Source organism: Streptomyces cavernicola (assembly GCF_029968035.1).
In the GTDB taxonomy this organism is placed as follows: Bacteria; Actinomycetota; Actinomycetes; order Streptomycetales; family Streptomycetaceae; genus Streptomyces; species Streptomyces cavernicola.
Map to the genome: position 1 here is coordinate 54,980 of NZ_JASCIQ010000032.1, position 55,413 is coordinate 110,392.

Consider the following 55,413-nt stretch of genomic DNA (forward strand, 5'->3'; position numbering starts at 1 on the left):
TCGAAGAGTTCGTCGAGTGGCAGTACGGCCCCCTGGGAATCGTGGGGATGCTGCTGCTCAGCATCGGGGTCAAGGCCAAGGACCCCACCTGCAGCTCGCTCGGCGCGGTCGTGCTCGCGGTGCTCGTCACCGGCCCGGCGCTCGCCTGACCCGGCAAGTCCCGTACGGGACCCGCGCTCCGTTCAGAACACATCAGGGCGCGTCAGAACACGTCCGGACACCACGGACTGCGGGGCGTACCCAGCAGGGCGTCGGCAATGGCGGCGGCGCCCGCCCTCTCCTCGGTCAGCCGGCCGAGCGCGGCGAGCCGCACCGCGGACGCGTCGCCCAGCCACAGCGCACCCAACTCCCGCACGTCCAGGGCGACTTCGGCCGCATCCCGGGTCGGCGTACAGGACCCGCGCCCGTCCGTCCCGACCTCAAGGCAGTACCGCCCGCCCGCGAACCCCAGCCGGTCGCCCACCTCGACGACGAGGGCGCCCGGCATTCCGTACGTCCGCGCCTCCAGGGCCGCCGGGACGTCCAGGATCCGCACCCACAGCCAGTCCCCGAGCGTGACGATGCGGGCGGCGCGCGCGTTCGGGAAGAGGTCCGCGACCAGCGCGTCCGGGGCGCGCGGCCCGGTGCGCACCGTCTGGACCCAGTCCACGGAGCAGACGTACCGCCACAGCGCGCGCTCCGCCGCCGGGCTCGCGGCGGTCAGCTCCAGGACGGTGGCGGTGTTCAGCGGCTGCTTGCCGTCGCCCCACTTCGCATCGCAGACGTACGCGAGCAGCCCGTCCACCTCGCCCGCGGCCGAGCGGTGCACGGCGAAGAACGGGTCCTTCCACGGCGCCCACCCAGGCCGCACCTCGCCGGTGAACACCTGCCACCAGCGCTCGCCCCGGTCCACCGCACCCGGCGTCGCCCGCCGCACCCGCTCGTGGAGGGCGGGCCCCAGCTTGCGTACGTCGGAGGCGTCCACGAGGTCGATCCGGCCGCCGTCCTCGGGCCCCGACCAGCGCGGGTCGAGCCCGGTGCGCGGCACGTCGATCTCCCACTCGGCCATGCGCGTGGCCGGGCCGAAGCCGTACCGCCCGTAGATCGGGTACTCGGCGGCGATCAGCGTCGCCGCCACGTCCCCGCGCTCCTTTGCCGCCCCGAGGTCCTCGGTGATCATGCGGGTGAGCAGGCCGCGGCGGCGGTGCGTCGGGGAGACGGTGACGTTGGACACGGCGTTCGCCGCGACCTCCGCGCCCCCGACGGCGGTCAGCCGCTGCCCGAACGAGCGGTACGTCGCCACACAGCGGCCGTCGTCGAACGCGCCCCGCATGCGGCTGAGGCCGACGGACGACCTGCGGTCCTCGATCTCTTCGTCGGTGCTGGTCGGGGCGCGGAGGAAGCCGGTGTTCAGGGCTCGCACCCAGTCGGGGAAGTCGGGTTCGGTGAGGAGGCGGACGTCTACGGGCATTCGGTCACCGTAGGCGGGTGGCCTCGCGGGGCGCACGGGAGTTTTTCGTCCCCACCCCGCCCCTTCCCGAAAGCCTGCGGCGCCGTCTCGGGGGCCGGCCCCCGGACCTCCCCCGCTCCTCAAACGCCGGAGGGCTGAACAAGGCGGGCTGCGCTCAGAACGCCGCCCGGATCTCCCCCACCTCGCGCCCTCCGCCGAGCAGCGGCGCCGCGCCGATGCGCGTGAGGGCGGGGGTCTGGACGTCGAGCTGCTCCAGGACGCGGGCGAGGATCGGGCCGAGCGCGCGGACCGCGCCGTCGTCGACCTTGAACGCGAGCGCGCGACCGTCCGGCAGTGCCACCGCCTGCACGGCCTCGGCGCCCATCTTCGACAGGACGCCCGGCACCGCCTGCATCAGCCAGGTGTCGGGGCGGCGCGTGCCCGCCACGTACTCCGGGTGGGCCCGCATCGCGTCCGCGACCCGGCGCTCCGGCGTGCCGGGCTCGGCGAGCACGAAGTGCCGGAAGGAGCGGGCGAGGCCGGTGAGGCTGATGGCCATCAGCGGGGCGCCGCAGCCGTCGGTGCCGGTGGCGGCGACGGGCTCGCCCGCCGCCTCCTCGATGACGTCGCGGACCAGGAGCTGCAGCGGGTGCTCCGGGTCCAGGTACGACTCCTGGTCCCAGCCGCGCCCGGCGCAGGCGGCGATCATCGCGGCGTGCTTGCCGGAGCAGTTCATGGCGACCCGGTCCCGGACGGAGCCGCCCGCCAGGTACGCCTCCGCCTCGGTCGCGTCGAAGGGCAGGTCGGGCGGGCACTGCAGGGCCGACTCGGTGAGGCCGAACTCACCGATCATCGTGCGGACCAGGTCCAGGTGGAAGGGCTCGCCGGAGTGGCTGGCTGAGGCGAGGGCGAGGCGCTCGCCGGAGAGGTCGAGCCCGGCCCGCAGTACGGCGGCGGCCTGCATCGGCTTGTTCGCGGAGCGCGGGAAGACGGGGGCGGAGACGTCGCCCACGGAGCGCTCGACGCTGCCGTCGGCGGCGAGGACGACCAGCGAGCCCCGGTGCCGTCCTTCGACGAATCCGGAGCGCACGACCTCGGCGAGGACCGGCGATACGGCGGGCTGCGGAGGAGCGCTGGCGGTGGCGGATGCCGTCATCGTCGGTGGGTGCCTTCCGGTGGTCCGCCCGCGGCCCACCGGGGTTTCCGGCGGTCAGGCGAGCAGGTCGTCTACTTGTGCTTCCCCTTCACGGTACCTGCGTGCGATTTCGGCGCTGCAATCGTCGGCCGTGCGCTGGAGGAGCTGGCGGCGGTGCGAGACCTGCTGCTCGTAGCGGACCAGGCGGCCCATCGCGGCGTGCAACTCGTCGTCGGTGCGGGCGTCCAGGTCGGACAGCTCCACCTCGCCGAGCATCTCGGCGGCCAGGCTGCGGTACTCCTCGCCGTGCGGAGTGCCGACCGTCACATGCCGGGCGGACGAGCGGTGCCGCGAGGGCGTGTCCGTGAGGATCTCGGAGAGCCGCGCCACCCGGTCCGGGTCGGGCGGCGGCGCGGCCGGGTCGCGGCGCTGCGCCAGCTCGGCCCGCAGGATGTCGATACGGCCCTGGAGCAGCCGGCGTACGTAGCTGAGGTCGGCCTCGTCCTGCTGCGAGGTGCGGCGCAGGGCCCGGACCTCGGGCAGCCGGAGCAGCGCCAGATCGTGCTCGGGCAGCTCGGGCAGGCGGTCCCCGGTGCGCTGTGTGGGCGGGCGCGGCGCACCGGAGCAGGCGCCGGGCGCCGTCGGTACGGGCCCCGGCGGCTGGCCCGCGGTGCTCGACGTGCTGTTCATGCTGTTGACCGTCCCCTCGACCGGTGCGGGGCGCCGCAGGCGCGCCGCTGGTCTGCAGAATGCCACCCTTCGTACCCGACTTGGGGCGGGGTGCACTCGATCGGCCCCGGATAGCCGTATGGCGTTAGGTGGCGGATGCCGGAAATGGCCGGATCGGGCCGCTCGGGCGCACGGCATGATGGACGGCATGCGAGCAGTGGTGCAGAGGGTCGACGGCGCGAGCGTCGTCGTAGCGGGAGAGACCGTCGGGGAGATCACGGGCGAGGGCCTGTGCGTCCTGGTCGGCGTGACGCACGAGGACACGAAGGAGAAGGCGGCCCAACTGGCCCGCAAACTCTGGTCGTTGCGCATGCTCGACGGCGAGAAGTCGTGCAGCGACATCGACGCGCCGCTCCTCGTGATCAGCCAGTTCACCCTGTACGGAGACGCCCGCAAGGGCCGCCGCCCCACCTGGAACGCGGCGGCGCCCGGCGAGGTGGCCGAGCCGCTGGTCGACGAGGTCGTGGCCCAGCTGCGCGCGCTCGGGGCGACGGTGGCGACGGGGCGGTTCGGCGCGCAGATGCGGGTGTCTTTGACGAACGACGGCCCGTTCACGGTGCTGCTTGAGATGTGAGCGGCGGAGGGGCTCAAAATCGAGCCCCTCCGGCAAGCCCGCCTGCTACGGCTCGACGACGACTTCCTGCGCCGCAGCGGTCGTCCCGACGAGCAACTCCGCGTCCACCGGCACATTCCGCTTGATCAGCGCGAGGGCGATCGGCCCCAACTCGTGGTGCCGGGCGGAGGTCGTGACGAAGCCGATCTTGCGCCCGTCGGGACCGTCGGCGGCGAGCCGCACCTCCGTACCGTGCCCCGGCAGATGCACCTCGCTGCCGTCCAGGTGCAGGAAGACGAGACGACGCGGCGGCTTGCCCAGGTTGTGGACGCGGGCGACGGTCTCCTGCCCGCGGTAGCACCCCTTCTGCAGGTGCACGGCGGTGCCGATCCAGCCCAGCTCGTGCGGGATCGTGCGGTGGTCGGTCTCGAAGCCGAGCCGCGGGCGGTGCGCCTCGACCCGCAGCGCCTCGTGCGCGAGCACGCCGATCGCCGGCCCGTTGGCCTCCGCGTACGCCTCAAGCTCCGCGCGCGGCAGGAACAGGTCCCGGCCGTGCGCGGTCTCGCGTACGACGACGCCGTCCGGGACGGGGGCGATGGAGCCGGCCGGGAGGTGCACGACCGCGAACTCCTCGGTGCGGTCGGCGACTTCGACGCGGTAGAAGAACTTCATCGACTCCAGGTAGGCGAGCAGCGCCTCCTGGGTGCCGGGCTCGATGTGCGCCCAGACCGTCGTGCCGTCGTCGACGAGGTAGAGGGCGTGCTCGATGTGCCCGTTGGCGGAGAGGATCAGGGCTTCGGTGGCCTGGCCGACGGGCAGGTCGCTGACGTGCTGGGTGAGCAGCAGGTGCAGCCAGCTGAGGCGGTCCTCGCCGGTGACCGTGAGGACCCCGCGGTGCGAGAGGTCGACGAGACCGACGCCGTCGGCGAGGGCGCGCTGCTCGCGGTACAGCTCGCCGTAGTGCGCGGCGACTCCTTCGTCGACGCCTTCGGCGGGGACGGCACCGGGCAGGGACAGCAGAGGGCTCTTCATATCCACATCACACTACGACTCGTTGACAGCGGGTCTTATTCCCCGTCCGGGACCGGATCCGTACTGGCCTTGGTGCACTCCCCGCAGCGCCCGAAGATCGCGAAGTGCTTCATGTCGGTGTCGAAGTCGAAGGTCGCGCGGAGCTTCTCGATGAACTCGGCGGCGACCTCGACGTCCGCCTCCACGACCCCGGTGCAGTCCCGGCAGACCAGGTGGATGTGGTGGTGCCGGTCGGCGAGGTGGTACGTCGGCGCCCCGTGCCCGAGGTGCGCGTGGCTGACCAGGCCGAGCTCCTCGAGGAGCTCCAGGGTGCGGTAGACCGTGGAGATGTTGACCCCGGAGGCCGTCTTGCGGACCTCTACGAGGATGTCGTCCGGAGTCGCGTGCTCCAGGGTGTCGACGGCTTCGAGGACGAGCTGACGCTGCGGCGTCAGCCGGTAGCCGCGCTGCCTGAGGTCGCTCTTCCAGTCGGTGCTCACCACGCGCACAAGTGTAGGCGGGGCCGGCCGCCCGTTCCCAGGCACCGACCCCGCCTCACGTACGTCCTTCGAAGGCCTGCTTACTTGAAGGCTGTGCTTACTTACAGGCTGTGCTTACTTGAAAAACGCGATGCCGTCGTCCGGCAGGTCCCCGAGGTTGCGCGCCATCTCGGCGACGTCGTCGGGCGAGACGACCTTCTTCAGCTGCGCCGACATGTACGGCCGCAGCGGCACCTCGGGCGTCTGCTTCTCGCCGACCCACATCAGGTCGCTGTTCACGTAGCCGTAGAGGCGCTTGCCACCGCTGTACGGGCCGGAGGCGGCGGTGCGGGCGACGGCGTCCGTGGCCAGGTCGATCTGCGGCTTCTTGTCGGCCAGCTCGCCGTACCAGACCTCGACCACGCCGTCGTCGCGGACCATCACGACCTCGACCTTGCGGGGCCCCTTGTCACCTTCGGCGGAGACCCGCCAGAAGCCGGACTCCGACTCCAGCGGCTTGACCTTGTTGCCCTCGGCGTCGAGCACCCAGGTGTGGGAGCGGTACTCGAGGAAGTCCCGGCCGTCGTGGCTGAAGCTGACTTCCTGGCCGAAGTTGCACTTCTCGCTGCCGGGGAAGTCGTGCACGCCCGCGCCGGCCCAGTTGCCGAGGAGGAACGTGAGGGGCACGAGGTCCGGGTGGAGGTCGGACGGGATCTCGATCATGGGTTACTCAGGCGATCTGTGTCGGAGCGGAAGTCGGTGGCGTCGGCGCGGCGGTCCGCGGCGGCGGCGCTGAGGTCAGCGCTGACCCTGGTACAGCTTCTTCACGGTCAGACCGGCGAACGCGAGAACGCCGACGCAGACCAGAACCAGCAGGGCTGAGAAGAATGCCTCAAGCACGGGGTGCTCCTCGATGAGCGGTGTTAGCAGGACGGGGCCGCGCCCCAGCTTAGTCCGCCCGCCCTCGTCCTTCGCTGTGAGGTTGGCCCTGCGGGGTCCGGGACTACAGTGCGCGGCATGGCGAAGAAGCTCGTGATCAAGGTGACCGCGGGGGCCGATGCCCCCGAGCGCTGCTCGCAGGCCTTCACGGTGGCGGCGGTGGCCGCGGCCAGCGGGGTGCAGGTGTCGCTCTGGCTGACCGGTGAGTCGGCGTGGTTCGCGCTGCCGGGCCGGGCGGCCGAGTTCGAGCTGCCGCACGCGGCGCCGCTGCCGGACCTGATCGAGTCGATCCGGGCGACCGGCCTGATCACGCTCTGCACGCAGTGCGCGGCCCGCCGCGACATCACCGAGCAGGACGTCATCGAAGGGGTGCGGATCGCGGGCGCGCAGGTCTTCGTGCAGGAGGCGACGGCGGACGACACTCAGGCGCTCGTGTACTGAGGCCTGCCGGCGTGCTATCTGCGCTTCTTGCCGTCCAGCTCGTCCCACCACTCGTCGGACTTCGGGTCGCCGGAGGGGTCGTCCCACCAGCGGTCGTCGGGGCCCCGCCGGTTGGCGACGATCGCGGCGAGCGGCGGGATGACCATGGCGACGACGCACATGCCGACGGCGACGGGGACCGACCAGAGGCGTACGACGGCCCACGCCAGGACGAAGAGGGCGAGGCAGGTGCCCATCATGGCGAAGTAGACGTGCCGCCTTCGCGCGTACATGACTCCAGGGTAGAACCGCCGGAACCGCCGCGGACAGCACGGAGCCGGAGGACCGCACCCGCGTCCTGGTAAGCGTCCAACCCCCAGGGGTGCGGCCCTCCGGCCGTCAGAAATGCCTCTCGCCGTCAGACGGCGATGGCGACCTCGGCGAGGCCTCCGGTCTGCGCGACGACCGTGCGGTCCGCCGTGCCGCCGGGCACGAGGGCGCGCAGGGTCCACGTGCCTTCGGCCGCGTAGAAGCGGAACTGACCGGTCGCGGAGGTCGGGACCTCGGCGGTGAACTCGCCGGTCGAGTCCAGGAGTCGCACGTAACCGGTGACGGGCTCGCCGTCGCGGGTCACCTGGCCCTGGATGGTGGTCTCACCGGGCTTGATCGTCGCGGCGTCGGGGCCGCCGACCTGTGCTCCACACATAAGTCACTGTCCTCCTGGTTCAGTTGGAGCCGAGCTCGATCGGGACGCCCACGAGGGAGCCGTACTCCGTCCACGAGCCGTCGTAGTTCTTGACGTTCTCGACGCCGAGCAGCTCGTGCAGGACGAACCAGGTCAGGGCCGAGCGCTCACCGATGCGGCAGTACGCGATGGAGTCCTTGGCGAGGTCCACCTGCTCGTCGGCGTAGAGCTTCTTGAGCTCGTCGTCCGACTTGAACGTGCCGTCGTCGTTGGCGTTCTTGGACCACGGGATGTTGCGGGCGCTCGGCACGTGGCCGGGGCGCTGCGACTGCTCCTGCGGGAGGTGCGCCGGGGCGAGGAGCTTGCCGGAGAACTCGTCGGGCGAGCGCACGTCGACGAGGTTCTGCGAGCCGATCGCCTTCACGACGTCGTCGCGGAACGCACGGATCGAGGTGTCCTGCGCCTTGGCCTTGTACTCGGTGGCCGGGCGGTTCGGGACCTCGGAGCCGTCGACCAGGTCGCGGGAGTCGAGCTCCCACTTCTTGCGGCCGCCGTCGAGGAGCTTGACGTCCTGGTGGCCGTAGAGCTTGAAGTACCAGTAGGCGTAGGACGCGAACCAGTTGTTGTTGCCGCCGTAGAGGACGACGGTGGAGTCGTTGGCGATGCCCTTCGCCGAGAGGAGCTTCTCGAAGCCCTCCTGGTCGATGAAGTCGCGGCGGACCGGGTCCTGCAGGTCCTTCGTCCAGTCGATCCGGATCGCGTTCTTGATGTGGTTCTTGTCGTACGCGGAGGTGTCCTCGTCGACCTCGACGATGACGACGCTCTCGTTGTCGAGGTTGGCCTCGACCCAGTCGGCGTCAACCAGGACGTCGCTGCGGCTCATGCTTTTCTCCTCCGGGGCAGTTGCGGCGGGATGGTGCGCGAGGGGACCGGTCGCGGGTACGCGGCGACAGCGCGGCGTGCGCGAACGGGGGCGGCCCGGCGGGACGCTCGGATCGGCGTCAAGGGGCCAGGGGAATACGGGAGTTGGAGCTCCCGCTCAGACGGGGCGACAGAGCATGGCGGCGACGCGGCACAGGTCTACTGCCCGCCGCTTCGTGAGGTCCGCCTGTCGCTTCATGGCACCGATCGTAGGGAGGGATCGGCAGCCATGTCACCGGTGTGTCGTATTCTGAGACACGATCGTCCGTATTGCGATACGAAAGCCGCCCCGGAGCCCGTACCGCTGGGCTCCGGGGCGACTTCCGCACCCGTCGTATCTAATTTCCGGACGGCTCTGTCTCGCATTGCGGGCAGAGGGCTTGAGCGCCTGCAAAATCAGCCCGTACTGGGGGCTGCGCGCAAGCCGCCCGCTTACCCGGCCAGCTTCACCTTGGAGCCCGTGACCGTGATCTGCACGCCGTCCGCCCGCGCCTCGACCTTGTCGAGCTCGATGCCCTCCGGGAGGCCGTCGACGACCTGCTCGAAGTCGGTGATCTCCCGCATCCGCTGTTCCGCGACCGGCACGGCGCCCAGCTTCGGCAGCTTGTCGGCGTGCACCTGCACGGTCTTGCCGCCCTCGACCTTGGCCGAGCTGACCACCTCGACCGGCTCCGGCAGGCTTTGGCCGAGCACGGTCGCCTGCACCTGGACCTTGATCTTGCCGTCGCCGCCGTCGGCCAGGCCGACCACCTTCGCCGTCACGCCGGGAGCGACCTCCACCGGCTCGACCTTGGCGGCCTTGAGCAGCTCGTCGTACGTGATCCGCGCCGTGCCGGTGGCCGCGGCGGCGGTGGCGGAGCTGTAGTCGGAGGAGAACGCGACGCCGTGCATCTGCGCGTCCAGCTCGGCGATCGTCATCTTGCGGGCCCCGTTCGAGGCCTCCATGCCGTCGATGCCGATCGCCACGGCGTCGAGCTCGCCGGCGAGTACCTGGGTCAGGAACGGGAAGCCCTCGATCGTCACCTCCGGGTCCTGCTGCAGACCCTCGCTGCTGCGCAGCTTCGCGGCGACCTCGTCCTCGGCATAGCCGACGGCGAACCGGTCGGCCGCGATGAACAGGCCGCCGAGCACGACGACGGTGATCAGAAGTATTCGCAGTGCACGCATGGTTCGGTGCTTCCCCCCATGAAATTCCCCCGCCGGTACGGACGTTCGCGAGCCTAAACGACCGGTCCCCCGCCACGAGTTCCAGGTGGAAGCGCGACGGGGGACCTGTCGAAGAGCTGTGACAACCAAGGCAGTTCGGGCTCAGGCCACGACCCGTCCCAGGAGGTAGAGCGCGGGCACCGCGGCCGTGAGCGGCAGCGCCACCCCGGCCGTCATGTGCACGAAGCGCGACGGGTAGTCGTAGCTCGCCACCCGCAGGCCGACCAGGGCGCACACCCCGGCGCCCGCGCCGAGCAGGGCGCCTGCGGAGCCGATGTCCGTCATCCCGCCCACGGCGATGCCCGCGCCCGCGGCGGCGAGCAGCGCCACCACGGCGGAGGCCGGGCCGGGCAGCGGCAGCGCACGCGCGAGCACGGCGACCGCCACGGCGACCGCGCCGACCGAGACGGCCTCGGGCGCGGCGGCGAGGCTGCCGCCGGCGAGGATCGTGAGCGCGGCAGAGGAGACCGTGGCCATCAGGCCGTACATCCGCTCGTCCGCGCCCGCGTGGCTGCGCAGCTGCAGCACGAGGGTGAGCAGCACCCAGACGCCGCCGGTGCCGAGGATCGCCCCCGGCGCGTGCTCCCGGCCGGTGACCAGCACCACCGCGTCGGCGACGACTCCGCCGAGGAAGGCGAGGGCGATGCCCTGCCGCGCGGGCCACATGCCGTTGAGGCGGAACCAGCCGGCCGCCGTCAGGGCCTGCAGCAGAAGCAGCGGCACGAGCAGCCCGAACGGCCCGAGGGCCGCGCCGCCCGCGAGCAGCAGCGCGAGCACCGCGGTGAGCGCGGCGGGCTTCAGGCCGGGCTCGATGATCGGCGAGCGCCCTTCGAGCCGGGCCCGCTGGGCGTACGTGAGCCGCGGCTCCTCGGCGGCCGCAGCGGCCGGGGCGGGACCGGGCTCGGGGGCCCGCGCGGACTCGGCCTTCTGCAGCAGCTCGCTCAACGAGGCGCCGATCGGCTCGGTCTGCTGTCCCTGCGGCGGCAGATAGGCGGTGTCCGCGGCGGCGGCCGGCGCCTGGTACTGCTGCCGGTGCTCCTGCTGGTACTGCTGCTGATGCTGGTGTTGTGGTTGCTGATACGGGTCGTACGACTCGTACGGCTCATACGGCTGCTGACTCATCGCGTGCGGCTCATCCTCCTGCGAACGGCGGGAGCACCTCGACCGTGCCGCCCTCGGCAAGCGCCACCGTCTCATGGGCCCGGGTGCCCACCGGGTGACCGTCGATCAGGAACGAGCATCGCTGCAGGACCCTGACGAGTTCGCCGGGGTGTCGCTCGCGGGCGGCGTCGAGCGCCTCGGCGAGCGTCGCCGCGTCGTACGGCTCATGGGCCGTGCCGGCGGCGGACTTGGCGGCCGCCCAGTAGCGGATGGTGCCGTTGGCCATGGCGGGCGCTCCTTTCGTTGCGTACCGACTCAGTATCCGTGTTCGGCGTCCCGGCCCGAGCCGCCTGTGGAAAACTCCGCGACCGCCCACCTCGCGATCCGGTCGAGCAGCTCCTCGCCCGCCGCGTTCTCCGCGTGCCCCATCCCCGGCTCCAGCCACAGCTCGGCGGCCCCGCCCGCGGCGTCCGCGAGCATCCGCGGGTGGTCGAGCGGGAAGTACGGGTCGCGGTCGCCGTGCACGATCAGGAGCGGGGTCGGCGCGATCAGCGGGACCGCCTCGACCGGTGAGAGCGGCACCGGGTCCCACTCGCGGTGGTGGATACGGGTGTGCAGAACGTGCCGGCCCACCACCCGGCCCGCCCGGCGCGTGACCAGCCAGTGCAGGCGGCGCATCGGGGCCGTGCCCCGGTAGTACCAGCGCGCGGGGGCGCTCACGGCGACGACCGCGTCAGCGTGCGCGTCCGTACGCCCCTCGCCCTCCCCTGCTGTACGGCCTTCCTCTGTACGACCCTCCTCGGGCGCCGGGTGCAGGGCCGCGTGTCGCAGGACCACCGAGCCGCCCATCGAGAAGCCGACCGTCACCACGCGCGCGTGCCCGAGGCTGCGCGCCCAGGCCACCGCCGCCGTCAGGTCGAGCACCTCGCGGTCGCCCACCGTGGACGTGCCGCCCGACTTCCCGTGCCCCCTGAAGGTGAACGTGACCACACCCGCGTACCGCGCGAAAACCGCCGCCGCGCGGCGCACGTGCGGGCGCTCCAGATCGCCGGTGAAGCCGTGCGCGAGGACGATCGCCGGGCCCCGCACCCCCTGCGGACCGGGCTGGTGGAAGGCGTCCACAGGGACTCCGTCGGCCGCCCGCAGAGTGGTACGGAGCGTGCCTTCCTCAGTGCGCTCCGTGGCCGCCGAGCGGGCCCGCCGGGGAGTAGTTCGCGTCACACGCCCTGCCGAACCGGTGCTCATGTGGGCTATTGTCCTAGGCGAAGGACCTGGGCAGCGCAGCCCCCGGGTCCTTTCGTGCTTTCGGGACGGTTCGCGAGAACCGCTCCGGGAGAGCGGCGGAACCCAGGGCGCGGGTGCCGCACGAGCACCACGGGCTGTGCGCGTACGAAGCAGTGCCGCAAACTCCCCCACTGCCTCAACGGCATGGGAGATGCCCCCAGCGCAGGGACCGAGGAGGAACCGACGTAATGGGCGAGCAAACCGTGCACGACCATGAACGACCGACCCGGGCAGGTGGGTCGCGATGAGCTCTCTGCTGCTCCTGACCAACGCACTCCAGCCGTCGACCGAGGTGCTCCCCGCCCTCGGCCTGCTGCTGCACAACGTGCGCGTGGCCCCCGCCGAGGGCCCCGCACTCGTGGACACCCCGGGCGCCGACGTCATCCTGATCGACGGCCGCCGTGACCTTCCCCAGGTGCGCAGCCTCTGTCAGCTGCTGCGCTCCACCGGGCCCGGCTGTCCGCTGATCCTGGTCGTGACCGAGGGCGGCCTCGCCGCGGTCACCGCCGACTGGGGCATCGACGACGTGCTCCTGGACACCGCGGGACCGGCCGAGGTCGAGGCCCGGCTGCGGCTCGCGACCGGCCGGCAGCAGATCACCGGCGACGACTCCCCCATGGAGATCCGCAACGGCGACCTCTCCGTGGACGAGGCGACGTACAGCGCGAAGCTCAAGGGCCGGGTGCTCGACCTGACCTTCAAGGAGTTCGAGCTCCTGAAGTACCTGGCGCAGCACCCCGGCCGCGTCTTCACGCGCGCGCAGCTCCTCCAGGAGGTCTGGGGCTACGACTACTTCGGTGGTACGCGGACCGTGGACGTGCACGTACGACGGCTGCGCGCCAAGCTCGGCCCCGAGCACGAGTCGCTGATCGGCACCGTGCGCAATGTGGGCTACCGCTTCGTGACGCCGGAGAAGGTCGAGCGGAACGCGGACGCCGGGAAGGCCGAGGAGGCCCGGCCGAAGGCCGAGGGCTCTCAGGGCGCACCGCGTTCGACGCGTGCGGCGGGTTCGGTGGGCGGGGATGTGGCTTCTGCGGCATCTGTCACCCGGAAGGACGCCGAACAGCCGGTGGAAGCCGGTACGCGACCTGCAAAGAGGTAGCTCTCCCCGCGTAGACTTCGGGTGTGGCCAAGGTGACGCGGGACGATGTGGCAAGACTGGCGGGGACGTCGACCGCGGTCGTCAGCTACGTCATCAACAACGGACCCCGGCCGGTCGCCCCGGCCACGCGCGAGCGGGTGCTCGCCGCGATCAAGGAGCTGGGGTACCGACCCGACCGGGTCGCCCAGGCCATGGCCTCGCGGCGGACCGACCTCATAGGCATGATCGTGCCGGACGCGCGCCAGCCGTTCTTCGCGGAGATGGCGCATGCCGTGGAACAGGCCGCAGCCGAGCGCGGAAAGATGGTGCTCGTCGGCAACTCCGACTACCTCGACGAGCGCGAGGTGCACTATCTGCGGGCCTTCCTCGGCATGCGCGTCGCCGGACTGATCCTGGTCAGCCAGGGTCCGAGCGAGCACGCGGCCGCCGAGATCGACGCCTGGGACGCGCGCGTGGTGCTGCTGCACCGGCGGCCGGAGGCCATCGAGGACGTCGCGGTCGTCACCGACGACATCGGCGGCGCCCAGCTCACCACCCGCCACCTCCTGGAGCACGGCCACGAGTACGTCGCCTGCCTGGGCATCACGGAGTCGACGCCCACCATCGGCGACCCGGTGGCCGACCACATCGAGGGCTGGCGGCGCGCGATGGCCGAGGCCGGGATCTCCACGGAGGGCCGCCTCTTCGAGGCCCCGTACAACCGCTACGACGCGTACGAGGTCGCGCTGCGCATCCTCTCCGGGCCCGACCGGCCCACCGCGATCGCCTGTGCCACCGACGACCAGGCCATCGGCGTGCTGCGCGCCGCGCGTGAGCTGCGGATCGACGTGCCGGGCGAGCTGGCCGTCGCCGGGTTCGACGACGTGAAGGAGGCTGCGCTCACCGATCCGCCGCTCACCACGGTCGCCTCGGACCGTCCGGCGATGGCGCGGGCCGCGGTCGACCTGCTGCTCGACGATTCGCTGCGGGTCAGCGGCACCCGCAGGGAGCGCCTGCGGCTCTTCCCTTCGCGGCTGGTCGTACGGCGCTCTTGCGGCTGTAACTGAGGCCGTCGTTTCTCTCCCCGCCCCGCCCCTTCCCGAAAGTCCTGGCGGACGGCTTCGGGGGCCAGCCCCCGGACCCCCGCTCCTCAAACGCCGGAGGGGCTGGTTTCAAGGGGAGCGGGGTGCAGCCCCGCCTTATATCGGGCATACGCACTTCTGGCGGGCTTCTCAGGGCGTACTCAGACAGTTCTCATCCTCGGCGGTGAAGCTTTGGGTATGACCGAAACCTTCCGCCGCGATGGCGACCGCCCGGACACGTACGGCACGTACAGCGCCTACCCCCCGCCGCCCCCGTACGCCCCCAACCCCCCGGCCGGAGGCCGCAGGCGGCGCGCCAAAGGGCCCGTCGCGCTGCTCGCCGCCGTGGCGCTCGGGGCTGCGGCGGTCGGCGGCGGCACGGCATTCGCCGCGCAGGAGCTGTGGGGGAAGACCGCGGCCGCGGCGACGACCGGGGTGAACGGGACCAACGCCGCGGCGGGCGGCAAGGGCAGCGTCAGCGGGGTCGCGAACGCGGTGAGCGGCAGCATCGTGGAGATCCAGGCCGAGACCGCGTCCGGCGAGTCCACCGGCTCGGGCGTGATCATCACGTCCGACGGCGAGATCGTCACCAACAACCACGTCGTCTCGGGCGCCTCCACGGTCAAGGTGCGCACCGACGACGGAGAGACGCACACCGCCGAGGTCGTCGGCACCGACGCCGACAAGGACCTCGCGCTGATCAAGGTGCGCGGCGCATCCGGCATGGAGGCGGCGACGCTCGGCGACTCGGACGCGGTGAACGTCGGCGATCAGGTCGTCGCGATCGGCTCCCCCGAGGGCCTCACCGGCACCGTGACCAGCGGCATCATCTCGGCCAAGGACCGCGACGTGACCGTGTCGAAGGACGGCGGCCAGGACCAGGAGCAGGAGCAACAGGGCGGCGGGCGCTGGCCGTTCGAGTTCGAGGGGCAGCAGTTCAACGGCGACACCGGCTCGTCGAAGACCACGTACAAGGCGCTGCAGACCGACGCCTCGCTCAACCCGGGCAACTCCGGGGGCGCGCTCATCGACATGAACGGCCGGATCATCGGCATCAACTCCGCGATGTACTCGCCGAGTTCGGCCGGCGGCTCGGGCTCGGGGGCGAGCTCCGGTTCCGTGGGGCTCGGCTTCGCCATTCCGATCGACACGGTCAAGGCCGACCTGGCGAAGCTGCGCGCCGGGTCGACGGACTGACGCCGCCGTACCGGACAGGAGGAAATCGCAGGTGGGAACGGTGGAAGGCCTCGTCGCGGGGAGTTTTCCACAGGGCGGCGCTCGGGGTTTTCCACAGGCCGACGCAAGCTTCGCGACTCCGTGCGAGGCTGACGTCACGACACCGGAAGCCCCCCGCACACTCCCCGAGGACACGACGCCCATGAGCCCCGCCGAAGGCGAAACGCAGCGCATTCTGATCGTCGACGACGAGCCCGCCGTGCGCGAGGCCCTGCAGCGCAGCCTCGCGTTCGAGGGGTACGGGACGGACGTCGCCGCGGACGGCCTGGAAGCCGTGGAGAAGGCCGCGGCCACCCAGCCCGACCTGATCGTGCTCGACATCCAGATGCCCCGGATGGACGGCCTGACCGCAGCCCGCACACTGCGGGCGATGGGCTCCACCACGCCCATCCTGATGCTGACGGCCCGTGACACGGTCGGCGACCGCGTCACGGGGCTGGACGCCGGGGCCGACGACTACCTGGTCAAGCCCTTCGAGCTGGACGAGCTCTTCGCCCGTATCCGCGCGCTGCTTCGCCGCAGTTCGTACGCGGCGGCGCTCGGCACGCAGGACGGCCCGGACACCGACGTCCTGGACTTCGGCGACCTGCGGATGAACCTGGCGACGCGCGAAGTGGTGCGCGGCGAGCGCCAGGTGGAGCTGACGCGTACGGAGTTCACGCTCCTGGAGATGTTCCTCGCGCACCCGCGGCAGGTCCTGACCCGCGAGCAGATCCTCAAGGCCGTCTGGGGCTTCGACTTCGAGCCGAGCTCCAACTCTCTCGATGTGTACGTGATGTACCTGCGCCGGAAGACCGAGGCCGGAGGCGAGCCGCGCCTCGTGCACACGGTCCGGGGTGTGGGGTATGTGCTGCGGTCGGGCGGCGCGGAGTGACCAGTGCCGTGCGGCGCTTCCGCGCGCTGCCCCTGCGGTCCCGCCTCGCCCTGCTCGTCGCCACGGCGGTGGCGGTCGCGGTGGCGGCGAGCGCGGCGGCCTGCTGGTTCATCGTGCGGGGCGCGCTGTACGACTCGCTCGACGACTCCCTGCAGCAGAACCGGGTGTCGAGCGCCTGGGTGCTGCAGCAGGTCGACGGGGCGCAGTGCAGCACCCAGGGGCCGGTGCTGCCGGAGGACGTGAACCCGTTCAAGCTGTCGATCCAGGTCATCAACTCCGAGGGCGTGACCTGCACGGTCATCGGCAAGGCCGTCGCCGTGGCGGGCAGCGACATCGAGGTGGCGGACGGGCATGCGCCGCAGAGCCTGCACAACACGAGAACGGAGGCCGGCACGGAGTACCGCGTGCTGACCTACCCGCTGCAGGGCTACGAGGGCGCGGTCTCCGTCGCCCGCCCCCTCACCGAGGTGAACGACACGCTCAGCGATCTGACGCTGGTCCTCGCCCTGGTCGCCGGGGTCGGCGTCGTCGGCGCGGGGGCGGCGGGGCTGTGGGTGGCGCGTGCGGGGCTGCGTCCGGTGGACGAGCTGACGGGTGCGGTGGAGCACGTGGCGCGTACGGAGGACCTGACGGTCCGCATCCCCGCGGAGGGGGACGACGAGATCGCGCGCCTGTCGAGATCGTTCAACGCGATGACGGCGGCCCTGGCGTCCTCGCAGGAGCGGCAGGCGCAGCTGATCGCCGACGCGGGGCACGAGCTGCGTACGCCGCTGACGTCGCTGCGGACGAACATCGAGCTGCTCGCGCGCAGCGAGGAGACGGGCCGGGCCATCCCACCGGACGACCGCAAGGCGCTGCTCGCCTCCGTGAAGGCGCAGATGGCCGAACTGGCCGCGTTGATCGGGGACTTGCAGGAGCTTTCCAGACCGGACGAGTCGGGCCGCTCGGGGAAGGTGGAGGTGGTCGGCCTGCACACGATCGCGCGGACGGCCATCGACAGGGCGCGGCTGCGCGGTCCCGAGCTGGCGGTGGAGGCGGAGCTCGCTCCCTGGTACGTGCGGGCGGAGGCTCCCGCGCTTGAGAGAGCCGTGGTCAACGTCCTCGACAACGCGGTGAAGTTCAGCCCGCCGGGCGGCCGGATCGACGTCCGTCTGGACCGGGGCGAGCTGACAGTGCGGGACCGGGGGCCGGGCGTCGCGGAGGACGAACTCCCGCATGTCTTCGACCGGTTCTGGAGATCGCCCTCGGCGCGGAGCATGCCCGGGTCGGGGCTCGGGCTCTCGATCGTGGCGCGGACGGTGCAGCAGTGCGGGGGCGAGGTCGAGCTGCGGCGGGCGGAGGACGGCACGGGCACGGTGGCGGTGATACGGCTGCCGGGCGCACCGACGCCGCCGCCGGAGACTCCGACGACGGCGCCGTGAAAGGCGGCACCCGGCCCTGGATCGGACCGCCGGGCCTGGACCGCCGGGCCTGGACCGCCGGGCCTGGACTGGCGGGCCTGGACTGGCGGGCCTGGACTGGCGATCCGGACCAGCGAGCCGTGCCAGCGAGCCGGGCCCGTCAGTCGGACCCGTCAGTCGGACCCGTCAGTCGGACCCGTCAGTCGGACCCGGCGGTCGGGGTCAGGTCAGGCCGACCCCGTTGTGCCGGATCAGGGACTCGACGAGCCCCACCCGGGTGTTCGGGTAGTCCATCGGCACGATGCCCAGGCCCTTCCAGTCCGCGCCCGCGCCGTCGATGAGCTCGTGCACCTGCGGGTTCAGGCGGTCCGCGTTCCAGCGGGGCGGGAGGCCGGCGGCCGTACTGACGAAGTTGATGTAGAAGGGGCCGGGTTCTGCGGCCGCCTTGCGGAAGTGGGCCTCGATCTTGGGCCACTTGGCGAAGGGCTCGGCCATGTACTCGTCCTGGAGGGAGAAGACGGATGTGTCGCCCCAGCGGACCCCGCCCGGCAGGCCGCCGTTGTCGGCGATGAGCACCACCTTGCCGCGCGCCTGCCCCAGCGAGGGCAGTGCGTCCCCGATGTGGAACAGCGAGCGCCAGCCTCGTACGTCCAGGTAGTCCGTGAAGATCGCGGCGAAGTCGACGTCGGACACCTCCGAGTACTCCTGCTTGACGCGCATGAGGACTGTCTCGGAGGAGTGGGCGGCGAGGAAGTCACGGCAGGCGATCAGGACGTCGCCGAACATCAACTCCTGGTAGGCCGCGCCGTGATGGATCGCGAAGGAGCCGTCGATGGCGCGGCAGCGCACGTCGAGGAAGCGTATGCCGGAGTTCAGCTGCTCGGCGACGGTGGTGTTCTGGCACTCGCTCCAGGGGCCGCCGAAGCGCGCCCCCGAGTCGTGGGTGCCCGGAATGGTGAGTGAGCTCAGCGCGGCGCCGTCGGCGAGGCCCGCCATCCACTCCTGGGCGACCAGGGCGGTGGCGGCGGGCCTCGCGGACGCGACGGCCGTGCCGGCATAGGTGAAGAGCCCCGCGGCGGAGAGGGCCGCCGCTCCCTTGAGGAATCCCCGTCGGTCAGTGGTCATGACAGGGAGCGAAGCACAGGAGGCGGGTGGGACGACAGAGAGGTAAGTGACAAACGTGGAACAGGAGTTGAGGCCGCTACTTGTCGATCGTCAGACCCACCCCGCTGAGCCGGACCCGGATGCCCTCCTTCTCGACCTTCACGTCGCGCAGCCGTACGTCGCCCGTGCCCGGCAGCTTCGGGAGCCGGAAGCCGAGCGAGAGGCGGTCGGCGAGGGCGGGGCGGGTGAGTTCGGTGAGGCCGTCGAGGAGGGCCGGGTCGAGGCCGAGCTTCTTCAGGAGCCAGGGCTGGCCCATCGCCACGTCGATCAGGTTGAGCTTCATCAGCTTCTTCACGAAGCGCGGGGAGCCGGTGAGTTCGGCGAGCTTGCGCTCGTTCCGCAGGGCGGCGCGGACCGCGGACTCGGGGACGCCGAGGCGCCGCACGACCGCGTCGACCCGGAAGAGGGCCTTCACCTTCTCCGTCTCGTGCCGCAGCTGCGCGGCGGACTTGCGGCTCAGGTGCAGGCCCTGGCCGGGTCCGGTGCCGGGCCGGTAGGTGGCGAGGTCGCCGATGTCCAGGCGCATGCCGCCGATCCGGGTGGAGATGCCGTGGTCGCCGCTGCGCTGGATCCGGGCCTCGGCGGCCACCCGCAGGTCGTGCCCGGCGACGGGCAGGGTGCCGCGGGCGATCACCCGGTCATGGCCGCGGGCGGTGAACGTGACCTGGGATGCGCCGAGTTCACGGTTCAGGTCGTCGAAGGAGAGCAGCACCTCGCCGTCCATGGACTCGATCTCCGCGCCCTTGAAGTCGAGCAGACCACCCTTGATCCGTACGTCGCGGGCGGTGGTGGAGACCTTGGCGAGGGAGATGCGGTCGGCGGCCACGTCGGGAACGGTGATGCGGACGGTGTCGAGCCGCTCGTCGAGGGCCTGGGTGAGGAACGGGAAGCCGTCGATGTCGACCTCGGGCGCGGCGCTGAGGTGCATCGCGTCCTTGAGCTTCGCCGCCGCCTCGTGCTCGGTGTAGAGGAGGGCCCAGCGGTCGCCGAGGCCGAGGAAGGCCGTGATCACCAGGAGCAGTACGAGCACCTTGGCGGCGATCGGCAGGCCCGCGAAGCGGTTGCGTTTTCGGCGGCTGTTGCGGCGGTGGTTGGGCGGCGACCAGTCGTCGTCGTCCGGGTCCGCCTCGTGCAGGAACTCGTCGAGCGGGTTGCCGGCCAGGGCGGCCAGCTCGTCGTACGGATTCTCGTAGGCGTCGGCGGGCCTGTTCTCGTAAACGTTGTCTGGACGATCTGTGGATATGCGGTGGGGGGTGGTGCGCATCGGGTCATCTGACCATGCACGCCACCCCCCACAGCAAGTCCCTACTGCAAGTAAGGGAGGAAACCCGTCACTTCACGACCGTGATGCGGTCCGCCTTCGGCGGTGCGATCGGCTTGTCCGCCGAGGAGTTGGCCGTCAGGTAGTCGTTGAGGGCCTTCAGGTCGTCGCCGCCGACCAGCGGGTTCGCGCCCTTGCCGAGCTCGGTGAAGCCGTCGCCGCCGCCCGCGAGAAACGCGTTCAGGGCGACCCGGTAGGTGGCGGACTCGTCGATCGGCTCACCGTTCAGCCGGATCGAGTCGGCGACCACACGGTCCGCGCCCGACTTGGTCATGTCGAGCGTGTACGTGAGGCCCTCGGAGACCTGCAGGATCTTCGGGGAGGCCTCGTTCGGGCCGCTGACCTGCTGCTTGAGCGCGGTGACCAGCTGGGCGCCGGTGAGGTCGACCAGGTTCACGGTGTTGCTGAACGGCTGCACGGTGAACGCCTCGCCGTATGTCACGACGCCGTCGCCCTCGCTGCCGCTCGCCTTGTGCACGAGGTCGGAGCGGATGCCGCCCGGGTTCATCAGGGCGAGCGCGGCCTTGTCGTCCAGGGACTTGGCGTGCGCGAGCTGCGCATCCGCGATCAGGTCGCCGAGCGGCTGCTCAAGCGTGCCCGCGCCGCGGCCCGGGATGTCACCGGAGATGAAGCCCACCGGCTTGCTCGCGATCGGCGCGGCCAGCTTGTTCCACCGCTCGATCAGCGAGGTCATGTCCTCGGCCTTGGCGACGTCCCGGCGCACGACCTTGTTCGCCGACTTCACGTCGGCGCGCACGATGTCCTGGGTCTCGCGGTCGTACGTCAGGGTCGTGTCGGTGAAGAGCTTCCCGTACGACGAGGCCGAGGTGACCAGGCGCGGCTTGCCGGCCGGGTCCGGGATGCTGCACACGTACGCCTGGTGGGTGTGGCCGGTGACGAAGGCGTCCACCTTGGGCGAGACGCCCTTGGCTATCTCGCTGATCGGCCCGGAGACGCCGTCGCCGGGGCCGGGGCTGTCGCAGTCGTAGTTGTACGCCTGCGAGGCCGGCTCGCCGCCCTCGTGGACGAGCGCCACGATCGACTTCACGCCCTGCTCGTCCAACTCCTCGGCGTACTTGTCGATCGTCTCGATCTCGTCGTGGAACTTCAGGCCCTTGATGCCCTCGGCCGAGACGATGTCCGGGGTGCCCTCCAGGGTGAGGCCGATGAAGCCGATCTTCACCCCGTTCTTCTCCCACACCGAGTACGGCTTGAGGAGCGGCTTGCCGGTCTTCTCGTCCGTCACGTTCGCCGTGAGGTACGGGAAGTCGGCGCCCTCGAACTCCTTGCCGTCCTCGTAGCAGCCGTCCTTGGGGTGGCAGCCGCCCTTCTGGATGCGCTGCAGCTCGGCCCGGCCCTCGTCGAACTCGTGGTTGCCGACGCTGCTGACGTCGAGGTCCAGCTTGTTCAGCGCCTCGACGGTGGGCTCGTCGTGGAAGAGCCCGGAGAGCAGCGGCGAGCCGCCGATCAGGTCGCCGGCGGCGACGGTCGCGCTGTACGGGTGGTCCTCGCGGGCCTCGCGCAGCGACGTGGCGAGGTGCTCGATGCCGCCCGCGTCGATCTTCTTCTCGCTGCCGTCCTGCTGGCGCTCGGTCACCTGGCCCGAGGAGCCCGCGGGCGGCTCCAGGTTGCCGTGCAGGTCGTTGAACGAGAGCAGCTGCACGTCCACCGTGCGCCCCCGGTCCGCCTCCCGCGCCCCCTCCGCGCCCGCAGGGAGCGCCGCCGCGAGGACCCCGGCGCTCGCGCCGAGCGCCACGACGCCCACCACCAACCGGCCCCCGATACGGCGCCGTTGAGCTCTGCCTGACATCTGTTCCCCTTCACAGTCCGCTCGGTCGAGCCGCAGCCTAGAGTCAACGCGCGTAGCGCAACAGGGGGTAGCGGGTTACGGGCAGGTTGCCGCTGTGACGTCCGACGGAGCGACGAGCGCAGCGTCCATGACCCGGCGAGCGCCGCGTGCATGACCGGCGAGCGCCGCGTGCATGACCGGCGAGCGCCGCGTCCATGGGTTCAGGGCGCGAAGCGACGTACGCTCAAGGGCATGACAGACGCAGCTCCCGCGGTCCCGCCGCGCTCGATCCAGACCCTCGAAGCGCTCTCCGAGGAACAGGCCGACGCCGTGCTCGCGCTGCTCGCCGACGCCGCCCGCACCGACGGCCAGCAGGCCGTGTCCGAGCAGGGCCGGCTGCAGCTGCGCGGAGGGCCGCGCAGCGGCGTGCGCCACCTCCTGCTCGAAGTCGAGGGCCAACTCGTGGGGTACGCCCAGCTGGAGGACACCGACCCCGTCGAGGCCCCGGCCGGCGAGCTCGTGGTCCACCCCGGCCACCGCGGCCACGGCCACGGCCGCGCGCTCGGCACGGCGCTGCTCGGCTCCTCCGGCAAGCGGCTGCGGGTCTGGGCGCACGGCGGGCACGCGGCCGCCCGGCACCTCGCCCAGGTCCTCGGCCTCACCCTGTTCCGCGAACTGCGGCAGATGCGCCGCCCGTTGAGCCCCGACGCGATCGCCGAACCGGCCCTGCCCGCGGGCGTGACCGTACGCACCTTCGTGCCGGGCGAGGACGACGCGGCCTGGCTCGCGGCCAACGCGGAGGCCTTCGCGCACCACCCCGAGCAGGGCTCGCTCACCCAGCGCGACCTCGACGACCGGATCGCCGAGCCGTGGTTCGACCCGGCGGGCTTCTTCCTCGCCAAGTCGGCCGAGGGCGAACTGCTCGGCTTCCACTGGACGAAGGTGCACGCGGAGGAACGGCTCGGCGAGGTGTACGTGGTCGGCGTCCGCCCCGCCGCCCAGGGCACCGGACTCGGCAAGGCGCTCACCGCGATCGGCCTGCGCCACCTGGCCGCGGCGGGCCTGCCGACGGCGATGCTGTACGTGGACGCGGACAACAAGGCGGCGGTCTCGGTCTACGAGCGGCTCGGCTTCAGCACCCACGAGACGGACCTGATGTACCGCACGGAGACGTGATCGGCCGATAACGCCCCGAACTCCCCGAACTCCCCCGCCACGGCGACCTGTTGGGGCGGCGCTGAGAGCTTCGGCGCTTGACGCCGCCCCTTCTTTGGATCACTCTTTCACTACTTGATTAGTGAAAGAGGGTTGAGCAGACGTGTTCGCTTACCGGATCGACCGGCGGAGCGGTGTCGCCACGTACGTCCAGCTCGTGCAGCAGACCAAACAGGCCCTGCGCCTCGGCCTGTTGGAGCCGGGCGACAAGCTGCCCACGGCCCGCGAGGTCGTCGAGGCCACGGCCATCAACCCGAACACGGTCCTCAAGGCCTACCGCGAACTGGAACGCGAGGGCCTGGTCGAGGCCCGCCGCGGCCTCGGCACCTTCGTGACCAGGTCGCTCGGCTCCGCGCCCGCCGACTCCCCGCTGCGCGGCGAACTCAGCCGCTGGACGGAGCGCGCCCGCGCCGCCGGGCTCGAACGCGGCGACGTGGAGGCCCTGTTCGCGGCCGTACTGGAAGAGCAGTTCAGATCCGAGGGGGACAGCGCATGACCGCAACCGCCGCAGCCGCGGGCACCGCCATCGAGGCGGCCGCACTGGGCAAGACGTACGGGAGGCGCCGCGGCCCCGCGCTCGACGACTGCTCCTTCCGGCTGCCCGCCGGCCGGATCTGCGCCGTCGTCGGCCCGAACGGCGCCGGCAAGTCCACGCTCCTCGCCCTCGCGGCCGGGCTCGCCCGCCCCACCGCGGGCCGCCTCACCGTCCTCGGCGGCGCCCCCGCCGCGGCCCGCGCCCGCCTCGCGTACGTCGCCCAGGAGAAGCCGCTCCACCCGCAGCTCAGCATCGCCGACACGCTCCGCCTCGGCGCCGAGCTGAACCCGGGCCGCTGGGACGCCGCGCTCGCCCAACAGGTCGTGGAGGAAGGGGAGTTGGACCTGTCCGTACACGTCCGTGCACTCTCCGGCGGGCAGCGCACCCGGGTCGCGCTCGCCCTCGCGCTCGGCAAGCGCGCCGAACTGCTGCTCCTGGACGAGCCGATGGCCGACCTCGACCCGCTCGCCCGGCACCAGCTCATGGGCACCCTGATGGCACAGGCCGCCGAGCACGGCACCACCGTCGTCATGTCCTCGCACATCGTCGGCGAACTGGCCGACGCCTGCGACCACTTGCTGCTCGTCGCCGGCGGCCGGGTCCGCCTCGGCGGGCCCATCGACGAGCTGGTCGCCGCGCACACCCTCGTCACCGGCCGCGGCTCCGCCGCCGAACTCGCCCCGCACACCGTCGTCGAGTCCCGCGCCACCGGGCGCGGCACCACCGCCCTGATCCGGCCCGCGGGCGCGATAGCCGCCGGCTGGGAGGCCCAGGAACCGTCCCTGGAGGACCTGTTGCTCGCCCATCTCCGCTCCCCCGGCGCCCCGGCACTGCTCACTCCCGAGGCGGCTCCGCGCGCCGAGAGCGAGGTGCCGGCGTGAGCAGCTCCGTGATCAAGGGCACCCGCTGGACCGAACTGCGCCTGCACCGCCGCGCCTTGTGGACCACGGTCGCCGCCCTGGCCCTCATAGCCGCCCTGACCGTGTTCCTGCGCTGGGGCGCGAGCGCCTATCCGTCCGTCGACGGCGAGTGCGGCGGTCCCTGCAAGCCCACCTTCCTGGGCTTCGCCAACGGGGAGCACATGCTCCAGGAAGCCATGGGCCTCGCGTCCATGACACTGCTGCTGCTCCCCCTCCTGATCGGCGCCTTCGTCGCGGGCCCGCTCACCGCCCGCGAGCTGGAGTCCGGCACCCACCGGCTCGCCTGGACCCAGTCCGTCACGCCCACGCGCTGGCTCGCCTCCCGGCTGACCACCGCCGCCTGCCTCGCCGCGGCCGTCGCGGTCACCCTCATGGCCGTCTTCCGGTTCGGCGCCGCCGACCTCTTCGGCCGCTGGAACATGGGCTGGGCCGACCGCGGCGTCTACGAGGGCACGGGGCCCGTGCTCGTCGCGTACTGCCTGTTCGCCGTGGCCGTCGGCGCCCTGGTCGGGCTGCTCGTGCGCCGCACCCTGCTCGCCGCCTCGCTCACCGGCCTGGTCACCGGCGTCGTGCTCGCCGTCCTCGGCAGCGTGCGCTGGCAGCTCTGGCCGGTCGTCCAGGCCTCCGGGCCCGCGACCACCATGGAGCCGCACTGGATGAAGGTCCTGCCGCGCGACGCGTTCATGACCGACGTCGGCGTCACCAACGCCGCCGGCGAGCGCTTCATCGCCCGCCAGTGCACGCCCGACCAGATGGCACACTTCCCGTGCCCCTCGGACACCAGGATCGCGGGCTGGTTCCTCGACTACCACCCCCGATCCCACTTCTGGTACACCCAGTTCATCGAGACCGGCATCGTCCTCGCCCTCGCGGCCGCCGCCGTCTGGGCCGCGTTCCTGATCCTGCGCCGCCGCACGCCGTAAGGCCTCTCGACGGCCCGCGCGGCCCCCGGCGTACGGACGCCCGGGGGTCGCCCGGCGATGTCCCGCACGTCATGTCGCCGTAACCAATGGTTCAGGCGGCCTTGGCACGCTCACGGAATGCAGCCCGCCGCACCCGAGCCGCCGATTCCGACGCCCAGAGCGGGCCTCGTCCCGTCCGCATTCGGCGCGCCCGGAACCGCCGGTACGCGGAAGAATGGGTTCATGAACCAGCCCAGCGCACAGGCAGCTGCACAGCACACCCAGTCCCCCCAGCCGTCCGTTGGTTCCATCGCGGCCCACCGCCCGCACACCGTCGCCGCCGCCCTCTCCGACCTCGAACCGGACATCGACGCGGACCTCGACACGTACGAGGGGTACGAGAAGGATGTCGACGGCGCCGAGCTGCCGCAGGGCCGGTTCCTGGACCGGGAGCGCAGCTGGCTCGCGTTCAACGAGCGGGTGCTCGAACTCGCCGAGGACCCGCACACCCCGCTCCTGGAGCGCGCCAACTTCCTGGCGATCTTCGCGTCCAACCTGGACGAGTTCTTCATGGTCCGCGTCGCCGGCCTGAAGCGGCGCATCGCCACCGGCGTCGCCACCCGCTCCGCCTCCGGGCTCCAGCCCCGCGAGGTCCTCGACCTGATCTGGACCCGCACCCGCGAGCTCATGGCCCGGCACGCCGCCTGCTTCCAGGAGGACGTGGCGCCGTCCCTCGCCGACGAGGGCATCGGCATCATCCGCTGGGCCGAGCTCACCGAGAAGGAACAGGCCCGCCTGTTCACGCTGTTCCGGCAGCGGATCTTCCCCGTCCTCACCCCGCTGGCCGTCGACCCGGCGCACCCCTTCCCGTACATCTCGGGCCTCTCCCTGAACCTCGCCGTGGTCGTGCGCAACCCGGTCAGCGGCCACCGGCACTTCGCCCGGGTCAAGGTCCCGCCGCTGCTCAGCCGCTTCCTGGAGGCCTCGCCCGGCCGGTACGTCCCCGTGGAGGACGTCATCGCCGCGCCCGCGCACCTGGAGGAGCTGTTCCCCGGCATGGAGGTGGAGGCCCACCACATGTTCCGGGTGACCAGGAACGAGGACCTGGAGGTGGAGGAGGACGACGCCGAGAACCTCCTCAAGGCCCTGGAGAAGGAGCTCATGCGGCGCCGCTTCGGCCCGCCCGTGCGCCTGGAGGTCGAGGAGTCCATCGACCGCCACATCCTCGACCTGCTGATCCGCGAGCTGAAGATCTCCGAGGCCGAGGTCTACCCGCTGCCCGGCCCCCTCGACCTCACCGGGCTCTTCGGCATAGCGGGCCTCGACCGGCCCGAGCTCAAGTACCCGAAGTTCGTCGCGGGCACCCACCGCGACCTCGCCGAGGTCGAGTCGGCCTCCGCGCCCGACATCTTCGCCGCCCTGCGCGAGCGCGACGTCCTGCTGCACCACCCGTACGACTCGTTCTCCACCTCCGTCCAGGCCTTCCTGGAGCAGGCCGCCGCGGACCCGGACGTCCTCGCCATCAAGCAGACCCTGTACCGGACTTCGGGCGACTCCCCGATAGTGGACGCTCTCATCGACGCCGCCGAGTCCGGCAAGCAGGTCCTCGTCCTCGTCGAGATCAAGGCCCGCTTCGACGAGCAGGCCAACATCAAGTGGGCGCGCAAGCTGGAGGAGGCCGGCTGCCATGTCGTGTACGGCCTCGTCGGTCTGAAGACGCACTGCAAGCTGTCGCTCGTGGTCCGCCAGGAGGGCGAGACCCTGCGCCGCTACAGCCACGTCGGCACCGGCAACTACCACCCCAAGACGGCCCGCCTGTACGAGGACCTCGGGCTGCTCACCGCGGACCCGCAGGTCGGCGCGGACCTCTCCGACCTCTTCAACCGCCTCTCCGGCTACTCGCGCCGCGAGACCTACCGACGGCTCCTCGTCGCCCCCAGGTCCCTGCGCGACGGCCTGATCTCGCGCATCGAGAAAGAGGTCCAGCACCATCGCGCGGGCCGCCCCGCGCACGTCCGCATCAAGGTCAACTCGATGGTCGACGAGGCCGTCATCGACGCGCTGTACCGCGCCTCCATGGCGGGCGTCCCGGTCGACATCTGGGTACGCGGCATCTGCGCCGTACGCCCCGGCGTCACCGGGCTCTCGGAGAACATCCAGGTCAGGTCCGTGCTCGGCCGGTTCCTTGAGCACTCCCGGGTGTTCGCCTTCGGCAACGGCGGCGAGCCCGAGGTGTGGATCGGCAGCGCCGACATGATGCACCGCAACCTCGACCGCCGTATCGAGGCACTGGTCAGGGTCACGGACCCGGCCCACCGCGCGGCGCTCAACCGCCTTCTGGAGACCGGCATGTCCGACACCACCGCCTCCTGGCGCCTCGGCCCGGACGGCGACTGGACCCGGCACGCCCTGGACCCGGAGGGCCAGCCACTGCGGAACGTACAGGAGATGCTCATAGACGCCCGGAGGCGCCGGCGTGGCTCAGCGACACCCTGACAGCGACACCCCCGCGGCCCGGGAGACCGCCGTGACCTCCCGGGAGACCGGCTTGACCTCCCGGGATACCGGCCTGACCTCCCGGGAGACCACCGCGGGACCAGAGATCACCATGACCCGAGAGGCACGCGCGGGCCGAGCGGCGGCCGCGGCCGGGAAGACACCAGTGGCGGGGAAGACAGCGATGGCCGGGAAGACGCCGATGGCCGGGGAGACGCTCGTGACCGGGAAGACCCCGAAGACCGGGAAGGCGCCCGTGACCGGGGAGACGCCCGTGGCCGGTGAGACGCTCGCGGGCTATCTGCGCGAGCAGGCCACCGAGTTCCTGCGCTCCCTGCGCCAGCACCGGGAGAGCAGCGCCGAGGAGGCCGCCGAACCCGCCCTCGCCCTGCGCGCCGCGGCCCGCCGGATCAGCGGCGCCCTGCACACCTTCCGGCCACTGCTCGACGCCGACTGGTCGGACCAGCTGCGGGCCGAACTCGCCTGGCTGTCCGGCACGTTGGCGCGCGAGCACGCCTACGCCGCCCGCCTCGACCGGCTCATCGGCGCCCTGCACCGGCTCTCCCCGGCCGGCCCCGGCGCGGGCCGCGGCCCCTCCGTACCCGCGCAGTCCGGCGGTCTGACCGTCGGCGCGGCCAAGGCCGGCGCGCTGATCGAGCGTCAACTCACCCTGGCCCGCACCCGCGCCCACTCCACGGCCCTGCAGGCGCTCGGCTCGTCCCGCTTCCACGCGGTCGCAGACGGGGTCGCCGTACTCGCCAGCGAGGTGCCGCTGCGCCGGGACGCCGCCGGGCACCCACTCGCGCCCTTCGCCTCGGACGTCGAGGCCCGCCTCAACGAAGCGGTGGCCGCACTTCCGCTCGTACGGGCCGGGCATCCGTACAACGCGGAGGCGCTCCTGCACGGCCTCGCCGCCGACGCCGCGCCGGAGTCCCAGGACACGCCCTGGCACCAGGTACGGCTGCTGCTCCGCCTGCACCGGTACGCGCAGGAGGCGGTCGGGGTCGAGCCGGGCCACGACCTGCGGCTGCTCGGCGCGGGCCAGGCCCTCGACCGCCACCGGGACGCCGCCGAGGCCGCCACCGCCGCCGCCTCGGCCGCGCGCACCCCGCGCATCGCCCCGGCCACGGCGTACGCGCTCGGCGTCCTGCACGCCGACCAGCGGCACGAGGTCGAGGCGGCGCGCTTCGCTTTCCAGGCGGTCTGGCGCAGGAACGCTTCCGCTCCCTCCGACCGGCCGGTGAGCACCCCGTGACTCCGGGCCCGCCCCCGGCTCCGGCCCCGATCCTGGCGGCGGGCTGCGTGCTGTGGCGGCGCCCGCACCCCGGGGGCGAGCTCGAAGTGTGCCTGGTCCACCGCCCCAAGTACGACGACTGGTCCCACCCGAAGGGCAAGCTCAAGCCGGGCGAGGACCCGCTGGCGGGGGCGGTGCGCGAGGTCGCGGAGGAGACAGGCCTGACCTGCACCCCCGGCCCCCGCCTCCCCACGGCCCACTACGTCGTACGGGGCCGCCCCAAGCAGGTCCACTACTGGGCGGCGGAAGCGGGCGAGGGCACGTTCACCCCCAACTCCGAGGTGGACGCGATCATTTGGCTCCCGCCGGACGAGGCCCGAGCCCGCCTGACCCAGGCACGTGACCGCGAGCTGCTGGACGCGCTGCTCGCCCTTCTCCCCCAGCCCCGCCCCTTCCCGTAACTGGGGCTCCGCCCCAGACCCGGCTCCTCAAACGCCGGAGGGGCTGGATGTTGCGGGGTGGAGCCTGGGGCGCCGATGAGTGCCCCGTTAGGGGCGCGGGGAACGGCGCGACCAGCCACAGCGACGCCGCAGCCGAACGACAACAAAGAGGGCCAGGGCGAAGCCCAGCCCGCCAGGGGCGCGGGGAACTGCGCGAGCGGCCACAGCGGCGCCGCAGCCGAGCAACGAGGGATCGAAAATCAGCCCGTCCGGCGTTTGAGGACGAGCGCGGAGCGCGATGGGGGGCCGGGGGCGGAGCCCCCTGGGGGTGCGCCCGGCCGCCGGGGGAACACAGCGCAACCACCCGCACACGTAACCCCGCCGTGACCTAACCGCACCGCCCTCCGAGGTTCACCCCCCGTTCACTCTCGGCCTTCGGCCGCTTCACCTGTCCTGCCTAATTTCGGACTTGCGCGACGCGTGGCGCGGTCATCACGGCCCGCCCGCGGAGGCACATGAACGTGCACATGAACGAAACGACTCCGCACGCCGTCCCACCTCCGGCGGCTCCTGGAAGGAACTCCCGAAAGTGAAGCTTCAGCGCATGAACCGGCGGGCCCTCGCTCTCGGTGCTCTCGCCGTCTCCGGCGCCCTGGCCCTCACGGCGTGCGGCTCCGACGAGACCGGCAGCACGGGCGGCAGCGGCGGCAAGCAGACCAACGCCGCCAACATCAAGTGCGACGACGCCAAGGGCCAGCTCGCGGCCTCCGGCTCGTCCGCCCAGAAGAACGCCATCGACGCGTGGACCAAGGCGTACGCCCAGGCTTGCCAGGGTGTTCAGGTCCAGTACAACCCGACCGGCTCGGGCGCGGGCATCACCGCGTTCCTGCAGGGCCAGACGGCCTTCGCGGGCTCCGACTCCGCCCTGGAGCCGGCCGAGATCGAGAAGTCGAAGAAGATCTGCAAGGGCGGCCAGGCCATCGACCTGCCGATGGTCGGCGGCCCGATCGCCGTCGGCTACAACGTCCCCGGCGTGGACAACCTCGTCCTGGACGCCAAGACCATGGCCGACATCTTCAACGACAAGATCAAGACCTGGGACGACCCGGCGATCAAGAAGCTGAACCCGGACGCCAAGCTCCCGAACACCAAGGTCCAGGCCTTCCACCGCTCGGACGAGTCCGGCACCACGGACAACTTCACCAAGTACCTCAAGGGCGCCGCCCCCGACGCCTGGCCGCACGAGCCGGGCAAGACCTGGGAGGCCAAGGGCGGCCAGTCCGCCAACGGCTCCGCGGGCGTCTCCAGCCAGGTCAAGCAGACCCCGGGCGCCATCTCCTACTTCGAGCTCTCCTACGCCGACGGCATCAAGACCGTCGACCTGAAGACCGAGGCCAAGGAGCCCGTGAAGGCCACCGTCGACAACGCCTCCAAGGCGATCGCCGAGGCCAAGGTCACCGGCAAGGGCAAGGACCTCGCCCTGGACCTGAACTACAAGCCGCAGGCCGAGGGCGCGTACCCGATCACCCTCGTCACGTACGAGGTCGTCTGCGACAAGGGCAACAAGGCGGAGACCCTCGCCACCACCAAGTCGTTCCTCAACTACATCTCCAGCGAGGACGGCCAGCAGGTCCTGAAGGACAACGACTACGCGCCGATCCCCGACGAGATCATCACCAAGGTCCGCGAGACCGTCGCCGGCCTGAGCTGACCCCGAGTGCGGCCCGGTTCGCAGCGCAGAACAGCGCAGTAGGCGCAGCACAGCGCCGATCCGGGCCGCACCGTCCGGTGCACCGCCGCCAGGAGCCTCCCGTACGGCCATCCCGTGCCGAGGCTCCGCAGACCGGAGAATCCCATGGACATAGCTACGCAGACTGAAACCGCCCCGCCACCCCCGCCGCCCGCCACCACCGAGCAGCAGCGCGCCTCCCGCGGCGCGACCCGTCCGGGCGACCGGATCTTCCTCGGCCTCTCCCGTGGCTCGGGCATCGTCCTCCTCGTGATCATGGCCGCCATCGCGGCGTTCCTGACCTACCGCGCGGCGCTCGCGCTGTCGGACAACACGGGGAACTTCCTGACCACCTTCGAGTGGGACGCCAACGCGATCCCGCCGAAGTTCGGCATCGCGGTCCTCGCCTTCGGCACCGTCGTGAGCTCGATCATCGCCCTGGTGATCGCCGTTCCGGTCGCCGTCGGGATCGCGCTGTTCATCTCGCACTACGCACCGCGCAAGCTGGCCGTCCCGATCGCGTACGTGATCGACCTGCTGGCCGCCGTGCCCTCGATCGTCTACGGCCTGTGGGGCGCCCTCGTCGTCGCGCCCAACCTGACCGGCTTCTACAGCTGGCTGGACACGGTCCTCGGCTGGACCGGGATCTTCGAGTACCAGGGCGGCGCCCCGCGCTCCCTGATGACCGTGGGCATCCTGCTCGCGATCATGATCCTGCCGATCATCACCAACGTCAGCCGCGAGGTCTTCCTGCAGGCTCCGAAGATGCACGAGGAGGCCGCCCTGGCCCTCGGCGCCACGCGCTGGGAGGTCATCCGGATGTCGGTGCTCCCCTTCGGCCGCTCCGGCATCATCAGCGCCTCGATGCTGGGCCTCGGCCGCGCGCTCGGCGAGACCATCGCCGTCGCCACCGTGCTCTCGCCGACCTTCCTGATCAGCGCCTCGCTGCTCGACCCGGGCGGCGGCACGTTCGCGCAGAACATCGCCAGCAAGTTCAACGAGGCCAGTGAGTACGGCCGGGACGCCCTGATCGCCTCCGGTCTCGTCCTGTTCCTCATCACTCTGCTGGTCAACGGCGCGGCCCGCATGATCATCGCCCGCCGCAAGGAGTACTCGGGGGCCAACGCATGAGCACCACCGCACCCACCGCCCAGGCCGTCACGCCCGACACCCTGCACGCGGCCCGACTGCCCCGCTGGACCTCCCCGCTCGTCGCGATCGGCTCGGCCGCGGCCGCCGTGGGCATCGGCCTCGCCGCCGGTCTGCACAGCCGCGTCCAGTGGGGCCTGATCGCCGCGGTCCTCTTCGTGATCGCGTCGTACGTCCTCGCCACCGCGGTGGAGGGCAGGCGGCAGGCCAAGGACCGGTTCGCCACCTCGATGATCTGGGTGACGTTCCTGCTCGCCGTGATCCCGCTGGCCTCCCTGATCTGGGAGACCGTCGAGCGCGGCAGCAAGGTCTTCAGCCCGTACTTCCTCTCCCACTCGATGGGCGTCGTCGCCGACCAGGACCCGGGCGGCGGCATCAACCACGCCATCATCGGCACCCTGCAGCAGGTCGCCCTGGCCTCGCTGATCGCCGTGCCGATCGGCCTGCTCACCGCGATCTACCTGGTCGAGTACGGCCGCGGCAAGCTCGCGAAGGCCGTCACCTTCTTCGTCGACGTCATGACGGGCATCCCGTCGATCGTCGCGGGTCTGTTCGTCCTCAGCTTCTGGATCCTGATCCTGGGCTTCGACTTCTCCGGCTGGGCCGGCGCCATGGCGCTGTCGATCCTGATGATGCCGGTGGTCGTCCGCTCCACCGAGGAGATGCTCAAGCTCGTCCCGAACGAGCTGCGCGAGGCCTCGCTCGCCCTCGGCGTGCCGAAGTGGCGCACGATCCTGAAGGTGGTCCTGCCCACCGCGATCGGCGGCATCACGACCGGCGTCATGCTGGCCGTCGCCCGTATCGCCGGCGAGACCGCCCCGGTGCTGCTCCTGGTGTGGGTGAACCCGTTCATCAACACCAACCCGTTCGACGGCGCCCAGGGCTCGCTGCCGCTGTACATCTACCAGCAGTACGCGGCCGGCTCCGAGGCCTCGTACGACCGCGCCTGGGCAGCGGCGCTCGCCCTCATCGGCTTCATCATGATCCTCAACCTCGTGGCCCGCGGCATCGCCCGCTGGAAGGCCCCGAAGACGGGCCGCTGACGCGGCTTCTCAGCGACAAGCGACCCTCTCGAAAGAAGTAGTGATCCCCATGGCCAAGCGAATCGACGTCAGCGGCCTCTCCGCCTACTACGGCAGCCACAAGGCCATCGACGACATCTCCATGACCGTCGAGCCCCGCTCGGTGACGGCCTTCATCGGCCCCTCCGGCTGCGGCAAGTCGACCTTCCTGCGCACCCTCAACCGCATGCACGAGGTCACCCCCGGCGGCCGCGTCGAGGGCAAGGTCCTCCTGGACGGCGACGACCTGTACGCCTCCGGCATCGACCCGGTGAACGTCCGCCGCACCGTCGGCATGGTCTTCCAGCGCCCGAACCCCTTCCCCACCATGTCGATCTTCGACAACGTGGCGGCGGGCCTGCGGCTCAACGGCTCGTACAAGAAGTCCGAGCTGAACGAGATCGTGGAGAAGTCCCTCAAGGGCGCCAACCTCTGGAACGAGGTCAAGGACCGCCTCAACAAGCCCGGTTCGGGCCTCTCCGGCGGTCAGCAGCAGCGGCTCTGCATCGCCCGCGCCATCGCGGTCGAGCCGCAGGTGCTGCTCATGGACGAGCCCTGCTCGGCGCTCGACCCGATCTCGACCCTCGCGATCGAGGACCTGATCGGCGAGCTGAAGGAGCGCTTCACGATCGTCATCGTGACGCACAACATGCAGCAGGCCGCCCGCGTCTCCGACCGCACGGCGTTCTTCAACCTGGCGGCCGTCGGCCAGCCCGGCAAGCTGATCGAGATCGACGAGACGGAGCGGATCTTCTCCAACCCGTCCGTCCAGGCGACCGAGGACTACATCTCGGGCCGCTTCGGCTAGACCCAACCGACCCCTCGCGGTGCTGCATGGCGGTGCCACCGCGAGGACGAGAAGGGCCCGTCCCCGGTACGAACCGGGGACGGGCCCTTCTCTCTTAGGGGCGCCCCGTAAGGGGCGCGGGGAACTGCGCGACCAGCCACAACGGCGCGGCAGCCGAAGCACTACAGGAACGCCAGGTTCACAACCCAGAAGCTCAACGCAGCGACAAGCGCAGCCGCAGGCATGGTGATGAACCAGCCAAGAATGATGTTCTTGGCGACCCCCCAGCGGACAGCGTTCACCCGCTTCGTCGCCCCCACACCCATGATCGCGGAGGTGATCACATGCGTGGTCGAGATCGGCGCGTGGAACATGAACGCGGTCGTGAACATGATGCCCGCGCCCGTCGTCTCGGCCGCGAAGCCCTGCGGCGGGTCCAGCTCGATGATCTTCCGGCCGAGCGTCCGCATGATGCGCCAGCCGCCCGCGTACGTACCGGCGGACAGACACACCGCGCAGGCGATCTTGACCCACACCGGGATCGGCGCGTCGGCGCTCTGCACGTCGGAGATGACCAGGGCCATGACGACGATGCCCATCGTCTTCTGGGCGTCCTGCAGACCGTGGCCGAGGGCCATGCCCGCCGCCGAGACGGTCTGCGCGATCCGGAATCCGCGCTTGGCCTTGTGCGGGTTGGCCTTGCGGAACATCCACATGATCGCGCACATCACCAGGTAACCGGCGATGAGGCCGACGATCGGCGAGAGGAACATCGGGATGACGATCTTGTCGACCACCCCGGACCAGATCACGCCGATGCCGCCCGCGAGCGCCGCGCCGACCATGCCGCCGAAGAGCGCGTGCGACGAGGACGAGGGCAGCCCGAAGTACCAGGTGATGAGGTTCCAGACGATCGCGCCGATGAGGGCGGCGAAGAGGATCCACATGCCCTTGTCGCCGTGCGGGGTCTCGATGATCCCCTCACTGACGGTCTTGGCGACCCCGCTGCCCATGAAGGCGCCGGCGAGGTTCATCACCGCGGCCATCGCGAGCGCCGCACGCGGCGTCAGCGCACGCGTGGAGACGGAGGTGGCGATGGCGTTCGCGGAGTCGTGAAAGCCGTTTGTGTACGTGAATCCGAGCGCGACACCGATGGTCACGATCAAGGCGAAGGTGTCCATGGAGGGGTCAGGACTCCTTGACCGCGATGGTCTCCACGGTGTTGGCGACGTGCTCGAACGCGTCGGCCGCCTCCTCCAGTACGTCCACGATCTGCTTGAGCTTCAGCACCTCGATGGCGTCGTACTTACCGTTGAAGAGGTGCGCGAGCAGCTTGCGGTGGATCTGGTCGGCCTGGTTCTCCAGGCGGTTGACCTCGATCCAGTACTCCGTGAGGTTCTCCATGGTCCGCAGGTGCGGCATGGCCTCCGCGGTCAGCTCGGCGGCGCGCGCGAGCACCTCGATCTGCTGCTCGACGCCCTTGGGGAGCTCCTCGACCTGATAGAGGACGACGAGGTCGACCGCCTCCTCCATGAAGTCCATGATGTCGTCGAGGGACGAGGCGAGGTTGTAGATGTCCTCGCGGTCGAACGGCGTGATGAAGGAGGAGTTCAGCTGGTGGAAGATCGCGTGCGTCGCGTCGTCTCCCGCGTGCTCCGCGGCCCGCATCCGCTCTGCGATCTCGGCTCGGGCGGAGGTGTCCGCCCCGAGCAGTTCCATGAGGAGCTTGGAGCCCGTGACGATGTTGTCCGCGGATGCGGAGAACATGTCGTAGAAGCTCGTCTCCCTCGGGGTCAGACGAAAGCGCACGTGGGGTCCTCGGGGTGCTTTGGATTCGGTCAGGCTGATGCTAGAGGCATCATCCGGCCACGGCTAACCGGCCGTCCTCCAGTGTCGCCCATCAAGCAGAGCCATCCGCACGGGGTCCGCCGGGGACCCGAAATATCCGGTACCATATACCCACCCGGGGTATGGAAGCCCTTGCAGGACAACGGGAGGACGCGATGACCACCACCGAGACCGACACGGCGGCGGGCGCGGCACACTGCGCCGGGACGGAGACCGAGATCACGGACCACGACCGCGGGGTGCACGGCTACCACAAGCAGAAGGACGAGCACCTCAAGCGACTGCGCCGGATCGAGGGCCAGATCCGCGGCCTGCAGCGCATGGTCGACGAGGACGTCTACTGCATCGACATACTCACCCAGGTCTCGGCGAGCACAAAGGCCCTGCAGTCCTTCGCCCTCCAGCTCCTGGAGGAGCACCTGCGCCACTGCGTCGCGGACGCCGCGGTCAAGGGCGGCGAGGAGATCGACGCGAAGGTCGAGGAAGCGACGAAGGCGATCGCCCGGCTTCTCCGCACGTGACCGGCTGCTTTCCGCACGTCACCGGCTGCCTTCACGCGTGACCGGCTCCTCCCGCACGTGAGAGAGGGCTCGGCTCAGGCCGAGCCCTCCTCGTACACCTTCAGCACCTCGTCGATGCGGTCGGCGCTGAGTCGCTCCTCGGCCGCCATGGACGCGGCGATGATCAACTCGCCGCACAGCTCGATCTCGGCGAGGGCGACGTGATCGTGGACCGCCGCCTTGTCGGTAGTGGGAGCCACGCGCATCACCTCTTCCTGCCGTCACCGGCTTCCCAGGGTAGGGAGCGGCCTGCGCCCCGCGCATGGCACGGACGGGCTATTTGCGACGCGAACTCGCCCTCCGCGCGGGCACTTTCACGGCACCCGAGGCGTCAGGGCACCTGCTACGGCCCGGCGATCTTCCCGGCGAAGATGTCCTCCGCGGCGGGCAGACCGGCCTGCACGGCCGTGCCGAACCCGAAGAGCAGCGTCGTCGAGGTGACCATCACGTCACCGCTGCCGCCGGTGGCCGGATCCGCCCCCGCGCCCTTCGCCTCCGCGCCCTTCACACCTGCGCCGTCGGCCGGTACGTCGTCGTTGGCGAAGGTGAACCGGTGCCGGATCTTGCGCAGCCGGCCCTGCTCGTCGAGGTACGCGTCGAACGGCACCGTGTCCTCGGCGAAGCCCTTCGCCGCGGCGCGCAGCACCTTCCGGTTGGCCCCGGCCGCCCGCTCGGCCGCGAGCCCGATCTCGGCCGTGCCCCGGTAGTGCCGCACGGGCACGCCCGCCAGCTGCGTCTTCCCCGCGTACGAGACGGCGCTCGCGCCGAGCAGCAGCTCGGCGGCGGCCAGCGGATCGGTGGCGCCGCCGGTGACCAGGTTGCCGTCCGCGAGGCCCGCCGTGTCGATCCGCACCCACTTGTCGGCGGGCACGCCCGCGCCGCGGTTCTTCATGTAGAGGGCGCCGGGGGCGAGGAGTTCGGTGATCGGGCGGTGCTCGTCGACGCCCGCCGGGTCCTTGGGCAGTATCACCTTGAGACGGCCGAGCGGCTTCGCGAAGTCGTACGCGCCCTCACCGCGGATGGTCACGCGGGTGCCGCCGCTGGCCATCTCCATCGACGTACGCGCCTTGGCGCTGCCCGCGGCGCGCAGGGCCGCGACCGCGCGGTGCACCGTGTCCACCGGGTCGGCCGCCTCCTTGTCCTCGGCCGCGGCGCCGCCGCCGGAACACCCCGTCGTGGCCAACACCAAGGAGGCCAGGGCCCCGCCCGCCACGGCGGTGACGGCGGAGCCGCCACCGCGCCTGTGCTGCTGCACCGCCATCGCCTGCCTACCCCCAACACTGGGCCGTCCCACGGCCCCCCTTCTCGTTCCGCCTAACGACCGCTGCTCCAACCCGTCACGCCCGCTCCGCGCGGGCCGCCGCGGTCCCTCCCCGTGTTCACCTGGGCCCGCTACGGTGGCGGCGTGTCAGCCCAAGAGGACCCGGCCACGGCCGCCGAGCACCGCACCACCACCGTCGAACAGGGCCGCTTCTGCGCGGCCCGGTGCAGCTGCGGCTGGCGCGGACCGGCGAGACGGGCGCGGTCCAAGGCGCGTTCGGACGCCGCGGAACACACGGCCCACCCCTGAGCGCGGCCCGCGCGCGCCGTGTGCGCCCCGGCGTACCGGCGTACCGGCGCGGCAGGTGGAACCCGCCCGTCCCGGCCGTCGTCTCGTCCTGCGGGAGGGACGACATGGACCGCAGGGGCACGGGCACGGACAGGGACGTCGACCGGGGGCACGGGCCGCGCGACGGCCGCGGCATCGGCCGGCGCAGGGTCATCACCGCAGGCGCGGCACTGGCGTTGGGCGCCGGGGCGAGCGCGTGCAGCGCCGGGGCGAGCGGCGACGGCAAGGCGACAGCCACCACGAACACAGCCACGGGCACCGCCACGAGCACGAGCGCCGCCTCGCAGCGCCCGACCGGCCCGGCCTGGAGCGCGTTCGCGAAAGGGCTCGACGGTGAACTCGTCCGCCCCGGCGACGCCGACTGGGCCTCGGCCCGCCAGCTCTACAACACCCGCTTCGACGCCCTGAGGCCTTCGGCGGTCGCCTACCCCGCGCACGAGGACGACGTCCGCACCGTCCTCGACTTCGCGCGCAGGCACAAGACGCCCCTGTCCATACGCAACGGCGGCCACTCGTACGCGGGTTGGTCCTCCGGGGACGGCCGGCTGATCCTCGACGTGTCCCGGCTCGGCTCGGTGCGCGCCGCCGCGGGCTCGGCGACCGTCGGCGCGGGCGCCAAACTCATCGACGTCTACCGGCCGTTGGCCGCCAAGGGCGTGACCGTCCCGGCGGGCTCCTGCCCCTCGGTCGGCGTCTCCGGGCTCACCCTCGGCGGCGGCCACGGCGTCACCTCGCGGGCGTACGGCCTCACCTGCGACAGCCTCACGCAGGCCACCGTCATCACCGCCGACGGCCGCCGCCTCGTCTGCTCCGAGGAGGGGCCCGTCGAAAACACCGACCTCTTCTGGGCGCTGCGCGGCGCGGGCAACGGCAACTTCGGCGTCGTCACCGAGCTCCGCTTCCGTACGCACCCGGCGCCGCAGGGCGTCACCGGCTATCTGACCTGGCCCTGGCGGAAGGCGGCCACGCTGCTCAAGGCCTGGCAGGAGTGGGGTCCGGACCAGCCGGACGAGATCTGGTCGTCCCTGCATCTGGCCGCCGCGCCCGGCGGCGGTCCGACGATCTCGCTCGCGGTGTTCTCGATGGGCACGTACGGCGAGCTGCAGAACGCCGTCGACCGGCTCGCCGACGGCCCCGGAGGCCCCGGCTCCGCCTCCAACGTCTCCCTGAAGCGGCGCTCGTACCTCGACGCGATGGAGGTGTACGCGGGCTGCTCCGGCTTCGGTGACGACGCGCAGTGTCATCTGCCGGGCTCGACCCCCGGCCGGGACTCGGCGGGCGCGCTGGGCCGCGAGACCTACGCGGCGCGCTCCGACTTCTACTCCCGCTCGCTCTCCGACGCGGGGATACGGGCGCTGCTCACCCGCGTCGAGCGGGTCGCGGGCGGCCCCGGCAGCGTGGCCCTCACCGCGCTCGGCGGCGCGATCAACCGGGTCGACCCCACGGCGACGGCCTTCGTCCACCGCCGCCAGCGCGTCCTCGCCCAGTACGTCGGCGCGTGGCGGGCCGGCACCTCGGGCACCGCCGCCCGCGCCTGGCTCGACGGCACGCACGCCGCGATGCGGCCGTACGCCTCCGGAGCGGCGTACCAGAACTACACCGACCCGGCCCTGAAGGACTGGCGCACCGCGTACTACGGCCCGGCGGCCGGACGCCTGAAGAAACTGAAGGGGACGTACGACCCGGAGCGGATGTTCACGTTCCCGCAGGCACTCTGACCGCGCCACGGCAACCGCAGACGGCCGTACGAGCGCAACCACCGCCCGTACGGCCCACCTCGACTGGCCCCCGCCGCGCGGCGGCGATGCCCTGAGGGTCCACCCCGGACCCGAAATCAGGGCAGGACCCCATGACCGGAAAGTCACAAGGCCGAATATCCGTCGTCGGCGCCCTCGCCTCCACCGCGCTGCTCCTGGCCGTGGCCGCGCCCTCGGCCCTGGCCGTCGACAAGCCCACCGAACCGGGCGAGTTGACGCTCATCGACTCGGCGCAGGGCAAGGTCCTCGCCGACAAGGACGGCTACCCGCTCTACCTCCGCGACGCCGACAAGCCGGACACCCCCGACTGCACGGGCGAGTGCGCCGCCAACTGGCCCGCCGCGATCGGCTATCCGACCAAGGCCGCGGGCGTCACCGGGGAGACCGCGCAGACCGAGGCCAACGTCGACGGCACCGACCAGCCCCAGGTCATCTACGAGACGCACCCCCTCTACTACTTCAAGAACGACAAGCCGAACGAGCCCAAGGGCCAGGAGGTCGACGGCTGGAGCCTCATCGGCCCGGACGGCAAGGCCGTGAAGGCCCGCGGCGCGGCGAGCGAGTCCCCCTCCCCGAAGAAGTCCCCCTCGGGCGACGCGTCCAAGTCCCCGTCCAAGTCCCCGTCCGCGTCCCCGGGCACGGGCGACGAGTCCGGCCCGGCGTCCAGGCCCCCGTACGGGGGCAAGTCCCAGGGCTCGGACGAGTCGTCGGCGGAAGCGGACAAGTCCGCGGACGCGGCCCTGCCGCCGGGCTCCGGCGAGTCGGCAGGGTCCGGTCATTCGACTCATTCGACGGGCGCTCAAGAACCCGGCGACACAAAGGAGTCAGCCGGCCCGAAGGACTCGGGCGGTGAGAAGGACTCGGGCGGTAAGAGGGAGTCCGGCGGTACGAAGGAGTCCGGTGCGGCGCGGCCTCCCGGGGCCGCGTCCGACGGGGCCGCCCCGAAGCCGACCCACACCGCCCCCGACGCCGAAACCGAAAACGGAACCGGAACCGGCACCGGCACCAAATCCGAGGCGGGTGAACGCGACCACGGCCGCGACCACGACGGCGGCCGCGACCACGACCACGACGGCAGCGACACGGGCGCGATGAAGGCGACGCCTTCCGGAGCGGCCCGCGGCGGCGCCCAGCACACGGTGCGGAACGCCGCCGCCGAGCACCCGGAGGCGGGCCCGTTGGCCCTCGGCTCCGCGGCGGTCGCGGCCGGCGCGGGCGTACTCGGCATCGCGCTGCTGCGCAGGCGGCACGCGCAGCGGACCGACCGCACAGAGGACGGCCGCAACTGACTCGGCACGGCGGGCCTGGCCATCCGCGCCGTCCACGCCATCCGCGTACCGCGGTCAGGGCCCTGTTCGGCGCCTCGGCGCTCTGCGCCCTGGCCGCGCTGCTCCTGCACCAGTTCCCGTGGCTCGACGGTTCGGTGCGGTCGGCGGTCTCCGCATCGTTCGCCGACCTCGCCGGAACCGGAACCGGAACGGGAATCGGAACCGGAACCGGAACGGGCACCGGAACCCCGCGGCAGGCGGTGCCGGGCGAGCTGTCCGACCCGGCGACCGTGCCGCGCCGCGTACGGGTGCCGGCGATCGGGGTCGACGCGGAGCTGCTGCCGCTCGGCCTGGACGCGCGCGGCGCGATCGAGGTGCCCGCGTTCGAGGACGCGATGAAGGCCGGCTGGTTCACCCCCGGCTCCCGCCCCGGCAAGCCCGGCCCGACGGTCCTGGTCGGCCATCGCGACGCCCCGGCCAAGGCCCCGCGCCGCGGCTACCGCCCCGCCGTCTTCGCCCGCCTGGACCGCCTCGCCCCCGGTGACCGGGTGGAGACGACGAGCGGGGACGGGCGGCGGGTGCGGTTCCGGGTGACGGCCGTGGACACGTACCGGACGACGGCCTTCCCCACCCGCAAGGTCTACGGGCCCGTGCCCGACTCGCAGCTGCGCCTCATCACCTGCGGCGGCGCACTGGACGCGGCCGGCCACTGGGACTCGAACGTGGTCGTCAGCGCGGTCCAGGTCGTCGGCCCGTGAGTTCCGGCCCGCACCCGGCGCGGGCGGACGGCCTCAGGCCGCCAGATCGTTCTCCCCCGAGTCCGTCGAAGGCTCCGTGCGCGGGCCCGGCAGGCCGACCGCGTCCGGTACGACGGGGCCACGGCCGCGCGCCCGTACGAGCCAACTCGCCTTCTGCGTACGGCCGATGGCCTTGGTAAGCGGGGTCAGCAGGGCCATCGCGAGCGGCGCGAGCAGCAGGGTGACGGCGGTGCCGAGGGCGAAGCCGCCGATGACGTCCGTCGGGTAGTGCACGCCCATGTAGACCCGGCAGACCCCTTCGAGCAGGGCGAGGCCGATGCCGATCAGGCCGAGCGTGCGGTGCGCGACGAAGAGGCCGACGCCTAGCGCCATCGCGAGGGTGGCGTGGTCGCTGACGAACGAGAAGTCGGTCTTGCCGTCGACCAGCACCTCAAGCCCGTCGTGGTCGAGGAACGGGCGGCGGCGCTCCACGAACCCCCGGATCGGGATGTTGACGAGGACCGCGAGACCCGCGGCGAGCGGGGCCCAGACGAGGGCGGCGACGGAGCTCTCGGCGTCCGGCCCGCGCCGCACCGTGCGCCAGGCCCAGAGCACGAGCAGGACCATGGCGAGCAGCAGCCCGTACTCCCCGACGAAGCCGACGATGCCGTCGACCCAGGCGGGGGCGTCCTTGGCGACGCCGTTGATCTCGTAGAGCAGACCGACGTCGGGGTTCGACCCTGAGGTCCCTGGTGCAGCCTCTGGTCCAGCCATGGTGCCGTGACCCCTTGTCCTTGTGCCCACGGGCGCGCTCCTGTCGCGTGCCCTGCTCGACCCCCGTGCCTCAGAGCTGGTCAGTGCTGCTGCGGTACTGCGTTGCTGTTCAAGGGAACGACCGGTTCCCCCGTCTACGTTCCACGGTCCACCGAAAGATCACCCAGACGTTATCGAAGAGTGACTCGTCTTCGCTGTTCAGAACGGCCTTCCAGCGCAGGGATCCGGCCACGGCAGCGACTTTCGGCTACGCGTTCGGCTACCCGTTCGGCAACCCCGCGGCGAGCGCCTTCGCACCGTCCTCGGTGACTCGCGTCGCCCCGAAGTAGTCCGGGGTGTCGATCGGCGTGAAGCGGATGACGGCGCCGGTCCGGGGCGCGTCGATCATGTACCCGCCGCCGACATAGATCCCCACGTGCCGGATGGCCCGGGAATTGGTCAGGTCGTCCGAGAAGAACACGAGGTCACCGGGGAGCAGCTCCTCCCGCGAGGGGTGCGGCCCCGCGTTGTACTGATCGTTGGCCACCCGCGGCAGCTCCACGTCCACCGACTTGTACGCGGCCTTGGTGAGCCCCGAACAGTCGAACCGCCCCCCGTCCTCGGGCGTACCGTCCCCGCCCCACAGATAAGGCTCGCCAAGATGCTCCTGCGCGAACGAGATCGCCCCGGCGGCCTGCTGAGAGGGGTCCACTCGGCCTGCGGGCGCGGCGAAGCTCTTCTCCAGGCCGCGGATGATTTTGACGTAATTCTGCGTCTCGCTGATCTGCGGAACGCCCCCGGCCCTTATGACGCGGTAGGCCCCGGCGTTGTAGGCGGCAAGCATGTTGTCCGTCTGATCTCCGGCCACATCGTCGACATAGCCTGCCAGTTCACAGTCGTACGAAGCCGCCGAGGGGATGGCGTCGGCAGGGTCCCAGACGTCCTTGTCACCGTCCTTGTCGCCGTCGACGCCGTGGGTGGCCCAGGTGCTGGGAATGAACTGGGCGATCCCCTGGGCCGCCGCGTGGCTCTCGGCCTTCGAGTTCCAGCCGCTCTCCTGGTACAACTGCGCGGCGAGAAGCGCCGGGTTGATCGCCGGACAGAGGTTGCCCCACTTCTGCACAAGGGGCTGGAACTGCGCCGGCACCGCACCCTTCGCGAGGCCGACCGCTCCTCTGCCGGAGCCGCTCGCCATGCTTCCTGCGGCCATGTACGTGCCGACGACGAGCAGCGCGATGAACGCCATACCGAGGGCGATCGCGGCGACACCTGCGACCCAGAACTTCCGCACCCCTCAACCCTCCCCCATCCAGGCCTGGTTCACGGCTCATTTCGGCTACTCGACGGTGAAGCCGTCGCATCCGATGGTCGCGTATTCCTTGACGCCCTTCGCATGCAGGAAGAGCACGGTCCAGTTCCCGGGATCGTTCCCGATCGGGATGCCGCCACCGGAATCCTTGCCCCGTACGTGCTGGCGAAAGTCATCGGGGTAGGTGAGCTTGACGTCCCCGTTGTCCTTCTGAGCCATCAGATCCACCGGTTTGCTCACGTATCCGAGCGACAGGTTCTGCGCCCTGGTCCCCTCGTACGGCTTGCCAGTGCGGTCGTCGATCTCGTGCGGGGGCTTCACGGCCACCGCCACGCTGTACGGCTTGCCGAGGCTCGGGTCCGCGTACTTCAGCCGGATCGAGATCGTGCCCTTGCCGCCGGTGTACGGTCCGCCGCTCGGGCCGGCGAACGTCACCGAGTACTGGAGGTGTTCATTGGATTCCTCGGCCGGGAGGTTGCACCTGCCCCGCTCCCATTCCGACGTCGGGTCGGCCGTCCAGAAGTCTCGGCTCGGGGCGGTGGCCTCCACGTACTCGGGGACCTTCCCCTTCGACCGGTCGTCCGGTGCGGTGGGCGATTTCGTCGCGCCGCCGGGGTTCGCGCCCTTGTCCTGCTCTCCGTCGTCGCCCGGCAGCAACACCACCGCCGTCGCGGCTGCTACGCCCACGGCGACCGCTGCGGCGACCGCCGTCAGCCGCTTCCTGGGGCGACCGGGAGAAGCACTGACCTGTGTCGGGGTGTAGCCCGCCGGCGCCGCCCCGGCCGTAGCGGTGGGGGTGTAGCCCACGGGCGCGGCCCCGGCCGTGGTGGTCGGGGCGTCGTGGAGCGGCGGGGCCTCGGGCCGGGGAGTCTGCGGCACCGGCTCCACAGGCCCTACCACTCCCGCGTAGAAGGCGTCCTCCACCAACGCCGACCGCACCGCGCACCGCTCCACGACTTCGCCCGGCGTGGGCCTGTCGGCCGGGTCCTTGGCGGCGCACGCATCGATCAGCGACGCCAACTCCGGCTCCACGCCCTCCAGGTCGATCTGCTCGTACACCGTCCGATAGCCCACCGCGGCCGATTCGCCCGAGCCGAACGGCGGTCTGCCCGTAGCCATGTAGGCGAGGGTCGCGCCCAGCGCGAACACATCTGCAGCAGGGCTGACCTGATTGCGCATCAAGACTTCGGGAGCGGTGAACCCAGGCGTGCCGGGCGCGAATCCGGCCTCGGTGAGGGCAGTCTGCTCGACTCCCCTGGCTATCCCGAAGTCGATCAGCTGCGGACCCTGGGTGGACAGGATGACGTTCTGCGGCTTCAGGTCCCGATGGGTGACGCCGTACGCGTGCACGCTGCCGAGGCCTTCGGCGAGCGCCGCGAAGACGCTCCTGCAGGTCTCGGCGGGGAACGCCCCGCGGTCCCGCACCGCCCCACTGAGCGTCGGCCCCGCCACGTACTCCGTGGCCAACCAGAACGGCGCCTCCTCCAAGGACGCGTCGATCAGGTTCGCCGTGTACGCGCTCCGCACCGCTCGGACGGTCTCCGCCTCCCTGCGGAAGCGCGCCAACACCTCGGGGTGGTCGGCGATCTCGTCCTTGATGACCTTGATGGCCACCAGCAGGCCGCCGGGCGAACGGCCGAGGTACACCTGTCCCATGCCGCCCGCACCGAGCCGGGCGAGGAGAGTGTAGGAACCGATCTGTGCGGGGTCCTGAGGCTTGAGAGCGTCCACTCGCCGAACTGTTCCACACCCGGTTCCGCCCGCCCACGCCGGTGGCCGACCTGTGATCAACCCCGGACACGGTCAGGGCCCCGGCTCACGCGCACCCTCCCCTGACGCACCCCCTCACCCCGCCCCCGCCGCATCCTCCGCCGGAGCCGGCACCAGCGCTCCCCGTTCCACGAGGCGGGACACCTCCGGCAGGGCGACCTCCGCGAGCCGGTCGGTCGGGGTGTCCTCGGCCTCGGCGATGCGGGCCAGTTGCTCACCGAGCGTGGACTCGCGCCCGGCGCCGCCGAGGAGGGCGACGGCGAGCGGGGAGATGCGGTCGCTCCAGTTGAGGCCGTCCCCGGGAACCTTGAGCACCTGCTGGGTCAACTCCCAGCCCGCGCCGCCCCGCTGGTCGGCCTGCTGCCACAGGGTCAGCCCCTGGCCGGGCAGGAAGCGGGTCTCGAGCAGGTCGTGCGCGCGCAGCCAGTCCCGCCGCTCGAACCAGCCGGCGACCTGCGCCCCGGTCAACTCGCCCGCCTCCGCCGACATTTCCTCCACCCGTACGACCGACTCCTGGTACCCGGAGCGTCTTACGACGACGGTGCCGATGCCGACGGCCTCCGCCTTCTGCGTCTCGAACCAGCGCAGCCACGCCTCCCGCTGCCCGAGCGCCTCCTCGCCGCCCGCCAGCTCCAGCCAGTGGTCGACGTACGGCACGACCCCGACGACGGACCGCTGCACGATCCACGCGTCGAGTCCGGCGCCGCGCGGGATCCACCCGGCGAGCCGCTCGCGCCAGTCCTCCCCCGCGTGGTGCACCCAGTTCGCGCGGAACTGCAGATACCCGCCCTCGGTGAGCAGTTCCGGCGCGGCGCCCGCGAGTTCGGCGCAGAGCGCGTCACCGGGGCGCCCGGAGTCCCGGTGCACGCTGTGCACGGTGCCGGGCCCGACGGCGTACGGCGGGTTGCTCACCACCAGGTCGAAGCGGCGCCCCGCGACGGGCTGCGCCATGTCGCCCTGCAGGATCTCCCACTCGAGCCCGTTGAGCGCGGCCGTGGTCGCCGCGAACCGGGCGGCGCGCGGCGACAGGTCGGTGGCGGTGACCTGCTCGGCCTGCCCGCTCAGGTGCAGGGCCTGCACACCGCCGCCGGTGCCCAGGTCGAGCGCCGACTTCACCTGGTGCGTGAGCGTGGCCCGGCGCAGCAGCGACGCGTCGAGCCCGATGGGCACGACGGCCTCGGCCCGCCGGTCCTGCGGCGCGGGCCGCAAAAACCTCGGGAAGTCGGAGATCGCCCACCATTTCTCGTACGGATGGAGGTGCACGGCGGCGCGCACGGCGCCCTCGCCCGCGGGCTCGAGCAGGGGCACGACCGCGGGTTCCGCGCGGTCGAGCGGGACCGTGCGCCCGCACATGAAGAGCTGGATGAGGACGGCCAACGGATCGTCCTCGCCGAGCAGTTGCAGGGTGAGCGTGGGGTCGTAGCGGTTGAGGCCCTGTGCGGCCTCGATCCCCACGCGCGCGACGATGGCGTCGCGCGTGTAGCCGTGCGACGTCAACACGTCCCGCAGGGCGGTGACGGCGGAGGGGGCGATCAAGGGCTGCGTGGTCATCATGGTCCGGTTGTCGGCTCGTGTACGCGGCGACTGAACCCTTAGGCCATTGGGTTACCGCCAATGGGCGAACCGGATGAAATCGCCTTGCGGGCCTGCGCGTTGGGGCACTTCCATCCGGTGACCTGGTAATGCGCCGCGATCGATCTTGCGGAACGGCGTCCACACCCGAACCCGGACCCGACTGTCCACACCCTGTGGACAACCACTCCGCCGCTAACCCGCCCGCCCGCGCCGAAGCGACGAACCACCACACACAACTCATTCCGGAACAACGACACTTGCCCCACGTTCCGGCGGACCTTCTCCCATATGCATGCAGTACTTGCACGCACCCTCAGCGGGCCACCGCAAAGAACCGGCCAATCCCACCGGGCCCCAGCCCCCACCAGGGCATACGCGCCGTGACGACCCCCGGCCGTTCATTGCCCGGCGTCACCCCACGTGATACACAGAGTGACGATACGCACTTCTGTTGACCGCCTCGCACGCTCGTGCGGGGCGGTCAACTGCGCCGCGTACAGACTCCGTACGAAGTTCGCACGAAGTCCGCCGACGAATGACTCCAAGTCGACATGCGACAGCGGCATTCTCAGCGAGAATAGGCGTGACCTCTGCACACGGGCAGGGGGTGCAGAACTACCCGATAGGGGCGGTGAGTTACATGCTTCTGGCAGCCGAAAAGGGCGACATCACGACCATCATCGGCGGGATCGCCCCGGACTGGGGGCCCTTCGGAAGCCTGGGCAACGAAGCGCGCGTGATGATCGAGGTCGTGATGGCGATCGCCATCCTCCTCTGTCTCGGGATCGCGATCTGGGGCGCGGCCAAGCAGCGCATCGGCGCCACGGCGCTGCGCGACACCTTCAGCGCCGAGCAGGGCAAGGGCCTGATCATCGCGGGCCTGACGGGAGTCTTCATCATCGGCTCCCTCGGCACGCTCTTCACGATCGTGTACGGGATGGCCGTCTGACCCAGCCACGCACGCTCCGGCCCCGGGCGCTCCCACCGCCCGGCGCCCCGCCCCTGTCCCCCACCCGTCCGTCGTGCCCACCGGCTGAGGTTGCGTCCCCCTGATGTCCAGTCACCACACCGCGCCCGCGCGGAGACCAGCACGGCTACTACCGTCGTACTTCGTGGTCCGGAACAACCTTGAAGGGGCGTACGCGGCATGAGTCTCGACGACGACCACAACGGCCGTCCGGACGACGACGGCTACGGCGGCTCCGGCCACACCCGCACCCGCCTCCCCGACAGCGACGGCGGCGGCTACGGCACGGCCCGCCGCACGGGCCCGCGCTCCCCGCGCAGCCTCGTCACCGTCGTGACGGTCGTCGTCCTGCTCCTCGCGGCGATCGCGTTCGCGAACAGAGGGGGCGGAGGCGGCAGTTCGGACGACGCCTCCGCCGACGGCGCCGACCCGGCAGCGGCCCCGACGTCCCCGTCCGGCCAGAAGCCGGTCACATCGGGGTTCGGGAGGGATCGGGAGGGGGTGCAGAGCGCTGCGGCTAACTATGCGGTGGCGCTGGGGTCTGACGGAATGTACGACGACACCCGTCGCCAAGAGATCACGGAATCCGTCTACGCCCCCGCCGTCGTTGCACAGCGTCGACAGGACATCGACAAGGTCTACTCCGACCCGAAGTTCCTGGCCAGGATCGGCCTGAACGAGGACGGCACGGCTCCTGAAGGCCAGACCTTCGTGACGCGCTCCAACCCCGTCGGCTCCAAAGTCGAGAAGTTCAGCAACAACGCTGCCACTGTCTCCGTCTGGTACTCGGCGCTGTTCGGGCTTGCCGGGGAAGGGTCGAAGAACCCCGTCTCCGAGAGCTGGTACACGAGCACCTTCGAACTCAAGTGGGTCGGCAGCGACTGGAAGGTCACCGACTTCGAGCAGAAGGAGGGCCCCACCCCCGTGGGGCGCGACCAAACTGCCTCCACCGCCAAGGAGATGGCGGACGCGATCAAGCAGTTCGGAGGGTTCACGTATGCCCGGTAAGCGTCGACGTACCCTCGCGCTCGCCACTGCAGTCGGGACCGTGCAGACGGCTGCCTTCATGCTCGCCACACCTGCTGTGGCCGCCCCCGACCCCAAGCCGAGCAACGACCCCTGCGATCTCATCCGCGGCCCCGCCAAGGACTACTGCGAAAACGGCAAATCCTCCGGCACCCCCAAATCCCCCGCCGACGACGCCCTCAACACGCTCGACCCCCTCTCCTCCCTCGCCAAGGGTTGCGCCGACGCCGCGTCCTGGACCGTCGACAAGCTCAGCGCCGCCGTGAAGGACACCGCGAACGTCGACTTCACGAACCCGACGTTCCTGCAGCAGTACGCCGTCGTCTTCGCCGCGTCGACCATCCTCACGCTGCTCCTCTGGCTGCTCGCCGTGGCCAAGCGGGCCGTGCGCGGGGTGCCGTTGGCGACGGCGATCGGCGAGGCCATCGGGTTCCTCTGGCTCACCGTGCTCGCCTCCGCGTTCACGCCACTGATCCTCTACACCGTCGTCTCCGCGACCGACGGCGTCTCAGAGGTGCTCGCGAAGACCACCGGCGGCCAGACCGACGTCTTCTTCGGCTCGTTCTCCGAAGCTCTCAAGAAGGGCGAGGACATCGGCGGCGGACCGATCATGCTGATCGTCGTCTCGCTCGTGTCGATCCTCGCCGCCGGCGTCCTCTGGCTCGAGCTCGTCATCCGCGCCGCCCTGCTCTACGTAGGAGCCCTCCTCGGCACCGTCGTCTACGCGGGACTCGTCGACAAGAACCTCTGGTCCCACGTGCGCCGTTGGGCCGGGATCATGATCGCGGTGATCCTCGTGAAGCCCGTGATCGTCATCGTTCTCGGGCTCGCCGGCGCGCTCTCCGGCGAGAACGGGCCGGACGCGTTCTCCGCCGTCGTATCCGGCCTCGCCATCATCCTGCTCGCCATCTTCGCCTCGGCGATGATCTACCGCTTCGTACCGGGGTTCGGCGACGAGATCGCCGCCGGCCGCAACAACCGCATCATGCAGAGCGCCGAGGGCAAGGCGGCAGCCGTCATCAGCTCGCCCGCCGCCCTCGTCTCGCAGGGCATCAAGACCCACAGCACCCGAGGCCGCGGCGGCGAGGACAGCGGCGGCAGCAGCGGCGGCCGCCCCGCCAACCCGGCCAGCGGAGGCGTCGCCGCACACGCCAACCGCAGCGGATCCGGCGGCGGAACCGCCACCCCCGCACCCCGCAACAGCACCCACAGCTCACGCCCCACGAGCACCAGAGGCACGACCAACCGCACGGGAGGTGAAGGGCGTTGACGACCCAGTCCCACCAGGTCGCGCCCCGCCGCACATATCTGATCGGCCGGGCACGGCCGAACGCGATCGTCGGCAAGAACCGCGAGACCGGCGAGATCGCCCTGATCATTGCCGGAGCCTTCCTCGGCATGATGTGCGGCCTGCTCGTCCCCGTCCTCTCCCTCCGCATCGTGCTGCTCACCGGCTTCCCGATGCTGGCCCTCGCCGCGGTGTACGTCCCGTACAAGGGCCGTACGTTCTACCGCTGGTTCGAGATCAACCGCAGCTACAAGCGCAGCCTCCGCCAGGGCACCGCCTACCGCTCCGCCGCCCCCGAGGCCGGCGTGCGGCTCGACGGCCGCGAGGTCGAGGTCGGCCCGCCGCCCGGCATCGGCCGCATCGCCTGGCTGGCCGCGCCCTTCGGCCCCGACGAGATCGCCGTGCTCCTGCACGCCGACCGCCGCACCGTCACCGCCGCCATCGAGATCGAGGGCCCCGGCGTCGGCCTGCGCGACAGCGAGGACCAGGAGGCCCTCGTCGACCGCTTCGGCACGCTCCTCAAGCACGTCGCGAACGGCGACGGCTTCGTCACCCGCCTCCAGATGCTCGCCCGCACCCTCCCCGCCGACCCCGACGCGCACGCCAAGGACGTCTCGGCCCGCGGCGACGAGAAGGCCCCGGCCTGGCTGCAGAGCTCGTACGACCAACTGCAGTCGATGGTGTCGACCAGCAGCGAGCAGCACCGCGCGTACCTCGTCGCCTGCATGCACTACACCCGCGAACTCGCCGCCGAGGCCCAGGCCGTGGCCCGCGCCGCCCGTCCGCAGGGCGGCCGCCGGCTCGACAAGGACGCGGGCATCGCCGTGGTCATGGCCCGCGAGCTGACCGACATCTGCTCGCGCCTCCAGGAGGCCGACATCCGCGTACGCCAGCCCCTCGGCCAGGGCCGGCTCGCCTCGCTCGTGCACTCCATGTACGACCCGGACCACCCCATCGACCACATCCAGGCCATGACCCAGCGAAACGCCTGGCCGGCCGAACTCGACGCCATGGAGCCCACGTTCCTCCAGGCCAAGACCCGCGAGTCCTCCACCCGCGCCCCCTGGTGCCACTCCACGGCCTGGGTGAAGGAGTGGCCGATGACCCCCGTGGGCGTCAACTTCCTCGCGCCGCTGCTCGTCCACACCCCGGACGTGATCCGCACCGTCGCCGTCACCATGGACCTCGAACCCACCGAGGTCGCCATCGAGCGGATGCTCACCGAGAAGACCAACGACGACGCCGAGGCCAGCCGCCAGGCCAAGATGAACCGCACGGTCGACCCGCGCGACGCCGCCGCCCACTCCCGCCTGGACCAGCGCGGCGAGGACCTCGCAAGCGGCGCGGCCGGCGTCAACCTCGTCGGGTACATCACGGTCTCCGCCCGCACCCCCGAGGCACTCGCCCGCGACAAGCGCACGATCAGGGCCTCGGCGGGCAAGTCGTACCTCAAGCTGGAGTGGTGCGACCGCGAGCACCACCGGGCGTTCGTGAACACGCTGCCGTTCGCCACCGGCATCCGACGCTAACCCTGACCACTCGGGACACAGAAGGCAGAGGCGCCAAGCCCATGCGAGATCCGCTGACCACGCTGACCGACGCCTTCACCTCCTTCCTGTTCGGAAAGGTGGAGACGACCCGCCTCCCGGTGCGCACCTCCACCGGCCAGGCCCAGGCCGTCTACCTGCCGACGGCCGCCCCCGGCCTCGGCGACTCCGGCGTGATCATCGGCCGCGAGGTCTACAGCGGCAAGGGCTACATCTACGACCCGTTCCAGCTGTACGGCCAGCAGCTCCCGGCCCCGCACTGGCTGGTCCTCGGCGAGTCCGGCAACGGCAAGTCCGCCCTGGAGAAGACGTACGTCCTACGGCAGTTGAGGTTCCGGGACCGCCAGGTCGTCGTCCTCGACGCGCAGGGCGAGGACGGCGTCGGCGAGTGGAACCTGATCGCCCAGGAACTCGGCATAACGCCCATCCGCCTGGATCCGACGGTCGCCCTGGACACGGGCATCCGCCTCAACCCCCTCGACCCCTCGATCACCACGACGGGCCAGCTCGCACTGCTCCGCACGATCATCGAGGTGGCGATGGGCCATGGCCTGGACGAACGTTCCGGCTTCGCCCTCAAGGTCGCGCACGCCTACGTCAACGAGACGATCGTCGAGCGCCAGCCCGTCCTCACCGACATCGTCGAGCAACTCCGCCACCCCGAACCGGAGTCGGCGGAGGCGATGAACGTCGCCATAGAGGACGTACGGGCCTGGGGCCTGGACGTCGCCCTCGTCCTGGACCGCCTCGTCGACGGCGACCTGCGCGGCATGTTCGACGGCCCGACGACGGTCGGCATCGACCTCGACGCCCCGCTGATCGTCTTCGACCTCTCCCACATCGACCGCAACTCCATCGCCATGCCGATCCTCATGGCGATCGTCGGCGTGTGGCTGGAGCACACCTGGATCCGCCCGGACCGCAAGAAGCGCATCTTCCTCGTCGAAGAGGCCTGGCACATCATCAACAGCCCCTTCGTCGCCCAACTCTTCCAGCGCCTCCTGAAGTTCGGCCGCCGCCTGGGCCTCTCGTTCGTCGCGGTCGTCCACCACCTCTCCGACGTCGTGGACGGCGCGGCGGCGAAGGAAGCGGCAGCGATCCTCAAGATGGCCTCGACGAGAACGATCTACGCCCAGAAGTCCGACGAGGCCCGCGCCACCGGCCACGTCCTCGGCCTGCCCCGCTGGGCCGTCGAGATCATCCCGACGCTCACCCCGGGCATCGCGGTCTGGGACGTCAACGGCAACGTCCAGGTCGTCAAACACCTCATCACCGAGATGGAACGCCCCCTCGTCTACACCGACCGCGCCATGACCGAGTCCTCCCTCACCGAGGAGGACTCCCTCCTGGCCGCCGCCGAACTCGAAGCCGAAGAACGCGCCGCCCGCATGGAGCGGTACGCGGCCCACGCCGAACTGAACGACCCGGACGCAACGGTGGCCTGACATGCGCGAGCCGCACCACGACCGCCGCCCCGAGGAACGCGCCGGAGGCGGCGGCATCCCCGACGGCCTCCTCGTCGCCCTGCTCGCCTTCCTCCTCGGCCTCACCCTCCTCGTCTGGACGGCGACGGGCCTCTCGGCCCTCTTCACGAAGGGCGCCTGGCCGGCCGAGGTCACCTTCACCCGCACCCCTCTCGCCATACGCCACCTCATCTCCCAGCCCCACGACATCCCCGGCGCCTGGCCCGACTCCCCACCCGAAGCTTTCTCGGGCTACGGCCTCTTCTGGGGCCTGTTCATAGGGCAGTTGATGGTCCTGACGGTCCTGGTGATCTTCGTCATGGGCACGGTGGCGAGGTGGCGAGCGGTACGAAAGTCGGCCTCTGCCGCCACCCCCGCCACCCCCCGGGGCAGGCGCTCCGCAGGGACGGAGCCCACCCCTCCCCCCTCCCCCGCTGTGGGCAGGCGTTCCGCAGGGCGATGGGGGTCCCCCCTGCTCGAGCGAAGCCGAGAGCTTGGGGGAGGGTGGGCACAGCCCCAGGCGCCGGGTGCGGATGAGGAGGGGCCCAGCCCAGTCGACCAAGAAACGGAGCCCGAGCCGACCTCACTCGACAAGGCACCGGTCCCCACCCCCCGTACCCCCCTACGATTCGCCCCCGCGAGAGACCACCACCCCACAGCCGTACAGGCAATCCAGGACTCCGAGGGCCCAGCCCTCATCATCACGTCGAACCCCTCCCTCTGGGAGGAAACAAAAGACGCAAGATCCAAGCTCGGCCCCGTACTCCTCTACGACCCCGGCCACCTCTGCGACACCCCGGCCCGCATGCACTGGTCCCCCGCCACCGGCTGCGAGGACAAGAACACCGCCGCCGCCCGCGCAAGGGCCCTGCTCGCCCCCGTACGCCCCAGCGCCAAGCTGGACGAGGCCACGGCAAGCACCGCCGAGACCCTGCTGCGCAGCTATCTGCACGCGGCCGCGGTCGACGGCCGCCCGTTCAAGCACGTCCACCGCTGGTCCCAGGGCAGCCAGGCCCAGGAGGCCGTACGAGTCCTACGGACCAGCGGCAAGGCGGCCGCCGGCGCGGGCGGCGAGTTGGAGGCGGCCCTCACGGCGTATCCCGAACGCCGGGACATGGCCCAGGAGTTGACCGCACGCGCGCTGTCCGCACTGTTCTCCGTGCACATCCGCGAGGCCTGCAGCCCGAACCGTACGGACACCCTCGCGTTGGATTCCTTCATCGCCGAAGGGGGCACTCTCTACGTGGTGGGTGAGCCCATCGAGGATCCGAAGTCGACGCCGGGGGCCATGCCGCTCCTCACGGCGCTCGCATCAAGCGTGGTCGAGCACGGCCGGCGCATGGCCGCACGGTCATCCTCCGGTCGGCTCGACCCACCACTTTCGCTGATCCTCGACGACGTCGCCGCCGTGGCCCCGCTCCCGCAGCTGCCGGAACTCCTCGCCGGCGGAGCCGAGTCGGGCCTTCCCACCCTCGCTCTGCTCCGTTCCCGCGAACAGGCCCGCGCCCGCTGGCCGCACGACGAGCTCCCGGCTTGAACACATGCCTTTGAAAAGGAACCAGCATTAAGGGTGGTGAACGCAAAAATGCCTCAACCCCCGGACAAAGTCCGGGGGTTGAGGCTAAAAGG

Annotated in this window: 55 protein-coding genes (1 of these 55 running past the window's edge); 30 read left to right on the forward strand and 25 right to left on the reverse strand. The window is 71.3% G+C overall.

Features of this window, described 5'->3' with window-relative positions; all coding sequences use genetic code 11:
- Window positions 1–149, forward strand: partial view of a hypothetical protein gene (locus QIS96_RS26805; protein ID WP_282545324.1) — the 3' portion only. 43 nt of this gene lie to the left of the window's left edge; 149 of the gene's 192 nt are visible here — the last part of the coding sequence; its start codon lies off the left edge, out of view; its stop codon occupies window positions 147–149.
- 53 nt (window positions 150–202) lie between these two features.
- Here the strand turns inward: QIS96_RS26805 and QIS96_RS26810 are convergent, their stop codons facing one another.
- The 3 genes from QIS96_RS26810 to QIS96_RS26820 form a co-directional block, all read right to left on the reverse strand.
- Window positions 203–1,450 (reverse strand): GNAT family N-acetyltransferase, encoded by a 1,248-nt coding sequence (locus tag QIS96_RS26810; protein ID WP_282545325.1) that lies wholly within the window; start codon window positions 1,448–1,450, stop codon window positions 203–205.
- Between the two features lie 154 nt (window positions 1,451–1,604).
- Complete coding sequence (locus QIS96_RS26815; RefSeq protein ID WP_282545326.1) at window positions 1,605–2,585, reverse strand: asparaginase; 981 nt, start codon at window positions 2,583–2,585, stop codon at window positions 1,605–1,607.
- Between the two features lie 54 nt (window positions 2,586–2,639).
- Window positions 2,640–3,254 (reverse strand): RsiG family protein, encoded by a 615-nt coding sequence (locus QIS96_RS26820; RefSeq protein WP_282545327.1) that lies wholly within the window; start codon window positions 3,252–3,254, stop codon window positions 2,640–2,642.
- Between the two features lie 187 nt (window positions 3,255–3,441).
- Here QIS96_RS26820 and dtd point away from each other — a divergent pair, with 187 nt between their 5' ends.
- The gene (dtd, locus tag QIS96_RS26825; protein ID WP_282545328.1) at window positions 3,442–3,867 is read left to right on the forward strand and encodes a D-aminoacyl-tRNA deacylase; all 426 of its coding nucleotides are present in this window, start codon (window positions 3,442–3,444) and stop codon (window positions 3,865–3,867) included.
- A gap of 45 nt (window positions 3,868–3,912) precedes the next feature.
- On the opposite strand, the gene ygfZ is transcribed toward dtd, so the two are convergent.
- The 3 genes from ygfZ to QIS96_RS26840 all read right to left on the reverse strand — a co-directional run bounded on the left by ygfZ (window position 3,913) and on the right by QIS96_RS26840 (window position 6,059).
- On the reverse strand, window positions 3,913–4,878 hold the full coding sequence (ygfZ, locus tag QIS96_RS26830) for a CAF17-like 4Fe-4S cluster assembly/insertion protein YgfZ (protein ID WP_282545329.1): 966 nt from the start codon (window positions 4,876–4,878) through the stop codon (window positions 3,913–3,915).
- 35 nt (window positions 4,879–4,913) lie between these two features.
- Entirely contained in the window at window positions 4,914–5,360 is a 447-nt protein-coding gene (locus QIS96_RS26835; RefSeq protein WP_282545330.1) for a Fur family transcriptional regulator, read from the reverse strand.
- Between the two features lie 111 nt (window positions 5,361–5,471).
- The gene (locus QIS96_RS26840; protein ID WP_282545331.1) at window positions 5,472–6,059 is read right to left on the reverse strand and encodes an FABP family protein; all 588 of its coding nucleotides are present in this window, start codon (window positions 6,057–6,059) and stop codon (window positions 5,472–5,474) included.
- A gap of 294 nt (window positions 6,060–6,353) precedes the next feature.
- Here QIS96_RS26840 and QIS96_RS26845 point away from each other — a divergent pair, with 294 nt between their 5' ends.
- On the forward strand, window positions 6,354–6,716 hold the full coding sequence (locus QIS96_RS26845) for a DsrE family protein (RefSeq protein ID WP_282545332.1): 363 nt from the start codon (window positions 6,354–6,356) through the stop codon (window positions 6,714–6,716).
- A 14-nt stretch (window positions 6,717–6,730) separates the two neighbouring features.
- Here QIS96_RS26845 and QIS96_RS26850 read toward each other — a convergent pair whose 3' ends face one another.
- From QIS96_RS26850 to QIS96_RS26880, 8 genes are all read right to left on the reverse strand, one after another.
- Entirely contained in the window at window positions 6,731–6,988 is a 258-nt protein-coding gene (locus tag QIS96_RS26850; protein WP_282545333.1) for a DUF3099 domain-containing protein, read from the reverse strand.
- A gap of 125 nt (window positions 6,989–7,113) precedes the next feature.
- Entirely contained in the window at window positions 7,114–7,401 is a 288-nt protein-coding gene (locus tag QIS96_RS26855; protein WP_282514747.1) for a DUF1416 domain-containing protein, read from the reverse strand.
- A 19-nt stretch (window positions 7,402–7,420) separates the two neighbouring features.
- On the reverse strand, window positions 7,421–8,263 hold the full coding sequence (locus tag QIS96_RS26860; protein ID WP_282545334.1) for a sulfurtransferase: 843 nt from the start codon (window positions 8,261–8,263) through the stop codon (window positions 7,421–7,423).
- Window positions 8,264–8,419: 156 nt separating this feature from the next.
- Complete coding sequence (locus tag QIS96_RS37915) at window positions 8,420–8,500, reverse strand: Ms5788A family Cys-rich leader peptide (RefSeq protein ID WP_351229977.1); 81 nt, start codon at window positions 8,498–8,500, stop codon at window positions 8,420–8,422.
- 233 nt (window positions 8,501–8,733) lie between these two features.
- Window positions 8,734–9,468, reverse strand: coding sequence for an LmeA family phospholipid-binding protein (locus QIS96_RS26865; protein WP_282545335.1), 735 nt, complete (start codon window positions 9,466–9,468; stop codon window positions 8,734–8,736).
- A 141-nt stretch (window positions 9,469–9,609) separates the two neighbouring features.
- Complete coding sequence (locus QIS96_RS26870) at window positions 9,610–10,629, reverse strand: hypothetical protein (RefSeq protein WP_349017418.1); 1,020 nt, start codon at window positions 10,627–10,629, stop codon at window positions 9,610–9,612.
- Window positions 10,630–10,639: 10 nt separating this feature from the next.
- Entirely contained in the window at window positions 10,640–10,894 is a 255-nt protein-coding gene (locus QIS96_RS26875) for a MoaD/ThiS family protein (RefSeq protein WP_282545337.1), read from the reverse strand.
- A 29-nt stretch (window positions 10,895–10,923) separates the two neighbouring features.
- The gene (locus QIS96_RS26880) at window positions 10,924–11,853 is read right to left on the reverse strand and encodes an alpha/beta hydrolase (protein WP_282545338.1); all 930 of its coding nucleotides are present in this window, start codon (window positions 11,851–11,853) and stop codon (window positions 10,924–10,926) included.
- A 283-nt stretch (window positions 11,854–12,136) separates the two neighbouring features.
- On the opposite strand from QIS96_RS26880, the gene QIS96_RS26885 reads away from it, so the two are divergent.
- The 5 genes from QIS96_RS26885 to QIS96_RS26905 all read left to right on the forward strand — a co-directional run bounded on the left by QIS96_RS26885 (window position 12,137) and on the right by QIS96_RS26905 (window position 17,586).
- The gene (locus tag QIS96_RS26885) at window positions 12,137–12,994 is read left to right on the forward strand and encodes a response regulator transcription factor (RefSeq protein ID WP_282545339.1); all 858 of its coding nucleotides are present in this window, start codon (window positions 12,137–12,139) and stop codon (window positions 12,992–12,994) included.
- A 23-nt stretch (window positions 12,995–13,017) separates the two neighbouring features.
- Window positions 13,018–14,040: a LacI family DNA-binding transcriptional regulator gene (locus tag QIS96_RS26890; protein ID WP_282545340.1), complete on the forward strand. Its 1,023-nt coding sequence runs from the start codon at window positions 13,018–13,020 to the stop codon at window positions 14,038–14,040.
- A gap of 213 nt (window positions 14,041–14,253) precedes the next feature.
- On the forward strand, window positions 14,254–15,252 hold the full coding sequence (locus QIS96_RS26895; protein WP_282545341.1) for a S1C family serine protease: 999 nt from the start codon (window positions 14,254–14,256) through the stop codon (window positions 15,250–15,252).
- Between the two features lie 181 nt (window positions 15,253–15,433).
- Window positions 15,434–16,165, forward strand: coding sequence for a response regulator transcription factor (locus QIS96_RS26900; protein ID WP_282545342.1), 732 nt, complete (start codon window positions 15,434–15,436; stop codon window positions 16,163–16,165).
- On the forward strand, window positions 16,162–17,586 hold the full coding sequence (locus QIS96_RS26905; RefSeq protein ID WP_282545343.1) for a sensor histidine kinase: 1,425 nt from the start codon (window positions 16,162–16,164) through the stop codon (window positions 17,584–17,586). The genes QIS96_RS26900 and QIS96_RS26905 overlap by 4 nt, the downstream gene beginning before the upstream one ends.
- Before the next feature lie 201 nt (window positions 17,587–17,787).
- Here QIS96_RS26905 and QIS96_RS26910 read toward each other — a convergent pair whose 3' ends face one another.
- The 3 genes from QIS96_RS26910 to QIS96_RS26920 form a co-directional block, all read right to left on the reverse strand.
- Entirely contained in the window at window positions 17,788–18,690 is a 903-nt protein-coding gene (locus QIS96_RS26910) for a phosphatidylinositol-specific phospholipase C (RefSeq protein ID WP_282545344.1), read from the reverse strand.
- Between the two features lie 76 nt (window positions 18,691–18,766).
- Window positions 18,767–19,993 (reverse strand): LmeA family phospholipid-binding protein, encoded by a 1,227-nt coding sequence (locus QIS96_RS26915; RefSeq protein ID WP_282545345.1) that lies wholly within the window; start codon window positions 19,991–19,993, stop codon window positions 18,767–18,769.
- A gap of 67 nt (window positions 19,994–20,060) precedes the next feature.
- Entirely contained in the window at window positions 20,061–21,860 is a 1,800-nt protein-coding gene (locus QIS96_RS26920) for a bifunctional metallophosphatase/5'-nucleotidase (protein WP_282545346.1), read from the reverse strand.
- 231 nt (window positions 21,861–22,091) lie between these two features.
- On the opposite strand from QIS96_RS26920, the gene mshD reads away from it, so the two are divergent.
- From mshD to pstB, 11 genes are all read left to right on the forward strand, one after another.
- Window positions 22,092–23,015 (forward strand): mycothiol synthase, encoded by a 924-nt coding sequence (gene mshD / locus QIS96_RS26925; protein WP_282545347.1) that lies wholly within the window; start codon window positions 22,092–22,094, stop codon window positions 23,013–23,015.
- 142 nt (window positions 23,016–23,157) lie between these two features.
- Window positions 23,158–23,550: a GntR family transcriptional regulator gene (locus tag QIS96_RS26930; protein ID WP_282545348.1), complete on the forward strand. Its 393-nt coding sequence runs from the start codon at window positions 23,158–23,160 to the stop codon at window positions 23,548–23,550.
- Window positions 23,547–24,470 carry an ATP-binding cassette domain-containing protein gene (locus QIS96_RS26935; protein ID WP_282545349.1) on the forward strand — a complete coding sequence of 308 codons (924 nt, stop codon included), beginning with the start codon at window positions 23,547–23,549 and terminating at the stop codon, window positions 24,468–24,470. The genes QIS96_RS26930 and QIS96_RS26935 overlap by 4 nt, the downstream gene beginning before the upstream one ends.
- Window positions 24,467–25,432, forward strand: coding sequence for an ABC transporter permease (locus QIS96_RS26940; protein ID WP_282545350.1), 966 nt, complete (start codon window positions 24,467–24,469; stop codon window positions 25,430–25,432). The genes QIS96_RS26935 and QIS96_RS26940 overlap by 4 nt, the downstream gene beginning before the upstream one ends.
- 117 nt (window positions 25,433–25,549) lie before the next feature.
- Window positions 25,550–27,907, forward strand: coding sequence for an RNA degradosome polyphosphate kinase (locus QIS96_RS26945; protein ID WP_408907262.1), 2,358 nt, complete (start codon window positions 25,550–25,552; stop codon window positions 27,905–27,907).
- A gap of 202 nt (window positions 27,908–28,109) precedes the next feature.
- The gene (locus tag QIS96_RS26950) at window positions 28,110–29,162 is read left to right on the forward strand and encodes a CHAD domain-containing protein (protein ID WP_282545376.1); all 1,053 of its coding nucleotides are present in this window, start codon (window positions 28,110–28,112) and stop codon (window positions 29,160–29,162) included.
- Window positions 29,159–29,602, forward strand: coding sequence for an NUDIX hydrolase (locus tag QIS96_RS26955; RefSeq protein WP_282545352.1), 444 nt, complete (start codon window positions 29,159–29,161; stop codon window positions 29,600–29,602). The genes QIS96_RS26950 and QIS96_RS26955 overlap by 4 nt, the downstream gene beginning before the upstream one ends.
- Window positions 29,603–30,170: 568 nt before the next feature.
- Entirely contained in the window at window positions 30,171–31,292 is a 1,122-nt protein-coding gene (pstS, locus tag QIS96_RS26960; protein WP_282545353.1) for a phosphate ABC transporter substrate-binding protein PstS, read from the forward strand.
- Between the two features lie 144 nt (window positions 31,293–31,436).
- Window positions 31,437–32,441 (forward strand): phosphate ABC transporter permease subunit PstC, encoded by a 1,005-nt coding sequence (gene pstC / locus QIS96_RS26965; RefSeq protein ID WP_282545354.1) that lies wholly within the window; start codon window positions 31,437–31,439, stop codon window positions 32,439–32,441.
- Window positions 32,438–33,502 carry a phosphate ABC transporter permease PstA gene (pstA, locus tag QIS96_RS26970; RefSeq protein WP_282545355.1) on the forward strand — a complete coding sequence of 355 codons (1,065 nt, stop codon included), beginning with the start codon at window positions 32,438–32,440 and terminating at the stop codon, window positions 33,500–33,502. Before pstC ends, pstA begins: the two co-directional genes overlap by 4 nt.
- 49 nt (window positions 33,503–33,551) lie before the next feature.
- Complete coding sequence (gene pstB / locus QIS96_RS26975; protein ID WP_282545356.1) at window positions 33,552–34,328, forward strand: phosphate ABC transporter ATP-binding protein PstB; 777 nt, start codon at window positions 33,552–33,554, stop codon at window positions 34,326–34,328.
- Between the two features lie 161 nt (window positions 34,329–34,489).
- Here pstB and QIS96_RS26980 read toward each other — a convergent pair whose 3' ends face one another.
- Together QIS96_RS26980 and QIS96_RS26985 are read right to left on the reverse strand one after the other, a co-directional pair.
- On the reverse strand, window positions 34,490–35,488 hold the full coding sequence (locus QIS96_RS26980) for an inorganic phosphate transporter (protein WP_282545357.1): 999 nt from the start codon (window positions 35,486–35,488) through the stop codon (window positions 34,490–34,492).
- A gap of 7 nt (window positions 35,489–35,495) precedes the next feature.
- The gene (locus tag QIS96_RS26985) at window positions 35,496–36,116 is read right to left on the reverse strand and encodes a DUF47 domain-containing protein (RefSeq protein ID WP_282545358.1); all 621 of its coding nucleotides are present in this window, start codon (window positions 36,114–36,116) and stop codon (window positions 35,496–35,498) included.
- A 194-nt stretch (window positions 36,117–36,310) separates the two neighbouring features.
- Between QIS96_RS26985 and QIS96_RS26990 the strand changes: the two genes are divergently transcribed.
- Complete coding sequence (locus QIS96_RS26990) at window positions 36,311–36,676, forward strand: metal-sensitive transcriptional regulator (RefSeq protein ID WP_282545359.1); 366 nt, start codon at window positions 36,311–36,313, stop codon at window positions 36,674–36,676.
- Between the two features lie 74 nt (window positions 36,677–36,750).
- Here QIS96_RS26990 and QIS96_RS26995 read toward each other — a convergent pair whose 3' ends face one another.
- Together QIS96_RS26995 and QIS96_RS27000 are read right to left on the reverse strand one after the other, a co-directional pair.
- The gene (locus tag QIS96_RS26995; RefSeq protein ID WP_282545378.1) at window positions 36,751–36,915 is read right to left on the reverse strand and encodes a hypothetical protein; all 165 of its coding nucleotides are present in this window, start codon (window positions 36,913–36,915) and stop codon (window positions 36,751–36,753) included.
- A gap of 143 nt (window positions 36,916–37,058) precedes the next feature.
- Window positions 37,059–37,976, reverse strand: coding sequence for a hypothetical protein (locus QIS96_RS27000; RefSeq protein WP_282545360.1), 918 nt, complete (start codon window positions 37,974–37,976; stop codon window positions 37,059–37,061).
- Between the two features lie 144 nt (window positions 37,977–38,120).
- Between QIS96_RS27000 and QIS96_RS27005 the strand changes: the two genes are divergently transcribed.
- From QIS96_RS27005 to QIS96_RS27020, 4 genes are all read left to right on the forward strand, one after another.
- Complete coding sequence (locus tag QIS96_RS27005; RefSeq protein ID WP_282545361.1) at window positions 38,121–38,285, forward strand: hypothetical protein; 165 nt, start codon at window positions 38,121–38,123, stop codon at window positions 38,283–38,285.
- 173 nt (window positions 38,286–38,458) lie between these two features.
- The gene (locus QIS96_RS27010) at window positions 38,459–40,042 is read left to right on the forward strand and encodes an FAD-binding oxidoreductase (protein ID WP_408907263.1); all 1,584 of its coding nucleotides are present in this window, start codon (window positions 38,459–38,461) and stop codon (window positions 40,040–40,042) included.
- A gap of 131 nt (window positions 40,043–40,173) precedes the next feature.
- Window positions 40,174–41,370, forward strand: a complete 1,197-nt coding sequence (locus tag QIS96_RS27015; RefSeq protein WP_282545363.1) for a COG4315 family predicted lipoprotein — start codon at window positions 40,174–40,176, stop codon at window positions 41,368–41,370.
- 134 nt (window positions 41,371–41,504) lie between these two features.
- Complete coding sequence (locus QIS96_RS27020; protein ID WP_282545364.1) at window positions 41,505–42,107, forward strand: sortase domain-containing protein; 603 nt, start codon at window positions 41,505–41,507, stop codon at window positions 42,105–42,107.
- Window positions 42,108–42,140: 33 nt separating this feature from the next.
- On the opposite strand, the gene QIS96_RS27025 is transcribed toward QIS96_RS27020, so the two are convergent.
- From QIS96_RS27025 to QIS96_RS27040, 4 genes are all read right to left on the reverse strand, one after another.
- Window positions 42,141–42,860, reverse strand: coding sequence for a phosphatase PAP2 family protein (locus tag QIS96_RS27025; RefSeq protein ID WP_282545365.1), 720 nt, complete (start codon window positions 42,858–42,860; stop codon window positions 42,141–42,143).
- A 259-nt stretch (window positions 42,861–43,119) separates the two neighbouring features.
- Complete coding sequence (locus QIS96_RS27030) at window positions 43,120–44,085, reverse strand: C40 family peptidase (protein ID WP_282545377.1); 966 nt, start codon at window positions 44,083–44,085, stop codon at window positions 43,120–43,122.
- A gap of 90 nt (window positions 44,086–44,175) precedes the next feature.
- Window positions 44,176–45,879, reverse strand: coding sequence for a serine/threonine protein kinase (locus QIS96_RS27035; protein ID WP_282545366.1), 1,704 nt, complete (start codon window positions 45,877–45,879; stop codon window positions 44,176–44,178).
- Window positions 45,880–45,993: 114 nt separating this feature from the next.
- The gene (locus QIS96_RS27040; RefSeq protein ID WP_282545367.1) at window positions 45,994–47,472 is read right to left on the reverse strand and encodes a DUF7782 domain-containing protein; all 1,479 of its coding nucleotides are present in this window, start codon (window positions 47,470–47,472) and stop codon (window positions 45,994–45,996) included.
- Between the two features lie 661 nt (window positions 47,473–48,133).
- Here QIS96_RS27040 and QIS96_RS27045 point away from each other — a divergent pair.
- The 6 genes from QIS96_RS27045 to QIS96_RS27070 all read left to right on the forward strand — a co-directional run bounded on the left by QIS96_RS27045 (window position 48,134) and on the right by QIS96_RS27070 (window position 55,321).
- Window positions 48,134–48,442, forward strand: coding sequence for a hypothetical protein (locus QIS96_RS27045; protein WP_055700904.1), 309 nt, complete (start codon window positions 48,134–48,136; stop codon window positions 48,440–48,442).
- A 198-nt stretch (window positions 48,443–48,640) separates the two neighbouring features.
- Window positions 48,641–49,468 carry a hypothetical protein gene (locus QIS96_RS27050; protein ID WP_282545368.1) on the forward strand — a complete coding sequence of 276 codons (828 nt, stop codon included), beginning with the start codon at window positions 48,641–48,643 and terminating at the stop codon, window positions 49,466–49,468.
- On the forward strand, window positions 49,458–50,756 hold the full coding sequence (locus QIS96_RS27055) for a hypothetical protein (RefSeq protein WP_282545369.1): 1,299 nt from the start codon (window positions 49,458–49,460) through the stop codon (window positions 50,754–50,756). Before QIS96_RS27050 ends, QIS96_RS27055 begins: the two co-directional genes overlap by 11 nt.
- Window positions 50,753–52,303, forward strand: a complete 1,551-nt coding sequence (locus QIS96_RS27060) for an SCO6880 family protein (protein ID WP_282545370.1) — start codon at window positions 50,753–50,755, stop codon at window positions 52,301–52,303. The genes QIS96_RS27055 and QIS96_RS27060 overlap by 4 nt, the downstream gene beginning before the upstream one ends.
- Window positions 52,304–52,344: 41 nt before the next feature.
- The gene (locus tag QIS96_RS27065; RefSeq protein ID WP_282545371.1) at window positions 52,345–53,766 is read left to right on the forward strand and encodes an ATP-binding protein; all 1,422 of its coding nucleotides are present in this window, start codon (window positions 52,345–52,347) and stop codon (window positions 53,764–53,766) included.
- Between the two features lies 1 nt (window position 53,767).
- A complete protein-coding gene (locus tag QIS96_RS27070) occupies window positions 53,768–55,321 on the forward strand; it encodes a P-loop NTPase family protein (RefSeq protein WP_282545372.1) in 1,554 nt (517 codons plus the stop codon).
- Window positions 55,322–55,413 lie beyond the last annotated feature (92 nt).

What these genes read in the sequence shown, in the direction of transcription:
- QIS96_RS26810 (WP_282545325.1), bottom strand. Translation starts at nt 1,450, where the DNA reads ATGCCCGTAGACGTCCGCCTCCTCACCGAACCCGACTTCCCCGACTGG.
- QIS96_RS26815 (WP_282545326.1), bottom strand. Translation starts at nt 2,585, where the DNA reads ATGACGGCATCCGCCACCGCCAGCGCTCCTCCGCAGCCCGCCGTATCG.
- QIS96_RS26820 (WP_282545327.1), bottom strand. Translation starts at nt 3,254, where the DNA reads ATGAACAGCACGTCGAGCACCGCGGGCCAGCCGCCGGGGCCCGTACCG.
- dtd (WP_282545328.1), top strand. Translation starts at nt 3,442, where the DNA reads ATGCGAGCAGTGGTGCAGAGGGTCGACGGCGCGAGCGTCGTCGTAGCG.
- ygfZ (WP_282545329.1), bottom strand. Translation starts at nt 4,878, where the DNA reads ATGAAGAGCCCTCTGCTGTCCCTGCCCGGTGCCGTCCCCGCCGAAGGC.
- QIS96_RS26840 (WP_282545331.1), bottom strand. Translation starts at nt 6,059, where the DNA reads ATGATCGAGATCCCGTCCGACCTCCACCCGGACCTCGTGCCCCTCACG.
- QIS96_RS26845 (WP_282545332.1), top strand. Translation starts at nt 6,354, where the DNA reads ATGGCGAAGAAGCTCGTGATCAAGGTGACCGCGGGGGCCGATGCCCCC.
- QIS96_RS26850 (WP_282545333.1), bottom strand. Translation starts at nt 6,988, where the DNA reads ATGTACGCGCGAAGGCGGCACGTCTACTTCGCCATGATGGGCACCTGC.
- QIS96_RS26855 (WP_282514747.1), bottom strand. Translation starts at nt 7,401, where the DNA reads ATGTGTGGAGCACAGGTCGGCGGCCCCGACGCCGCGACGATCAAGCCC.
- QIS96_RS26860 (WP_282545334.1), bottom strand. Translation starts at nt 8,263, where the DNA reads ATGAGCCGCAGCGACGTCCTGGTTGACGCCGACTGGGTCGAGGCCAAC.
- QIS96_RS37915 (WP_351229977.1), bottom strand. Translation starts at nt 8,500, where the DNA reads ATGAAGCGACAGGCGGACCTCACGAAGCGGCGGGCAGTAGACCTGTGC.
- QIS96_RS26865 (WP_282545335.1), bottom strand. Translation starts at nt 9,468, where the DNA reads ATGCGTGCACTGCGAATACTTCTGATCACCGTCGTCGTGCTCGGCGGC.
- QIS96_RS26870 (WP_349017418.1), bottom strand. Translation starts at nt 10,629, where the DNA reads ATGAGTCAGCAGCCGTATGAGCCGTACGAGTCGTACGACCCGTATCAG.
- QIS96_RS26875 (WP_282545337.1), bottom strand. Translation starts at nt 10,894, where the DNA reads ATGGCCAACGGCACCATCCGCTACTGGGCGGCCGCCAAGTCCGCCGCC.
- QIS96_RS26880 (WP_282545338.1), bottom strand. Translation starts at nt 11,853, where the DNA reads ATGAGCACCGGTTCGGCAGGGCGTGTGACGCGAACTACTCCCCGGCGG.
- QIS96_RS26885 (WP_282545339.1), top strand. Translation starts at nt 12,137, where the DNA reads ATGAGCTCTCTGCTGCTCCTGACCAACGCACTCCAGCCGTCGACCGAG.
- QIS96_RS26895 (WP_282545341.1), top strand. Translation starts at nt 14,254, where the DNA reads ATGACCGAAACCTTCCGCCGCGATGGCGACCGCCCGGACACGTACGGC.
- QIS96_RS26900 (WP_282545342.1), top strand. Translation starts at nt 15,434, where the DNA reads ATGAGCCCCGCCGAAGGCGAAACGCAGCGCATTCTGATCGTCGACGAC.
- QIS96_RS26910 (WP_282545344.1), bottom strand. Translation starts at nt 18,690, where the DNA reads ATGACCACTGACCGACGGGGATTCCTCAAGGGAGCGGCGGCCCTCTCC.
- QIS96_RS26915 (WP_282545345.1), bottom strand. Translation starts at nt 19,993, where the DNA reads ATGCGCACCACCCCCCACCGCATATCCACAGATCGTCCAGACAACGTT.
- QIS96_RS26920 (WP_282545346.1), bottom strand. Translation starts at nt 21,860, where the DNA reads ATGTCAGGCAGAGCTCAACGGCGCCGTATCGGGGGCCGGTTGGTGGTG.
- mshD (WP_282545347.1), top strand. Translation starts at nt 22,092, where the DNA reads ATGACAGACGCAGCTCCCGCGGTCCCGCCGCGCTCGATCCAGACCCTC.
- QIS96_RS26935 (WP_282545349.1), top strand. Translation starts at nt 23,547, where the DNA reads ATGACCGCAACCGCCGCAGCCGCGGGCACCGCCATCGAGGCGGCCGCA.
- QIS96_RS26945 (WP_408907262.1), top strand. Translation starts at nt 25,550, where the DNA reads ATGCAGCCCGCCGCACCCGAGCCGCCGATTCCGACGCCCAGAGCGGGC.
- QIS96_RS26950 (WP_282545376.1), top strand. Translation starts at nt 28,110, where the DNA reads ATGGCCGGGGAGACGCTCGTGACCGGGAAGACCCCGAAGACCGGGAAG.
- pstC (WP_282545354.1), top strand. Translation starts at nt 31,437, where the DNA reads ATGGACATAGCTACGCAGACTGAAACCGCCCCGCCACCCCCGCCGCCC.
- pstA (WP_282545355.1), top strand. Translation starts at nt 32,438, where the DNA reads ATGAGCACCACCGCACCCACCGCCCAGGCCGTCACGCCCGACACCCTG.
- pstB (WP_282545356.1), top strand. Translation starts at nt 33,552, where the DNA reads ATGGCCAAGCGAATCGACGTCAGCGGCCTCTCCGCCTACTACGGCAGC.
- QIS96_RS26980 (WP_282545357.1), bottom strand. Translation starts at nt 35,488, where the DNA reads ATGGACACCTTCGCCTTGATCGTGACCATCGGTGTCGCGCTCGGATTC.
- QIS96_RS26990 (WP_282545359.1), top strand. Translation starts at nt 36,311, where the DNA reads ATGACCACCACCGAGACCGACACGGCGGCGGGCGCGGCACACTGCGCC.
- QIS96_RS27000 (WP_282545360.1), bottom strand. Translation starts at nt 37,976, where the DNA reads ATGGCGGTGCAGCAGCACAGGCGCGGTGGCGGCTCCGCCGTCACCGCC.
- QIS96_RS27015 (WP_282545363.1), top strand. Translation starts at nt 40,174, where the DNA reads ATGACCGGAAAGTCACAAGGCCGAATATCCGTCGTCGGCGCCCTCGCC.
- QIS96_RS27025 (WP_282545365.1), bottom strand. Translation starts at nt 42,860, where the DNA reads ATGGCTGGACCAGAGGCTGCACCAGGGACCTCAGGGTCGAACCCCGAC.
- QIS96_RS27030 (WP_282545377.1), bottom strand. Translation starts at nt 44,085, where the DNA reads ATGGCGTTCATCGCGCTGCTCGTCGTCGGCACGTACATGGCCGCAGGA.
- QIS96_RS27040 (WP_282545367.1), bottom strand. Translation starts at nt 47,472, where the DNA reads ATGATGACCACGCAGCCCTTGATCGCCCCCTCCGCCGTCACCGCCCTG.
- QIS96_RS27045 (WP_055700904.1), top strand. Translation starts at nt 48,134, where the DNA reads ATGCTTCTGGCAGCCGAAAAGGGCGACATCACGACCATCATCGGCGGG.
- QIS96_RS27050 (WP_282545368.1), top strand. Translation starts at nt 48,641, where the DNA reads ATGAGTCTCGACGACGACCACAACGGCCGTCCGGACGACGACGGCTAC.
- QIS96_RS27055 (WP_282545369.1), top strand. Translation starts at nt 49,458, where the DNA reads ATGCCCGGTAAGCGTCGACGTACCCTCGCGCTCGCCACTGCAGTCGGG.
- QIS96_RS27065 (WP_282545371.1), top strand. Translation starts at nt 52,345, where the DNA reads ATGCGAGATCCGCTGACCACGCTGACCGACGCCTTCACCTCCTTCCTG.
- QIS96_RS27070 (WP_282545372.1), top strand. Translation starts at nt 53,768, where the DNA reads ATGCGCGAGCCGCACCACGACCGCCGCCCCGAGGAACGCGCCGGAGGC.